The following is a 54,128-nucleotide window of genomic DNA, read 5'->3' as shown; positions in this document are numbered from 1 at the left end:
TTCGTGCGGGAGTTCCTGTGCAAGGTCTACCGCCGTCGCGTCGACGGACGCGGCACGCAGCGGGTGTGGGCGGCGGAGTGGTGGAGGTACCCGGAGGCGCTGATCCGCCTCGAGGCGCTGTGGCGGTCGTGGGAGAAGCTGCGCCAGGACCCGAGCATGGGCATGAGCGTGTGGTGGCGCGACCACGCCGACCACCACATGGCCGTCCTGCTCGACCCGTCCGGCCCGTTCGGCAAGGCGACCGGCGAGCAGAACGCCAACGGTTCCGACGAGCCGTTGCCGTACGCGCCGCCGCCGGAGGGGATGTTCCCCGACGAGCGTCGACAGCCGGCCCTGGAGCCTGCCCGGTGAGCTCGCGCATCTGGATGTCGTTTCCGGCCTTGCCTGTGCCACCCGTTGCGGCCGCCGGGCGGTGAGTGCTGGCGTGCGGTTCGACCGCGCGCCCTGTCAGTCGTCGCTGTGGCGGCGGTTGATGTACGAGGCCATGTGCGGGACGGTGAACGCGAGCTCGGCGCGCGCGGAGGCGTAGATCAAGCCCTTGGCGATCAGATCCCGACGCGCGACCGACAGGTCGGACGGCTTTCGCTTGTGCAGTCTCTCTACGAGTGCGGTGAGCAGGCTCGGGGCGTCGTTGTCGGCGGCCATCGCCCGCATCACGCGTTGCTCGGCCTTCGTGGCGCGCTCCCACCGGGCGCGGAAGAAGCCCGCGTCCAGGGCGTCGATGCCGGCGGCCGCGGCTAGGCGTGCGTCCTGGTCGGTGATGATGTCCGGGCCCGGGGCCAGTTGCCAGGCCTGGTGCCCGAACTCCTGGATGAAGTAGGGGTACCCGCCGGAGAGCTCGATGAGTCGCGCGAGGGCGTCGGGGGTGAAGTCTGCGCCGGCGGAGCGGGCGGGGTCGACGAACGCCTCGGCGGCGTCGTCGTGCCCGAGGCGGTCGATGTGGCGGTACTCGAACTGCCGCTCGGCGTACGAGCGCGCCTCGGACAGCACGGCCGGCACGCTGGGCAGTCCGGCGCCGAAGACGTAGAACGGCCACCGGTTCTGTGCAGCCTGGTGCTGCACGGTCAGCAGCGCCGTCAGGGTCGAGCTCTCCAGGTCCTGGATCTCATCGACGAACACCGCGAACCCGATGCCGGCGTCGACCAGGGCCGGCGCGACGTCCTGCACGAGCTCGGCCAGGTCGAACTCCAGCACACCGGAGTCCGCGCGCCCCCGGGCTGGCTGCAGGTCCACCCCGAAGCTCACGCCGGCACCGACGGACAAGCTGAACGAGGTGATCGTGGACAGTGCCGCCTTGAGCTTCTCGCCGACGCGTTCGGACCGGCTGGCGAGCCGGCGCGCGCTGGCCAGCAGGCCGCGCTCGAGCTGCTGACGCGCCAACGCACGAGCGTCCGGGTCGCGCTGCGCCTCGACCGACACCGTCAACCACCCGTGGTCGTCCAGCTCGTGCTGCAGCGCCCGCAGCAGCACCGTCTTGCCGACCCCGCGCAGCCCGTGCAGCATCACGCTGCGTGCCGACAGCCCGTTCTTCGTGCGCGCCGCCAGTACGCGCACGGACTCCAGCTCGCTCGATCGACCAACGAGCGCGACCGGCGTCGCGCCAGCCCCGGGCGTGTACGGGTTCGCGGCAGCGTCGATGATGAACTCCTCTAAGTAGGTATAAGCGAGAGTTTACACGCGTTCATACGACCTTAGAGGGTTCGCCACTACCCACTGCTTCCGGGCGCCTTGCAAGCCTTCATCGAACCTTCATCGCCTCAGAACGCTCGCCCAGGTGCGGTCGCGCGGGCCCGATCTAGCGTCGATGGCGACCGATGATCCCCGCGCCCTGGAGGAGATGGACGATGAAGACCGCCGCGATGCTGGAGACCTATCCCGCGAGCATCAACCTCGACCGTCAGCTGCTGGCCGGTGTCATCGACGCTGCGGTGGCCTGCGTGCAGGCGTGCACCGCCTGCGCCGACGCGTGCCTGAGCGAGGAGATGGTCGCTGATTTGCGCAAGTGCATCCGCACGAACCTCGACTGTGCCGACAGCTGCGCCGCCACTGCGCGGATCTTGTCCCGGCACACCGGTTACGACGCCAACATCACCCGCGCCCACCTCGAGGCGTGCATCGCCGCGTGCCGTGCGTGTGCGGACGAGTGCGAGCAGCACGCGCAGATGCACGAGCACTGCCGCATCTGCGCCGAGGCATGCCGGGCCTGCGAGCAGGCGTGCACGCAGCTGCTGGCCAGCATCAGCTGAGTCGCCCATCCGAACCGGAAGGCCCCACGATGAACACGACACAACGCCGCGCAGCCACCGTCGCCTGCGCGCTCAGCCTGGCACTCGCCGTGGCCGGCTGCAGTGACGGTACCGAAGCTCAGGGGCAGACGGCCGAGTCCAGCACCACCTCGCAGGCCAGCACGCCAACCCCGACGGCGAGCACGGCGATGAGCGACGCGATGTTCGCCGCGATGATGATCCCTCACCACCAGACCGGGATCGAGATGACGCAGATGGCACTGCAGAAGGCCGCCACCCCCGGTGTGCGAGAGGTAGCGCAGGCCGCGCAGACCTCCCAGCAGGAGCAGCTTCCCCTCCTCGAAGAGGTCGCCGCCACGGGTGATATGAAACCGATGCCTCCTGAGGAGCCGATCCAGCGGTTCAACGAGCAGGAGATGGCCGAGCTCATGGCACTCGAGGGGGAGGCGTTCGATCGCAAGTGGCTGGACGTGTTCAGCAGCCACCACATGTCGGCAATCATGATGGCCGATGTCGCACTCGCCTCGGACGGGAGCCCAGCGGCACAACAGCTGGAGCAGGAGATCCACGACGGACAACTGGGGCAGCTCGAGCAGATGAACACGCTCCGCGATCAGCTCGGCTGACTCGCCCTGCGACGGGCAGGTCGGTTCCTTCGCGCCCGGTCCTGTGGGCGGGTGTCCGCCACGGCGCGACCCGCGCTCAAGCCGTCGCGGCCAGGTTGCTCCGCACGACGTCGAGCAGCTCGGGGGGGTCGATCCACATCGAGGGGTAGTCGCCCTGCCAGATCTGCTGGCCCTGGGCGTCGATCAGCACGAAGCCGTGCCCGGGCAGACCCGCGTGCATCCCGGTGCCCAGCGTGCCGTAGGCGCCGGAGACGGTGCCGTCGTCGAGCAGGAACGCGGTGCGCGCGCCGAGTCGTTCACGGTCGGCGTTGATCTGCTCGGCGGTGTTCATCACGACCGGCAGGACGGTGATGCCGTCCTCGGCGAACCCGTTCTCCTGCTCGATGCGGGTCATCTGCACGATGCACGCGTCGCAGCCGGCGCCCTCGTTGAAGTACAGCAGTACTGGCTTTCCGCGTAGGTCGGACAACGTTACTGACGTGCCGTCCGAGGCCGGCAAAGTGAAGTCGGGTGCGGCGCGCACGTCGTTCGACTGCTGTGGTCGCGCCGAGAGCAGCGCCGCGGTGACCACGGCGACGGCGAACAGCGCGAGCACACCCCACGCGCCGAGGATGAGCACGCGCCGGCGTGTGCGGATGTGCGCCTGCTCGGCGCGCAGCCGCGCGGTGATGCGTTGGCGTTCCTGCTGGCGGCGGACGGCCGATCCTGACGTCATCGCTCGGTCCTCGGGGTCGGAGTGTGGCAGGACGCGACGGCGCCGGGCCCGGCATGTGCGGTCATCGCGGGCGAGTCCTGGACGGTAGGGGTGTCCTCGGTCAGCGGCGGCGCCGGCGGGCCGCCGCGGGATCGCCCGCGCAGCGTCGCCCACACGAAGACCGCGGCGAGGGCGAACAGCAGCAGACCTTGGACGGGTTCGGGAACCGGTGCGGCCCACGCCTGCAGCTGCAGGAACGCGTCGGTCAGCCAGCCCCCGGCCCACTCCTGGGCCGCGGTGCCGCGGGACATGTCGCTCTGGCCGGCCAGTGCGAGGACGAACACGCTCATCACGGCGAAACCCACCGCGACGGCGAGGTTGACCGTGTTGGTCTCATGCACGCGCGGACCCAGGCGCAGCCGGACCGGGCGGACCCGCCAGAACTGCTTCTCGCCCAGGCGGGTCCGGTCCCACAGCAGAGCCATCACGAACAGCGGGAAGACCATGCCGAACACGTACGCCAGACCCAGCAGCAACCCGCCGGCGGGTGTGGCCGACAGCGCCGACAGGGTCATCACCCCGGCCAGGACCGGTGCGCAGCACGCCGACGCCACACCGGAGAACACGCCCAGGGCGAAGAAGCTCGCGCCGTCCCCGCCGGTGGTGTCCGGGGCGCGCAGCACACGCGGCAGTGACCACATCCGCCCGGAGACGGCCAGGGCCGCCAGGGCGAACATCAACGCCCCACCCGCGTAGTACAGCGGTGCGTGGTATCGGGCGATCGCACCGGCCAGCAGGCTCGCGCCCAGGGTGAGCGGCAGCATCACCAGCGCCAGGCCGGCCGCGAACACGAACGTCAGCGGCAGCAGCTGCCAGCGGCGGTTGCGCACGGCGCCGGCGAGGTAGCTGGGCGCCAGGAAGACGATGCAGCAGGGCGCGAACAACGCGACCCCACCGGCCAGGAATGCGGCGATCACGCTGCCGGTGGTCAGCAGCTCACTGCCCACGATCGCCCCCGACGAGGACCCCGGCCGACTCGCGCCGCCGGGTCAGGAGCGCGGCCAGCCGCTTGGCGGGCAGCCGGCCCGCGCTGAAGAAGACTCCGTCGAGGAGGACCAGCGGGGCCATCGCGGGGCGGTGCAGCGCGACCAGCTGCTGCCCGTGGGCGCTGAGCACCGGTACGCGCACGACCTCGAAGTCGAAGTCGGCGGCCAGGTCCTGCAGCGTCTGCTCGGCCTCGGCGCAGTAGTGGCAGGCGCTGACCTGCACGACGGTGATCCGGGTGGTCGGTACGTTCGCGGTGACCATGAGCCCTCCAAACGGCCGGCTCGCTGCGCGCCTGGTGCGTCCATGGGAGCCGCGACCAGGCTCGCGGCGACGTGCGGTCGAACCGGTCGCCGAACGGTCAAAATTCGATGAAGGAGCAGGCGACAGCACCGGCCGGTGGCCCTTCGCGGCGCGAGTGCCGATCACACTGGCCGCATGAGCACCTCACAGGCGGCGCACCGGGCGTTGGTCGTCGACGACGAGCGACCGTTGGCGCAGCTGGTCGCCGGGTACCTCGAGCGGGAGGGGTTCGAGGTCGACCTGGCGTTCGACGGGCACACCGGCATCACGCTGGCACGCGACCGCGACCCGGACGTGGTCGTGCTCGACCTCGGCCTGCCCGAGGTCGACGGGATCGAGGTGTGCCGGCAGATCCGCACGTTCTCCGACTGCTACGTCGTGATGCTCACCGCCCGCGCGGACGAGGTCGACGTGCTCGTCGGGCTCAAGGTCGGCGCGGACGACTACATGACCAAGCCGTTCAGCCCACGTGAGCTCGTCGCACGGATCGGAGTCCTGCAGCGCCGCCCCCGCCGCGCGGCGGGGGAGCCTGGCGGGCAGACGGCGTGGTGGACCTTCGGTGCGCTGCGCATCGACCCGGTCGGGCGGGAGGTCCGCGTCGAGGACGAACCGGTCGCGTTGACCCGCACCGAGTTCGACATCTTGTCCGCGTTGGCGGCCCACCCGCAGCGGGCGTTCACCCGCCGCGCCCTCATCGGGGAGGTGTGGGGGCACGAGTGGATCGGTGACGAGCACCTGGTCGACGTCCATCTGCTCCACGTGCGGCGCAAGCTCGGCGACAGCGCCGCCGAGCAGAAGTACGTGCGCACGGTCCGCGGCGTCGGGTACCGGATGGGGACCGGCCGGTGAGCCGGTGGCGGCAGGCCCGCCGCGGCATCGCCGGTCGCCTGCTGGCCGCGATGGCCCTGGTCATCATCACCGCCGCCCTGACAGCCTGGCTGGTCGCCTCCGCGACCGGTCCGGTCCTGTTCCACCAGCACATGCTCGAGGCCGAGCGTTCGGCCGGGACGGTGGTCGAGCACGCCGAGGAGGCGTTCGTCTCGGCCAGCGCGCTGACGCTGCTGGTCGCGCTGCTCGCCGCCGCCCTGACGGCGCTGCTGGCCAGCGTCGTGCTGGCGCGGCGGCTGGCCGCGACCTTGGGGCACATGTCCACCGTGGCCGCGCAGGTCGCCGCCGGCCGGTACGAGGCGCGGGTGCCGGCCCCGCACATCGGCGCGGAGTTCGACGCCCTGGCCACTTCGTTCAACGAGATGGCCGCGCGCCTGGAGAACGTCGAGACGCTGCGTCGACGGCTGATGAGCGACGTCGCGCACGAGCTGCGCACCCCGGTCGCGACGATCTCGGCCTACCTCGACGGCCTCGAGGACGGCATCGAGCAGCTGACCCCGCAGACCGTGGACGTCCTGCGCGCGCAGGCCTCGCGGCTGACCCGCCTGGCCTCCGACCTGGCGGCGGTGACCCAAGCCGAGACCGGCGAGCAGCAGATGCGCCGTGAACCGGTCAGCCCGCGGGAGCTGCTGCAGGACACCGCGGCCGCGTTCGCTGACCGGTTCGCCCAGGCGGGGGTGCGGCTCGACGTCGACGTGCCGCGCGGCCTCGAGCCGGTCCTGGTCGACCAGGACCGGTTCGGGCAGGTCCTGACCAACCTGCTGGACAACGCGCTGCGGCACACCCCTGCCGGTGGGCGGGTCACCCTGTCCGCCGCGCGTACCCCGACCGGGACCCGGTTCGCCGTCACCGACACGGGGGAGGGCATCAGCGCCGAGCACCTTCCGTTCGTGTTCGAGCGCTTCTACCGGGTCGACACCGCCCGCGACCGCGGCCACGGTGGCACCGGGATCGGCCTGGCGATCGCCCGCGGGCTGGTGCACGCCCACGGCGGGTCGATCACCGCGCAGAGCGCGGGCGCGGGTACCGGCACGCAGTTCGTCATCGAGCTTCCCCGCGCACCGGTGCGGCGATCTTCAGTGATGCTTCATCGACCGCGATACCAGCCCTGACCGACCACCAGCAGCCTGAGCACAGGCAACGACCCGCACACCCGAGGAGACGGCGATGGGGCTGTGGTGCACGCCGACGACGGCCGGCGGCTGGGTGGCGATGGTCCTGGTGTGGGCGCTGGCCCTGGCGGCGGTGCTCTGGGCGCTGGGCCGGCTGTTCCCCGTCCAGCGCGCACGACCGACCCCGCCACCCCCTGCACCGGCCGGTGACGGCGACGCGGGAACCGCCGCCGCAGCGCCGCCGGCGTCCGTCGGCGCCCCGCCGGCGGGTTCTTGATCAAACCTTCACCGTGCGGCGAGGCCCCCTCAAGGCGGCGGGGAGATAGTCAAGGTGTCGCTCGGCGCCGCAGAGCGCAGCGCCGCACAGCACACACGGGAGCCTGGCGCCCCGGTCCCTGCTACCGGTCGGGCCGGCCCGTGCCGCCCCGTATGACACGAAGGAGACGCCATGGCCAGCTGCTGCCAGACCACGACCGTCGAGGACACCACCGCGCAGGACGCGGGCTGCTGCTCGACGTCCACGGCCGCCACGGGCGCCGGCGCCGACTGCTGCACGAGCAGCAGCACCGCGCACTGAGCTCGCACCGCACCACAGGAAGGCACCACATGACCACGACCATCCGCCGCCGTCTGAGCGCGGTCGCGATCGCCGGCACCCTCGCCCTGACCCTGGCCGCCTGCTCCGACGACGCCGCGCCCGCCGGCGGTGAGTCGCCCAGCGCCGCCGAGACCACCGCCGAGCAGAGCGCGGACGCCGCCGCGCACAACGATGCCGACGTCGAGTTCGCGCAGATGATGATCGTCCATCACCAGGGCGCGATCGAGATGGCCGAGCTCGCCGTGCAGAAGGCCTCCAACGAGCAGGTGCGCGCCCTGGGCGAGCGGATCTCCGCGGCCCAGGGACCCGAGATCGAGCTGATGACCGGCTGGCTCGAGCAGTGGGGCGAGCCCACGACGCCCGAGGCGATGGACCACGGCGGCATGGACCACGGTGGCATGGACATGGAGGGCATGAGCCAGGAGGAGGTCATGGCCGAGCTGTCGGCCCTGTCCGGCGTCGACTTCGACCGCCGCTTCCTGGAGCTGATGACCGACCACCACCGCGGCGCGATCGAGATGGCCGAGACCCAGCGCGCCGAGGGGGAGAACCCCGAGGCGGTCGACCTGGCGGGCACGATCATCGACGACCAGACGATGGAGATCACCGAGATGGAGAACCTGCTGCGCGAGCTCGGCTGAGCGCCAGCAATTCCCGAACACGCGAAGGGGACCGTCCTTGGACGGTCCCCTTCGTGCATCCGCCGGCAGGGCTCACAGGCCGTCGTGGAACGTGGCCCCGCCGTCATCGGAGACGGTCAGGCCCTGCGCGGTCGCAACGACCAGGCGGACCTTCCCGTTGGCGGTGCGCCGCGCACCGACCGCGTGCGGGGCCTGGCCGAGCTCGGCGACCGTCGTCCACGTCTGTCCGGCGTCGTCGCTGCGCGCCACAACCCCGTCGGGCGTGATGCCGAACGCGGTCGTGACGTCCGCGAACGTCGCGACCTGCAGCAGCGGCGCACCGGGCACCGGTTGCCAGGTGGTGCCGGCGTCCGGTGAACGCAGCAGCCCGCTCTCGCTGGTCGCCAGGACGGTCGTGGAGTACGGGCTCGCGGTCAGTGCATGCGGCGCGGCGGGCACCGGCAGGGTGTGCCACGTCTGGCCGTCACCGGAGCGCAGCAGCTCGCGCCCGTCGAACCCGAGCACGTCCGCCCTGGCGGCCGTCAGTGCGTGGAAGTCGGACTCGCCGCCGCGGGACAGCGGCGTCCAGCTCTGCCCGCCGTCACGGGACTCGACCAGGCCGAGCGGCTCGGGCAGGTCCGCGCCCGGCCCGGGGTGCCCGGAGGCGAGGAACCGGTCCGGTGCGGCGATGGTGAAACCCATCAGGTCGATCACGGGGCCCAGGCGCTGCGGCTCACCGTCACCGAAGCGGAACAGCCCGTCGTGCGTGGCGGCGTACGTCAGGCCGTCCCACTGGCTGATCGCCACCGCATGCACGTGAGCGCTGGGCGCCGCCTGGTACGTTGCCTCGCCCTGGCGCTGCGGGTCGGCGGACTGGCCTGCCCCGCCCGGGCCGGTACAGCCGGCCGCGCCGGTCACGGCCGCCAGCGCGACGAGCGCACCGAGCTGGCGCCGCACGCGCGAAGCCACGATCCTCACCGGGGAACCTCCTTGGTCGCGCAGATCATGACACCCCATCGCGCACCCGCGCGGCCGCCACCCGGGCGGGGTCGAGGTCGACGCGGCGCAGCAGCTGGGCGTTGACCGCCACGACGATCGTGGACACCGACATCAGCACCGCCCCGACCGCGGGGGAGAGCACGAACCCGGCGAACGCCAGCACACCGGCCGCCAGCGGCACCGCGATGACGTTGTACCCGGTGGCCCACACCAGGTTCTGCCACATCTTGCGGTAGGACGCCCGGGACAAGGTGATCACCGACAGCACCCCGCGCGGGTCGTCGGAGGCCAGCACGACACCGGCGGACTCCACCGCGACGTCGGTGCCGGCACCGATCGCGATGCCCACGTCGGCGCGCGCCAGTGCCGGGGCGTCGTTCACGCCGTCGCCGACCATCGCGACGCGGTGTCCACGCTGCTGCAGGGCGGCGACCTTCGCGTCCTTGTCGGTGGGCAGGACCTGCGCGAACACCTCGTCGATGCCCAGGTCCTGGGCGACGGCGTCGGCGACCTGCTGGGCGTCGCCGGTGATCATCGCGACCCGCACGCCGCGGGCGTGCAGCGCGTCGACGGCCTGCCGGGACTCGGCTCGGACCGCGTCCTGGACCGCGACCGCGCCGAGGACCTGCCCGTCACGCACGACGTGCAGCACCGATGCACCGCGCTCGAGCCAGGGGGCCGTCGCCTCGCGCAGGTCGCGCGGCACGTCGACGGCGAGCTCGTCGAGCAGCGCCGGACCACCGACGTGCACCGCACGTCCCTCGACCAGCGCCCGCACCCCGCGACCGGGAAGGGTCCGGAAGTCCCGCGCGGGGGGCAGGTCCGCGCCCGCGGCGGCGACGATCGCGCGCGCGAGCGGGTGCTCGCTGTCGCTCTCGGCCGCGGCCGCCGTGCGCAGCAGGTCCTCGCGCTCGACCCCGGCCACCGGTGCGGCGCCCGTGAGCGTGGGGGCGCCCTGGGTCAGGGTGCCGGTCTTGTCGAACAGCACCGTATCGATGGTCCGCATCCGCTCCAGCGCGAGGCGGTTCTTGACCAGCACTCCGGCGCGCGCGGCACGCTCGGTGGAGATCGAGATCACCAGCGGGATCGCCAGCCCCAGGGCGTGGGGGCAGGCGATGACCAGGACGGTGACCGTCCGCTCGATGGCCGCCGGCACGTCACCGAGCAGCGCCCAGGTCACGAACGTCAGCACACCGGCGCCCAGCGCGAACCAGAACAGCAGTGCCGCGGCCCGGTCGGCCAGCGCCTGCGCGCGTGAACTCGACGCCTGCGCGTCGGCGACCAGCCGCTGGATGCCCGCCAGGGCGGTCTGCTCACCCACCGCGGTCACCCGCACGCGCAGCGTGCTGTCGGTGGACACGGTCCCGCCGATGACCGTGTCGCCGACCCGGCGGCGCACCGGGCGTGACTCACCGGTGACCATCGCCTCGTCCAGGTGCGCCTCGCCGTCGACGATCACCCCGTCGGCCGGCACGCGCCCGCCGGCGCGCACGAGCACGACGTCGTCGGTGCGCAGGTCGCCCAGCGCGACCTCCTCCGTGCCGGACGCGCTGATCCGCTCCGCGACGTCGGGCAGCAGCGCGGCCAGGGCGTCCAGCGCCCCGGAGGCCGCGCCGAGGGCACGCATCTCGAGCCAGTGCCCGAGCAGCATGATCACGATCAGCAGCGCCAGCTCCCACCAGAAGTCCAGCGCCATGCCAGCTCCCAGCGTGGTCGCCCACGACGCGACGAACGCGACCGTGATCGCCAGGGAGATCAGCAGCATCATCCCCGGGCGGCGCGAGCGGGCCTCGACGGCGGCGCCGGTCAGGAACGGCCACCCGCCGTAGACGAAGATGACCGTGCCCAGCACCGGGGAGATCCACATCGCCCCCGGGAAGTCGGGCACCTGGTAGCCCACGAGTTCGGCGAACATGTGGCTGAACGCCACGACCGGGACCGCCAGGACCAGGCTCAACCAGAACCGGTCGCGGAACGCGGCGATGTGATGGGCGTGGCCGGCGTTGCCGTGCCCGGCATGCTCGTGCCCGGCCTGGTGGCCGACACTGTGCCCGGCGTGCTCGTGGCCGCCCTGCCCATCATGGCCGGGGGGCGTGGCGCCGCCGTGGTGGCGCTCGCCCGTCACGTGCTCGCCGTGGCCGGAGTGCTGCGGCACCGGCTCGGTCGGCGGGGCGCCGTGCTGGTGGGTGTGGGGGTCGTCGTGCACCATCGGCCTACTCCTCTCGATACCCCTGGGGGGTATCCGCAGAACCGTCGTCCACGGCGGGGTGTTCCCGCTCATGCTGTTCTTGACCGAACCTTCATCGCCCAGAGGTGTGCGCCCGGCTCAGTCGGTCGGATCCTGCTCTCCCATGCTGCGCTGCACGACCAGGCCGGACAACAGTCGAGGGACCGGGGACTCCCCGGGCCCGCCGGCCTGCAGCCAGGTCGCGAGCTCGTCCGTGGCCGTGTCGCCGGCGAGCTGCGCGAACCACACGGGGGAGTGCTGCGGCGAACGGCGGCGCGGGCGGGCGACCACGACATCACCACGGTTGCACTAGTCCAGGCACTCGACCCACGTCACCCGGGTTAGTCCTCGCGCCTGCAGGTCCTCCAGGCGTCGGTGCTGACCGCCCGGGCGGGAATCGTCCTCCCCGAGCGTCTCCCCACAGCACAACGAGCACGCCGTCAGCGCAGGCGTGCGTGCGTGGTCAGCGTCGGATGGGTCGTGGGTCACGGCGCAGGACGCTACGACGTCCGCGGCTGTGATCAGATCTCCGAGCACCCTGGCGCCGGCTCCGGGACGCGCTCGAGCGCCGGTGGGCCGCCCAGGACCAGGGCATCTGGGCGGTGATGAAGGTTTGATCAAGATCGACGCCCGGGCGTATCGGGCACTCAGCGACGCTGCACCGCGCTCACCTGCTCGAAGACACCGCTGCGGGACCGCAGAACGCGCCGCGCGGTGCTGGACGGGTCGATGACAGCGCCCCGTCGTCTTCCTACAGTCGAGCGGGCCCGAGCTCCATCGGGTGCCGTCTGGGCGGACGCCGAGTCCTGCCACCGCCCCAGACGACCCACGAGACGACATGGCAGGAGTGGGGGAACCACCGTTCCACGGGCACCACGGTGCCCTCGGGGTGAAGCCGGCACACGCCGGCCGGGCAGCTCCCGCCCGAACCCGACAGCTCACCTCACAGGCGTCAGGAGAGCCACCCCATGCCCGCACGCCACCGTCTCGACGGCCCGCCCACCACCGCCCTGTCCGACGTGCACGACGCCGTCTCCGAGCTCGTGCCGCAGATCGGCCACCGCGCCGGCGCCGTCGCCGCATCCTCCGGGCTCGTGGTCTCCCTGTTCGCCGTCCCCGCCGCGGCCGCCCCGTCCTCCAACGGCGCCCACGTCCACAGCGTCGACTCCTCCGTGCTGGTCGCCTCCGCGCGCGAGCTGCTCGCCGCCGCGCCGATCGTGTCAGCACCGGCCACGGCGACGTTCACCATCGACGCGCCCGTCGTCACAGCCGTTGCACCGCCCCCTCCGGCGCCCGTCGTCGCCCAGCCGCAGGCCTCACCCCAGATCGAGGAAGACGAGGCCGTCGGCGCGGAGCAGGACGTCCAGGAGTCGGTGAGCGTCGAGGAGCCGATCGGCGCCCCCGCACCGGCCAGCGCGAGCGGCAACGCGATCGTCGAGATCGCCGCCAGCCTCGTCGGGACCCCCTACGTGTGGGGCGGCACGACCCCCGCCGGGTTCGACTGCTCCGGCTTCACCTCCTACGTCTACACCCAGGTCGGCATCTCCCTACCACGCACCTCCAGCGAGCAGCGCTACGCCGGCACCGTGGTCCCGCGCGACCAGGCCCAGCCCGGAGACCTCATCTGGACCCCCGGCCACATCGCGATCTACGCCGGCGGCAACCAGCAGGTCGACGCACCCGTCCCCGGCAAGACCATCCAGATCCGCGACATCTGGCAGGCCAACCCCACCTTCATCCGCGTCGGCTGACCACACCAGCGCGTGGCCTGGACGCCCAGGGGCGCGTGGCCGGGCGGATCATCGGACTGGCCGAGGCCTCGACACTGCGGACGATGGTCGACGACGTGCTGAGCGAGACCACCCCCGCACCCGCACCGACCACCCGATCCACTGCTCGAGGACCACGCACCACCCATGTCCGACATCGGCTCCCTGTTCGCCACCACCGCCTTCTCGGGCCCGGTCGTGCTCGCCGTCCTGGTCGCAGCCATCGCCGGTGTGGTCTCGTTCGCCTCGCCGTGCGTGCTGCCGCTGGTCCCTGGGTACCTGGGCTACCTCGGTGGCCTGACCGCCCAGAGCGTTCCCACCGGCGTCCCGGCACCGGACGCGGACCGCGATCGCCTCGTCCCCTCGCGTCGACGCCTGGTCCTCGGCGTCGCGCTGTTCGTCGTCGGCTTCGCGGCGGTGTTCGTGACGTTCGGCGTGCTCGCTGGCTCGCTCGGCGCCGCCCTGCTGCGCTGGCAGGACCCGATCACCAGGATCCTCGGCGGCGTGGTCATCGTGATGGGCGTCGCCTTCCTCGGCGGCCTGCCGTTCCTGCAGCGCGACCTGCGCAGCCACCGTCGGCCCCCGGCCACGCTGTGGGGCGCCCCGATCCTGGGCGTCACCTTCGGCCTCGGCTGGACGCCCTGCATCGGTCCAACCCTGGCCGCGGTCATCGCGCTGTCCCTCGAGGGCGGCTCCCCGGCGCGCGGCGCGCTGCTGTCCGGCGCGTACGCGCTCGGACTCGGGGTGCCGTTCGTCCTGGTGGCCGCCGGCGTCCAGCGCAGCAGCCGCGTGCTCGACCTGGTGCGCCGCCACCGCCTGGCCATCTCCCGCGCCGGCGGGGCGTTCCTCATCCTCATCGGCCTGGCGCTGGTCACCGGCCTGTGGAGCCGATGGACCGAGGCCCTGCAGGGCGCCATTGCGGTCTTCCAGCCGCCCGTGTGACCCGACGCGACACCTGAGGCTTGCCTTGGTCACACCATCTGGCCCTATCATCGAGTTATGGCGATGATAGAGACCGGGCGCGATGAGGTCGCGGTGGACGAGTCGCACGCGTTCGAGGCCGCGGTGTGCCTGTTCCACGGCTTCAGCGATCCCTCGCGGCTGACGATCCTGCGCCACCTGGCCCTGGGGGAGCACCGGGTGGTCGACCTGACCGAGCACCTGGGCCTGGCGCAGTCCACGGTGTCCAAGCACCTGGCGTGCCTGCGTGACTGCGGCCTGGTCAGCTCACGCCCACAGGGCCGCGCCTCGGTGTTTAGCCTCAACCACCCCGAGGCGCTGATGGACCTGCTCGCGGCCGCCGAGCGGCTGCTGGCACTGACCGGCGATGCGGTCACGCTGTGCCCGACCTTCGGCACCGCCGCGGCCGGCAGCGAGCAGGTGACGGCATGAGCGCGACCGGCGAGCTCGACGTCGTCGAGGTCGAACGCCTGACCCGCCGCGGGCTGCGCCTGGCGCAGTTCACCGTCGCGTACAACGTCGTCGAGGGTGCCGTCGCGATCACCGCCGGCCTGTTGGCCGGGCTGGTGTCGGTGGTCGGGTTCGGCGTCGACTCCGCGATCGAGTCGATCGCGGGCGTCCTGGTCGCGCTGCGCCTGTCCGCGCGGCTGCGCCACGGCGAGGCGGACGAGCGCAAGGAGCGGCTGGCGCTCAAGGCCGTCGCCGTGACGTTCTTCGTCCTGGCCGCCTACGTCACCATCGAGGGCATCCGCAGCCTGATCGACGGCGAGGCTCCCGACAGCTCGCCGCTGGCGATCGCGCTGCTCGTGGCCTCGATCATCGTCATGCCCGTGCTGGCCGCGATGAAGCGCACGGTCGGCCTGCGGCTCAGGGACAACCTGATCCTCGCCGACGCCGCCGAGACGCGGATCTGCGTGCTGCTGAGCATCTCCACCTTGGCCGGCGTCGGGCTCTACGCGCTGACCGGCGCCGCGTGGCTGGACCCGGTCGCGGCGTTCGTGATCGCGGCGTTCGCGATCCACGAAGGCAAGGAGGCCTGGGAGGGCGAGCTGGTCGAGGACGACGACGATGACGACTGAGACCGCGGCCGACCTCGCGCTGGCCTGTACCTGCTCGGGGTCGTGGCGGCGTTCGGCGTGCGGACCTGGCTGCACCGACGACGCACCGGCACCAGCGGCTACCTGGGCCTGTCCGGGGAGCCCGGATCGGCGCAGTGGTGGGGCGGGGTGCTGTTCGCGGCCGCGGTCGTGCTCGGCGCCGCCGGCCCGGCGCTCGCCGTGGCCGGCATCGGACCGCAGCCGGCCGCCCTGCCGGCAGCGCTGCGCTGGGTGGGCCTGGTCGCGGCGGTGCTCGGGTTCGCCGCGGTGCTCGGGGCGCAGTCCGCGATGGGCACCTCCTGGCGCATCGGCGTCGACCCGGGCGAGCGCACGAGCCTGGTGACCACCGGCGCGTTCGCGCTCGTGCGCAACCCGATCTTCACCGCCATGATCACCGCGCTGACCGGCGTGGGCCTGCTCGCCCCCACCCTGGTGACCGTCGCGGCCCTGGTCAGCCTCGTGCTCGCCGTCGAGCTGCAGGTCCGCGTCGTCGAGGAGCCGTACCTGCGCCAGGTTCACGGCCAGCAGTACGCCCACTACACCGCACGCGTCGGGCGGTTCGTCCCCGGGATCGGGCGGCGGCGGCAGGTGCTTGCCACCGAAGGAGAGAACGCACGATGAGCGCCGGGCACACCCACAGGCACGGCACCGCGACCGCCCAGCACCGCAAGCGCTTGGTCCTGGTGCTGGTCATCACCCTCAGCGTCGTCGGCGCCCAGGTCGTCGGCGGACTGGTCTCGGGCTCGCTGGCCCTGCTCGCCGACGCGGGGCACATGCTCACCGACGCCACCGGCGTCGCGATCGCCCTGGTCGCCAGCACCCTGGCCGCACGGCCCGCGACGAACACCCGCACCTACGGGCTGCAGCGCGCCGAGATCCTCGCCGCCCTGGCCAACGCGCTGCTGCTGGGCGGGTTGGCGATCTGGGTCATCGTCGAGGCGGTGCAACGCTGGAACGACCCACCCGAGGTCGCGACCGGACTCATGCTCACCGTCGCGGTCGCCGGCGCCGTGGCGAACCTGGCCAGCCTGCTGATCCTGCGCACCGGCCAGCACGAGAGCCTCAACGTGCGCGGCGCCTACCTCGAGGTCCTCGGTGACCTGGTCGGCTCGATCGCCGTCATCATCGCCGGCATCGTCATCGCCACCACCGGGTACACCCGCGCCGACGTCATCGCCTCCGTCGCGATCGGGGTGTTCATCATCCCGCGCGTCTGGTCCCTGCTGCGCGACGTCGTCGACGTCCTGCTCGAGGCCACACCCAAGGGCCTGGACCTCGAGCAGGTCCGCGACCACATGCGCGAGGTACCCGGCGTCGTCGACGTGCACGACCTGCACGCCTGGACGATCACCAGCGGCGTCACCGCCCTGTCGGCGCACGTCGTCGTCGACGACGAGTGCATCGACCAGGGACGCCCCGGTGCGGTCCTGGACGCGCTCGACGAGTGCCTCGGTGAACACTTCGCGATGGAGCACTGCACCCTGCAGCTCGAGCCGGTCGGCCACCGCTCGCACGAGAGCGCGCACCACGACTAAGTCCCGCCTGCGCGGCGCCGTGCGCTCAGGCGCTGAAGGTTCCCTGAAGACCGCCGCCCGATCACCGACTCCGGCGCCGCCGGCGCATAGCCTCGCAAACCCCCTTGCACACGCGGTGACCCCGCGCAGCTGTCGACCGCGCCCAGTAGAAGGGCGCGCGCCCCGGGGGAGGACGAGAGGGAACGGGTGGACGTCGGAGACATCAGCACCGTACTGATCTGGGGCGCAGCGACGACCTTCACGGTCGCGCTGATCGCGTACTCCGTCGCCCTCTCACATGTGGCCGAGGCCGCCGGACGCACCCACCGCGGCGCGGCGCCGGCGCAGCCCCATGCCGAGCCGGCCCTGGCAGGGACGGCGCCATCCAAGGGCTCTCGCCCTGCGCAGCCACGCGCGGCGCTCGCGACCTCCACCCCGGCCCCTGCCGGCGCGCCCATCAGCCCCGGCGAGGTGACACCGGTCGCAGGCGGGCGAGCGGCAGGCGTCGCGCGCTCCACGACGACGCTCGGCGCGGTGCTCCTGCTCACCGGCATCGTGCTGCGCGGCGTCGCGGCAGGCCGCTCACCGACCGCGAACATGTACGAGTTCTCCCTCATCGGCGTCGCCGTCGCGGTCGCCGTCTTCCTGGCCACCCGCCGCGCCCGTGCCATCCCCTTCGTCGGGGTGGTGGTCATGGGGCTGGCCGTGATTGCGCTCGTCCTCGCCCTCAACGCGTTCTTCGTGCGCGCCGATCAGGTCCAGCCCGCGCTGCAGAGCTACTGGCTCGTGATCCACGTCGGCGTCGCGATCGCCGCCACCGGCATCTTCACCGTCGCGTTCGCTGTCTCGGTGCTGCAGGTCCTCCAGGACGGACGCGAAACGGGCCGCTCCCGGCTGACCCGCCCCTGGAGCGTCGCCGAAGGGCTGCGCCGCCCGCTTCGGCGCTGGGCGATCACGGCCCCTGCGTGGAGCTGGCTGAGCACCGCACCCTCCGCGCAACGCCTCAAGGCGTTGTCGTTCCGGCTCAACGCCGTCGGGTTCATCTTGTGGACCTCACGCTTATCGGTGGCGCGGTGTGGGCCGAGCAAGCATGGGGCCGGTACTGGGGATGGGACCCCAAGGAAGTCGCCACGTTCGTCGCCTGGGTCGTCTACGCCGCCTACCTGCACGCCCGCACCACGCGCGGATGGATCGGGCGACGCGCCGCCTACCTGGTCTGGATCGGCTACGCCGTCGTCCTGGCCAACTTCACGCTGGTGAACCTCTTCGTCAACGGCAAGCACTCGTACTCCGGAATCTGAACGCGGCGCCCGGCATCAGCGGTCGAGACCGGTGCGCTGCACCTGCGGGCCGCGGCCGCGCCCCTTGCGGGCCTTCGCGCCCGCGACCGCCGGGGCGCCCTTCACCGCCTCGCCCGCCGGCTTGGCCTGGGCGACGTCGGCGTGCATCCGGCTCGCCACCAGCTCCCGGTCGATGCCCTTGGCTTCCAGCTCACTCGCCGTCGCGCTGCGCCGCTCCGCGCTGTCGTACGGCGAGCGGCCCTCCTCACGCGCGCCGCCGGCGCTCGTCTCGCGCTGGTCAGCGTCGGCCGTCGCGCGCGCCCGCTGGTCAGGGTCGGGCTCGTGCTCGGCGGCCGCGCGGGCCTGCTCGGCGCGTGCGTCCTCGCGGTCCGCCTGCTGCACCAGCCGGGCCGCCTCGGCGCTGTCCGCGGCCGCGCGGACGCGGTCGGCGTCGGCCTGCGCCCGATCGTGCTCGGCGCGCTCGACGGCGGCGCGGACCGCGGCCGGGTCCGCGTGCGTCTGGTTCACGTCCACGCCGTACCGGGTGCGCAGCTCGTCGCGCATCCGGCTCTCGGCGCGCACCGCCTCGGGGTCCTCCTGCGACCACGCCCGGGCCACCTGGTAGGTGTGCCCGATCTGCTCGGGGGTGGCGCGGTCCCACCAGTCCGACCGGTACACGTTGCCGAGCTCGGCACGTGCCGCGCGCTGCTCGGCCGCGAGCCGCGACCCCAGCTCGCGCGCTTCCTGCTCGCTGGTCGCCTGCGCGCGCCGCTGCGCTTCTTCGCGGGCCCGCACGATGCGCTCTCCGACCTGCGCGGCCGCCGTCACCAGCACCCGCAGCTGACCTTCGAACGCCTCCTCGATGCCGTCCGTCTCCTCCGCCATGACGTGCCCCCTTCTACCGCTCCGGGCCGCGCTCTGCGGCCCGCTGTGTGGTCTGCCGCGCGCGCGTCGGCTCGACGTCGTTCGGGATCGGCGACGTCGCCGGGGTGGCGTCGCGCGCCTGCCCGGCGCGCAGCAGGTCGAGCACCGCCTGCGCCTCGGGATCGAGCGTCACCGGGGGGCGCTCGAGGACCGCGGTCCTCGCACCGGCTGGCTGCGCGCCGGCGACGTCGACGGGCTTGGGCAGGGCGTCGCGCACACGCACCAGCCGCGCGCGGGTGTCGTGCGCGAGCAGCTGCGCGTGCCGGGTCTGCTCGGCCGCGGCGGCAGCCTCGTGGACGGCCTGGGTGAGCCGGAGCAGGGAGCGGATCATCGCCGCCTGCGCGACCGTCCCCTGCCCGCCGCGCGTGGCGCTGGCGAGCAGCATCGCGGCGCCGGAGATGGCGACCGTGCCGGCCTTCGTCGGTGGCACCGTGCGCCCGTAGGTCTGCGCCGAGCGGGACAGCGCGTCGGCGGCCGCGGCGAGGTCACCGGGGGTCTCCTCCGTCGCGTTCGACCACGCGGCGAGCGCGCCGGCGGTCTGCCGGGCGACGGTGGCCCAGGTGTCCCGGTCGTCGACCGGCACGGCGCGCAGGCGCTCGACGAGCGCGCGCAGCTCCTCGTTCTGCAGGGCCCACGCCTCGGGGTCCGGTGCGCTCGTCTCACGTCCGGGTGCGACCACGCGCCGGCCGCGCTTGGCCGCGGTCCACTCGGCCGCGGCCTGGCTCGCGCCGGTCGGGGTGTCCGGCCACCCGTCGCGCAACCGCGGCAGGGTCAGGTCCCGCGCCAGGTGACCACCGCCGTACCAGATTGGCCGTTCGCCGGCGACGGGCCGCTCGGCTACCGAGTAGCCCGTCACGACGTCGGTGCGACCGTCCGCGAACCGCGCCCGCACGAGCAGTCCGCTGCGGCGCATCCGGCGCACGAACTCGGCCTCGTCGTTGCTCGCGGTGGCCGCCGCGCGGACCTTGAGTGCGACCAGGTATCGCGGCTGGTCGGTGCGCAGCTCGGCCGCGATCCGCGCTTGCCGGTCCGCACCGGGCAGCGCCGTCCACGCCGGCGCGCTCGCGCCGCGCCGGGTCGTCGTCCGCTCGTACTTGGCCCGCGCCCGGGCGCGGGCCTGCGCCTCGCGCTCGGCCGGGTCGTAGCCACGCGTTGCGCGCTCGGCGCGCGTCGACTCCAACGGCTCCAACCCGTGCTTGACCTCCAACGCACGGGCCGCGGTCTGCGCGCGCTTGAAGTCGTTGTGCACCGACGCCTTGGTGCCGTCCTCGCGCACCAGGTTGACCACCAGGTGGATGTGGTCGTTCCCGTTCGTCGACACCCCGTGACGCACCGCGACCCACCGGCACGGCGCCTTCGTGCCCTCGGCGTCGTCGAAGTCCATCGCACGCACGAAGTCGTCCGCGATCGCGCGCCACTGCTCATCGCTCAGCGCGCCCTCCTCGGCGCGCAGCGACAGCGAGCAGTGCCACACGTGCCCCCCGGTCACCTCGACACCGGTGGCCTTCCTCGGCCGGTCCAGGTGCCGTGCGATCGCCAGGGCCCCGTCGCGGCTCAGCTCCGCGTCGTCGTGCCACGCCAGCATCGCGCCGTCGCCGGCGACCAGGTGCGGCTCGGTGTGCTCGTTCGCGCGCCCCGGACCGACCAGGTACGTCATCAGGCCGGCCATGCGGTCACCGCGCACGACGTTCGGCATCACGACAGCGACAACCCGTCGATCGCCGCATCGATGCGCTCCGCGGTGCGCCGCACCGCGCGCAGCGTCGCCTCGAGCTCGTCCTGCACCTGCCCCGTCGCGTTGGTGGCCTTGGCCATCTGGTTCACGTTGTTCGAGATGGCCGCCAGCAGCCGGTGCAGACGGAACAGCTCCGCGATCGCGTCGCGCCGCTGCGTGGGCGTCTCCGACGTCGCCGCACCCAGTGTCGACTCCACCAGCAGGCGCGGGATCGTCACGCGCTGCGCCTCAGCCAGGCGCAGCAGCATGCCCTCTTCCTCGGGCGTCACCTTCACCTTGTGGTGATGCTGGCGACCGCCCGCCACGTTCGCGCGCCGGCGACGCGCGAACAGGCGACCCGCAGGAGCGTCATCGCTCACCGTTGTCACCGCCCTTCGGCCCAGCGCAGCGACCCCGCCCTGTGCGGGGACCACACGACCAGTGTGCCCGACCTCGGCCTCGAGGTCGAGGTCACAAGCCACTTAGGGAACCTAAGTGTATAGCTTGCTCCGCCGGGGCACCGCTGAGGTTGTCATGCTGCTGTCGGCGGTGTGACCTGCACGCATCGTCGTGCAGGGGTGTTGCCGGCGCCGGACGATCCGTAGCATTCGGACATGGCAACGAACGTGACGGTGGACGAAGCAGTCGCACGAGCAACCCGCGCACAGGAGGCCCGGATCGAGTCGATCCGGACCCTCGCCGTGGCACGCCAGCACGTCGCAGACGTGCGCGAGCAGGGCGCGCGCGAACTGGCAGAGCTCCAGGCGCAGATCGCGCGCCGCGTCAGCGACGCCGAGCGTGACGACGTCCGCGCGTACCGCGCCGCGGAAGGCGCCGGCTGGACCGCCGACGAGCTGCGCAAGATCGGCTTCGACGCACCGGACAAGGTCCGACGCACGCAACGACGAGCATCCCGCCGCGGCGCTGCGACTCCCGCGTCCGACAACGGCACCACGCACGGTGCTGGCGCGCGTCCGGACACCGGTCCGGCCACCTCGGGGGACGGTGGCGCGGCATGAGCGAGTCACCCGTCGAGCAGCGCCTCGACGAGCACCTGGCGGCCACCGCGGACACGCCGGCGGACCGGCCCGCGGTGACCGTCGACGTCGTGCGCACCACCCGTCGCGTTCCCCTCGACCTGTCCGGACACGACGACAGCGAGGCGTCGTCGTGAGCGACAGCGACCCGCTCGAGCGGTACGTCGCCCTCCTGCCCTACACCGTGGGCTACGAGCTCAGCGACGAGCACGTGGTCGTCGTCGCGCTCGACGCGCAGCTGGTGCCCGGACCGGTCATGCCGGCCACCTGGCCACACGGCACGGACACCCGCACGGCGGCCGAGGCGATCGCCGCCGAGGTCGTCCCACCGGCGCGCACCTACGAGGCGTCCACGCTGCTCGTCATCGGGTACGGCAAGGACGGACCCGAGCGCGCCCAGGCGGTGGCCGACGCCACCCTCGCCACGGCCGACCTCGGCGTCCCGCTCCTGGTCCACGTCGACCGTGACACCGTGGCCGTGTCCCGGCCGGGCGAGGCGTGGACACCGGCGCGGCCGCTGCCCGACGTCGCGGCGGTGGCGGTCCTGCAAGGCCTGCAGGCACCCGCCGCATCACGAGCAGAACTCGCTGCGCGCATGACACCGGACACCGAGCCGGCGTTCGCTCCGCTCACCGAGCAAGCCGCGCGCGGCGCGCGCGACCTCGAGCCGTCGCTGCGCGCCGACGCGGCACGCCGAGCACTCGACCTACTCGCCGCACCCGGCCCGTCCGGCCCGCAGCACACCACCGCCATGAGCACGATCGCGGCGATGGTCGCCGACTCCCGACCCGTGCGCGACGCCGTGCTGCTGCACGCCGCCGGCGACGCGGCCCGCGTGGACGCGCTCGTACGCACCTACCGGGCCGCCCCGCTCGAACTGCGCTCGGCCACCGCCGCTGCGGCCGGCGCCGCGCTGTTCTTCAACGGCCAGCACACCGCCCTCGTCAACGCCGTGCTGCAGCACGTCAACCCCGCCGCTCCCGAGCACCGGCTCGCCGAGCTCGTGCGCGCCAGCGCACGCACCGGCGCCGACCCGCGACACCTCCGCACGATCCTGCTGCCGACGGCCGAAGACGGGCTCGCCAAGGCCGATGTCCAGTGGCACAGCGACCGCGCGAGCAGCATGCGGTCGGCGTCCTTCCCGCACACACCCAGCGCCGCGCGTGCGCCCTCGACCGGCGCCTTCGCACCTGCCCGCAAGGCGACGGGCGGCCGCGAACTTGACGGCCCCGAACGCTAGTCGCGCCGCCCTGCCTCGGCGATGAACCGCACGGCCGTGTAGGAGTAGCTTTCGCGCGCCTCCTGGCCGTTCCCCGCGCGAACGACGAATCGGAACTGCGCTGGGCCCACGAGCATGTCGTCCTGCCCGCCGCTCTTCTGCTCGACGGCCCGGGCAGCGGGCAACGCGTCGACGATCCAGGTCGCGCTCGAGTGGGCGTCGAGCCGGTGCGGCAGGTCCGGGCCGTGAGCGTCACGGACGTGCGCCAGCGGTCGACGGCCCTCGGGGTGCGTGACGTGGAATCCCTCGATGGTGACGGCTGCCCGGCCAGAGTTCACAACCGTGAGCTCCACGGGCACACCGCGCGGGAAGGGGGTGGGCGCCGAGTCCGCGATTCGGTACGAGTGCAGGCGCAGGCGCGGTCCGCCCGCGCGGTACGCGAGTGCGGCGACAAGGAGCGACCCGGCGGACAGGAGCAGTGCCGCGTAACTCACCCAAGCAGGAGCGCCTGACATGGAGGCGAGGCTAGGGCAGGTGGAACGCAGACGGCACAGCTCGCCGTGCGCAGCATCGTCACTCGCACCCGTCCGAGGGGGCGCCCGAGCCGTCACCTCCCGCCCCCCCTGCCCACCTGTGGACGGCCCGAGCCCAACCGCTCCGCGGCTCCGGCCGCCCACAGGTGGACAGCGGGACCCGGCGGACCGTCCGCACACGGGCCGCACCCTCGCCTCCCGTACGCATCTCACGTAGGGCGCGCGCGGCCCGTGCACGGCCTCCTTGCGGTGCACGCACCACTACGACCCGCGCGCCGCGGCCGGGGTGCCCGCTGGCCCCAATCCGTGGTGACCCGCCGCCCGGCCTGGTCGGCTCGATGCCGACCAGGCCGGGCACGCACGCCATCACTCGGGAGCGTCTGCCGGCGGGATCACCTCTGCCTCGACGTCGGACAGGTCGTAGCCCCAGGCGCGCAGCGCGGTGAAGTAGGCCCCGACGTGCGCGGAGGGGTGCCGCCAGGTGTGCACGCCCGTGTTCTGCTCGATCGCTGCGAGCACGACCACGAGGGCGATCATCTGCGCGCGCGGGCCGCTGGCCTTGGCCACGGCGCCGGCGAACACCTCGTCCGTGGCGTAGTACCCGGCCGGGGCGTCCGGCAGGCCGAGCAGCGTGCGTGCCAGCGGGTTCCCCCGCTCGCGCGTCGCCTTGTCGAGGTCGGCCACGCTCGACAGTCGGGTGAGCGCCACGGCGAGGAACGCGGCGGCGTCCGACGGTGCGCTCTTGCGCTTGGCGAACGCGGCCAGCCACTGCCGGCGCACCGTCTCGGCGGACCGCCACGCCTTGTTGTTCTCGATGACCCGACGACGCTCGGCCCGCTCGGCCTCCTTGGCCGCGGCCGCCTCCTCGTCGCTGACCGCAGCCGCGCCACCACCGAAGCGCCGCACGTGGCCGTGGTCCTGCGGTGCGGTGCACCCGTGGACCACGACCAGCGTGCCGTCCCACGTCGAGGCCACGCGCGCGCCGCGTCCCGGGCAGGTCGCGTGCTCCTCCTCGCTCAGCGCGGCGCCGTCCTGCCCCGCCAGGTCGTACAGCTCGGTCAGGTCCCCGCGGCCCTCGACGACGGTGATGCCCTGACCGGTCAGGTCCTCCACGAGCGCCGCGCGCGCGGCCGCACGCTCGCGCTCGTCGCGAGCGCGCTGCGCCACGTGCGCGAACTGGCCGGGCTGCTTGACCGCGGCGACGGTCAGCGCCTTGACCGTCTCGGGGTCGTCCTCGAACTCGGCCACGACCGCGGCCTGGTCCAGCGTCAGGCCGTACCGCTCGGTGGCCGCGCTGGCGATCTGCGACGAGCGCACCGTCAGGGCCGCCGTCACGTGCGCCTTCTTGGCGTGGGTGCGCTTGGCGATCTGCGCGGCCGACAGGCCGAGCAGCGCCAGCTGCTCGAACACCGCCGCGTCGTCCGCCGTCGACAGGCCGCGGCGGTGGTGGTTCTCGCTCCACTGCTCGACGAGCCGCTGCGCCTGGTCGTCGTCGCCCTCGACGACCAGTGCCGGGATCGTCTCCCGCCCGGCCTCGATGGCGCCCAGGGTGCGACGCTGCCCGGCCCGCACGCGCAGCCCTTCGGGCGTGCGGTGCACCAGGACCGGCGTCAGGACGCCCAGGTCCCGGATCGACGCGACGAACTCCGCGTCCAGGGCGGCGTCCGTGCGCACGTTCTTCTCGACCAGCAGGGTGCGCGGGTCGACGTCGACCACGGTGGGCGTGGACGGGGTGGCGTTGGTGGTCATGTGGTTCTCCTGGTCGTGTCGGTCGGCCGGTGAGCGCCCGTGTCTTTCGGGCCTCACCGGCAGGCGCGAGGTAGCGACCCGGAGCAGAGGCTCCGACCAAGCCGGCCCCCGCCGCCCCGACCTGCCCAACCCGGCCACCCTTGGTGCGGAGCACCGTCCCGGACCACCACCCGGGGCGGCGGCGGGGGCCGGCTTGGTGGGAGGCGCAGGGGTGCTACCGGCCCGGCGAGACGCGGAAGCGACCCGGCCACCCCGACAGCTGCGCGCGGCGCGCAGCGCCCAGCAGGTAGCCGGGCCGCGCAGCGGCCCGACCCCTCGGGGGCCCTTGGCCGAGCAGACTCCACCCGGGCCCCGTGGCCGGTTGTCCACCACCGCGGCTGCGCGCCGATGAGACACCGGTGACCGGTGCCCTACGTTGGGCGGCGAGCATCCGGCATTTCGGGCCGTGCAGCGGCCCCTCGAGCGAAGGTGGAGTGATCGCGTGCTGGACGAACGACACCACGGCGCGTACGCGGCCGCCCGTACGAACCTGGCCGCCCTCACACGGTCCACCGACGACACGAACCCCGCCTGGGTGCGCTACGTCGACCTGATGACCGCCCTCGAGCAGCTGCACGCACCCGAGGACCTGGCCGAAGCCGGCGACGCCGGCGCCGGCCCTCGCGCCGGGTACTACCAGGCCACGCGCCGCGCGCTCGAGGAACTGCGCGACGGTGGCTACGTCGACGCGCTCGAGGTGGGCCTGCTGATCGGCAACCTCGACCAGGTGTGGGAGGGCGACCCGCAGGCCGACGACCTCGGCGCCCGCTCATGACCTACGCCCAGACCGCCACGGCGCTGCGCACCGCGCTCAGCGACCTGCTGGTCGACGCCGACGTGCCACGTGCCCGTACCCAACGCCCGTTGACGGCCGAGGAGAGCCGGCTGGTGCAGGCCTACCGCGCCTCGGTGCTCACCTGGATCAACCGCACCACCCAGGCCGTCGTGCCCGACGACGTCGCACGCGCCGACGTCCGGTGGGGTCCCGCGCGGCACTTCGCGGACCACCTCAACCGCATCGCCGTGGCGACGACGACCCTCACGCCCGCGGCCTCGACGCTCGACCTCGGGACGATGAACCCGAACCCCACCGTCGAGTCCTGGCGACAGGCCGCGGTCGCCGCGACCATCGGCCTGGACCGCGAGTTCGACGCCGTCGCGCGTCTTCCCCAGCTACATCCCCGCACGCCCGGGCGCCCCGACATCACCGGCACGTCCCCCGGCCGCAACTACGCCGAGCGGCTGCGCGTGGTCGACGACAACGCCGCCCTGACCAACGCGCTCATCCTGCTCGACGTGCGCATCGGGGGCCGCCCCGGCTGGCACCGCCTCGGCGGTGCCAGGAATCTGAGCGGCCGCCGCGAGGTCAGCACCGACGGGCTGCTCAACGCACTCGAGCTGTGCCGGCGCTGGACCCGCGCGCACGACCTGCCCACCACCGTCGACGAGCGCGGCCACCGTGCCGCCCCCGAGGTGACCCCTGGGCCCGTCCGCCCCGGCATGCCCGGTGTCCTGGCCGCCCTGCGCAACACCGCCGCACGGCTCGACGCGCGGCCCAACGGTGAGGCGATGCGCCTGCTCGTGCGATCGCAGGCAGCGCTCACCCACGACCTCGCGCGCATCACCGGCGACGACCCGGCACTCGGCACGCGCCGTGCGCGGTACCGCCAGCTCGTCGAGGCCACCACCAACCTCGGCGGGAAGCTCGGCGGACCTGCCCTCGCGCTGCTCGACTCCGAGCAAGCCCGGGCGCTGCTCGTCGACGTCACGGCCGTGACCCCCGCCGAGCGAGACCAGGCCCTCGACGTGCTGCACGCGATCGACCACAAGATCGCCACACACGTACGCGCCGGCGCCACCGACGCGACCTACCTGGTCGCCCACGGCCGCGAGCTCGCGATGCCCGGGCCCGGTGGCGTCCGCCGGGCCGTGCAGCAGTGGGCCCGCATCGACGCGACCACGGCGCCAGTGCTCCTGCCCGCCGCTCGAGCTCTGCTCGAGACGACGCCCGTCAGCTCGACCGCTGGCGACGCCGTACCCGGGCAGTCGCGTGCCGACCTCGACCGCGCCGTCACCGCGGCAACGCCCGACCGCACCGCCTCGACGAGCTCCCTGCTCGGTCCCCCCGCGCGCGACACGCTCACCCGCGCCGACCTGGCTCGACTACGTGCGGCGTCGTTCCCCTCGCCGGCCGTCGAGGCCGCCACCCACGACTACCTCCTGCGGCGCCCACAGCGCAGCGGCGGGGTCCCGACGAACAAGGGCAAGGGCAAGGAACCGCCGGCCCGCTGAGCCGCCGGGCCGGACCTCAGCCCATCGCCGCGGCGGCCGCCGGCTCAGCCAGGCCGCCGCACGCGGTCGTCACCTGGGCCTGCCGAATCACGTACCGATCAGGCGGCGGCGTCGCGGGAGGAGCCGGCACGGCAGGCGTACACACCGACGGTGCCGCCGGCGGCGGCGCGGGTGCGCCAACGATCGCCACCGCGATCGCCCCAACCAGCGTTATCAGCGCGACGACGATGGCTGCCCACTTCTGGATGGTGGCCGCGCGGACGGTCGCCTGGGCCTGGGGCGTGGCCGCGCTGACGGTCGCCTCCGCCTGGATGGCGGCCGCGCGGACGGTCGCCTCCGCCTGGATGGCGGCCGCGCGGACGGTCGCCTCCGCCTGGATGATCGCGGCCGCGATGGTCGGATCCTCCGCAGGGCAGGCATGCGCAGCCGCGTCGCCGCCGTGAGGCTGCGCCTGCTCGGTCCCCGTCATGTTTCGTACCATCGACCGCGGGTCGTTGGAGTTGTTGTCGACGCCGGGTCGACTGGCGTGCACGCGCTTCGAAGGACTGTTCACAGTCCTTCGCCGGGAAAAAGCGGGATGCCCGACAGGGCCGCCGAGAGGGTGGAACGTCCCCCTCAGGGTGCTAGCGGTGGTCATGCCGCGCATGGAGCCCGGCGGGCCTCCCTACGGTCAAGCGCTCCGTGGCTCACGCGGTCACCGGGTGCTCGCCGCCCTCACCTCGAGGTAGCGACGCAGCGACGCCCGCGAGACGCCCAGGGTTCGCGCGACGCCGGCCACCGTCGCGCCCGGCTTGGCCAAGAGCTCGTCGGCCGCCACGCGGCGCTCTCCCGTCATGACCGTGGGCCGGCCGCCTGTCCGGCCACGCGCCCGAGCCGCGTCCAGGCCGGCGACCGTGCGCGCCCTGATCACGTCGCGCTCGAACTCGGCCAGCGCCGCGAACAGGTGCAGCTGCAGCCGCCCGGCCGACGTCGTGGTGTCGATTGCCTCCGTCAGCGATCGGAACCCGACGGCGCGCTCCTGCAGTTCGGCAACGACGGACACCAGGTGCGACACCGACCGGCCCAGCCGGTCCAGGCGCCACACGACGAGGGTGTCGCCCTCGCGTGCGTAGTCGAGCAGCGCGGCAAGGGCCGGCCGCGCCTCCCGCGCGCCGCTCGCGTGGTCGGTCCACGTCCGGCCACAGCCCGCGGCCGCCAGCGCGTCGAGCTGCAGCGCCGGGGTCTGCAAGTCGGTCGAGACGCGCGCGTAGCCGAGCAGAGTCATGGCCCGCACCGTACGGAACGCGGCGGCCGGTGGCCGGCCACCGCGCCAGTTTCGACCACGAGTTTCGGCCACTCACGACCGGGCGTGTCGGGCGGCCGCTCCTGGCTGGCCGGTAACGGTCGTTTGCGGGCGACAGACGGAAGTCGGTTCGGTGGACACCGCGGCGCGTCCTACTGCCATCTCGCCGTGATCCCAGGCAACTCGAGGACCTTGCTCGGCTACGCCTGGGCGCGTGCGACACTTCGGCGGTGGACAGCAACGCGACCACGCCCCTGACCTTCGTCCAACTGGGTCGTTCGGCTTCATGGGATATCCCGCTCGCGGACCGCGGAACCCTCGACCCGCGGACCGCCGCCCTACTGGCCGCCGTCTTATTGGCTGCGTGCGAGCAAGTCAGCAAGGAAAAGTGCGCTGCCTTCAAGGTAAAGAGCGCCACTGAGCTTTCAATCCTCGGCCTGGCGATGGCGTTCCGTGACGACGACGCTGGCCTCGTCGGCGACGTTTTTGAGTGGAGCCTCCTACTGGGCGCAAATGGAGCTGATGCGCTGATTGCGCAAATGCTGTCGGACGCGTTAGTGCTGCTCGATGTTCGCATCGACCGCCCGCAAGCGGTCCTAGTGGCCGCGGAGCGCGGGCGGCTAGTGCAGTACTCACCCGACTTGCCGGCGAAGGCTGCCCTCGCCACGGGCCGCCGCGGCAGGCCGCCTCACGTGGCGAAGCTTCTAACGTCCATGGACACTCACACCTGGAAGGCTGACCTCCTGATCGGCGCCGAGGACCGGTGGGTCGCGACCTCGCTGAAGAGCAACCCGATCCACTTGGCGAAGTCGCTCTCCGACGCGGCGTCGACGCAGCACCCTCCGCGCATCGGGGTGACCGCCACCGAGCGTCGCGCGGCCGGAGTGATGCGAGACCCCGAGAGCGGGGCGGTGATAGTGAAGGTCCCGGTTGACGGGCGCTATCTGGCCCTATCCAAGGTCGTGCTCTTGGACGTCAGCAAGGCGTTCACGCGCCATCTGGCGGTCCCTGGAACGCCGTTGCAGCAGGATGCCAGCGGCATCGGCCGTCAGCTTCATCGCTGGCGAGACCGCCCAGTCCATGAGGTCGTCAAAATCCTGCTCGAGGTTGCAGGAGATGCTGCCCTACAGGTCGGGGATGTCCACGACACCGGTGCAAGCGTCGATGACGCCCGTGCTGCACTGGTCGCGGCAAACCCACTCGACGATGTCGGCCTTCTAGGCGCCCCGCTGATCTCTTTCCCCATCTCCAGGATGGTCGACTTTGACCCGATCGACTGAGAGTTGCCCTGAGCCGGCCAGCATGGGGATACGGACTCCGTAGGCTGACCGTGTGCCCCGTCCAAGCACTACTGCCGTCGCGACTGCGATCCGCCACTCCCGCGAACTCGGCCTCCGCACGGAACAGGCGTCGGCCCTCGAGTCGCTCCTCGTGGCCTGCCGCCTGCGCCGCCGTGGCCTGCCGGCGTCCATCCGCAACGTCGACGACGTCGCCGTGGAGCTGTTCGGCTTGCTTCCCAGCCGTCCCGAGCAGGGCCGCTGCTACATGTTCCGGCCGAACGGCTTCTGGGGGCCGCTTGAGGACGCGGGTCGGAACACCGTGTGGAACACCACGACTCGTGGTGAGACGCTCGCTCGTTCCCTCTTCGAAGAGTTCGATCGTCCGCGTCGCGACCGGGCGCCTGACATCCGCGGTGGACTTCGGTCCGACGCTCCGCAAGTCCTCAGCGCCTTGCTCCAAGAGACTGGCCGGGGCGACCGGCGCCCATCCTGGCTCGCTCTCGCGGCCGCGTTGCTACGCGAACAGAGTTTGGATGACGAGACGGCAGCAAGGGAATCGTTACGGGACTTCCTAGGGACGGTGAACGAGTCGGGGGACGTCACTCCGCTACCTGACAGCGAGCTTGACGCCTTCAGCACGAGGCAGCCGCTCGGAGTACCACTGCTTGCAGCCGACCCTGCCGACGAATTTCATCCGGAGCGACTGCCCACCTCGGTGCTACCCGCAGCTGGGGCGGTGACACCTCAGCAACGGACGGAGGCGGTGGCTGGAACGTCCTACGACATCGTGGGGGATGTCGTCGTCGATTCACGTGTGGAGCGGATGCTCGAGACGGCGGTGCGCACCTATCGGGCAGTGCTCTTGGTGGGGCCTCCGGGAAGCGGCAAGAACACCTTGCTCAAGCGGCTTATCGCCCGCGCGCAGGAGGATCCGGGGCTTCTGGGGCTGAGCGCACCGCCGCGGCTGCCACTGACGAGGACGCCGGACGAGAGCTGGACGAGCTTTGAGCTGATCGGTGGGCACGCACCCACAGCCAACGGGCTGCGCTACAGCTCCGGAGCGGTCCTTGATGCGATCGAAGCCGACCGCTGGCTTCTACTGGACGAGACGAACCGCGCCGACATGGACAAGATCTTTGGCGCGTTGCTCACCTGGCTCTCGATGGACCCCGTCGAGCTCGGCACTCTGGGCCCGGCTGACCGCACGCGGGTCGCTCTGGGATGGAACATCGGCTCGCCGGCAAGCACCGTCGCGCCCGTCGAGGGCCTGGCAGTGGAGGAAGGCAAGGTCACGGAGGTCGCCTTCAACGCCGGGACGGACTGGCGCCTGCTGGGCACCTACAACCCGCAGGACGCGCAGCGGGTCTTCCGATTCGGCGTCGCACTGAGCCGGCGGTTCGCCATCGTGCCGGTTCCGCCACTGGATCCCGATCAGTTCGTGACGCTCCTCGAGCGCCAGGAGGACGCCGCTGCGGCCCCGTTGCCCGCCAGCCTCTCGCAGCGTGTGGCCGCTCTGTACCGAGCCCACTTCCAGGACCCCACGACGCAGTTGGGACCGGCGGTGTTCCTGCGGATGATCGAGTACGTGCTGTCCTCGCACCGGCCCACGGCGGCGGCCGTCGACGAGGACGTTGAAACAGACGTCGAGGGGGAGGCGCCGGCGGTCGACGCGACACTCGACGAAGACGCACCGGTGGACGAGCAGGCCGGTGCGCCGGCGCAAGAGACGGCCTCGAGCGATGGCGAGCTGCTCGACGAGCTGCTTGCTGAGGCGTACCTCGTGCGGGTCGGGAAGTACCTCTCGACCTACGACACGGACACCATCGAGCTCCTTGGCCAGAAGGTCACGGAGGGCTCGCCGGCGGCGCTGAGCCCCCGACAGTGGGCTTGGGTCGTCGAGCACCGTGTCTACCTCGGCTGACTCGTATCCGGTGCCGACCGGTCGCCTTCGAGAGCTGCTCGGCGGCTGGAGCGGCCAGGGGTCACTCAGTTCCACCCTCTGGGCTGACCTTGCGGCGGTCGAGGGCGAGGACGACACGCCACTCGCTGAGCGCCAGTGGAGCGATCGCGACGTCATGCGCAGAGCCCACCGGGTGCTTCTGGAGCAGCTGGAGCCGCAGCTCGCGCGATGGCCAACGCGCTTGCGCGACTGGACCGAGGCGCTGCCCGCGGCGACAAGCGCACACCGGGTGGTGTCGGCGCGACCCCTACGTCCTACCGACTGGGCCCAGACCGCCCGACGTCACGGATGGCCCCCGTCTACGTTTATCGGGCGGAAGCGAACCTCTCAGGCCGACGAACTCTTGGTGAGCACGCTGCGCTGGACTCTTCCACAGGTGCTGTCCACCGTTCGTCACGCCACCGCGGTCCTCCCGGGTGCTGCCGCGACAATCGAACGCCAGATGGAGGTGGCCGCTCGCCTGTTTGAGCTGTACGCCGGAGATGATCCCGCGCCACAGCCGGCTACCGCCGACCTGGCTGCCGTTGCCCGTGCGGGTCCTCCATGGAACCTGCTGGCACCGGTGAGCACGACCTACCTGCGCTATCAGCAGCACCTCGAAGATCTTGCCCTCGAGGTGATCTACCCACTGGAGAGCCTGCGGTGGAGGCTGTTCCACATCGGCGTGCTCGGCGAGGTTCTCGGGGCGCTGCGGGATGACGGTGCAAAGCTGCAATGGCGCGCTCCCCTGTCCGCCACCGGCGGGCGCCCGCAGTACCTCGCTCACCGGCCTGGCGGATCACAGCCGCTCGAGGTCTGGTTCGAAGCAGCCGGGGTGTGGAACCGTCACGCGACCCGATTTCCTTACCGGGAGGCCCTTCGCGCGCTCGGGATGCAAGCAAGCGCGATCGGACCCGACATCCTCCTCCTCGACGTCACGAGGCGTCGCGCCCTGGTGCTCGAGTGCAAGTTTGGAGACGCTCGCTACGTCGGTCGCAACGGCTACCTCCAGGCGTTGGCCTACGCGAGCGAGCTCCGGGTCGACATCGCTGACGAGGTCTGGACCTATGTCGTCGGACCGGATGGGGTCGTCGCCGGCTCGAGCGCTACGAGCCTTCACGGACCGCACGTCGCTCGACGGGTGGGCGTCACCTCTCCTGCCGCGCTCCCTGGGGTGGTGCGCGAGTTCCTGAGCTTGAGTCCGACCTGAGCGCGCGAGTCGTTTCGCCCGATCAGGCCTTCGCTGCCCGGGTGACCGGGACGCCGTCGTGGGAGCGAGCGTGCTCTCCGTAAGCGCCAAACGCGGTCGACTCGACCATGCTGATCGACTCCTCCGCCTGGGCGAGGTACTCAGGTGCGACATCGATCCCCAGGAATCGGCGGCCGAGCGATCGGGCGGCTACGCCGCTCGTACCGCTTCCAACGAACGGGTCGAGCACGACGTCACCCACGTTGGTCGTCAGGCCGATGCACCGCGCAGGCAGCGCGAGCGGGAACTGGGCGCCGTGGCCGCCGCCCTGCGAGGTAGCCAGTCGCCAGACGTCCGACAGCTTGTCGGTCTCGAGGAGGGTGTTGCGGCCCCCGAGCGTGGGGGGCAGCTGCCGGTAGGCGTCTCGGCTGAACCGGGGAGTGCGGTGCTTGGAGAGGTGGAGGATGTACTCCAGGCTTCGGCTCACCCGGGAGTTCTGCGGCTCGGGGGTGGTGTAGGGCTTCGCCCAGGTGATGGTGCTCTTCACGTAGTAGCCCAGGCGGCTGGCGCGCGCTGCGATCTGAGGCGGGATCTGGCACTGCTCCCCGTCCTTGAGGTAGGCGTGGCCAGCGCTGTAGCGCCGGCTCTCGTGCTCCGCCCACGCGCGCCGGTCGTGGCCCTGCATCGCGCGGAGCGCCTCTGCGGCGTTGCCTCTGATCTGCGTGCGGGTGTTGAAGGTGTCCATCACGTTCCACCAGATGCTCCCGTGATCCGCGAGGACGGGCATCAACTTGTAGAGCAGCTCGGTGGTGTGCCGGATGAACCCCTCGGGGGTCTGTTCGTGCCCGTAAGGGCAGACCTCGCCGTCCGCCCAGGTGACGAAGTGCGAGGCCTTGTAGACACGCATGGCCCAGTACGGAGTCGAGGTGACGACGCAGTCGACGCTCCCGGCGGCCATGCGCGGGATGAGGTCGAGCGCGTCGCCCTCAAACAGCTCGAACTCCTGCTGGTCGGCAAGACCGACCGATTCTCCCCGCGGCCCAACCTCGGGCCGTGGGGAGAACAGGTAGTCGAGCACCTGGCTGCGGCGCACGAACGTCTCGGCGTACGCGTCCTGGTCCAGCAGCTCGAGCACTTGGTCCGCCGTGACCGCGGTGACCGGGGCGCCAAGCGCGCGTCGGACAAACGTCTTAGACATGCCTACGACGGCCGCGACGTCTTCGATCGGCACCTGCGCCGGTGAGCCGGCGTACCGCGTTCGGTCGAGCCGGGCCACGGGCGTCACCGGCTTCACGTCCGGCAGAGGCCTGGACGTTGCGCGCTTTGTCACCGCTCTTCTCCTAGCCCCAGGCCGTCGAGATCAGTGTCGACGCCCACCGCCGCGTCCTCGTCCACCGTGTTGTCAGCTGTGGCTGGCATGGTGATGACGTCGGTGCTGTCGAGCCAGCGATACGACCACTCTGACCGGACCACGATTCGATCTGCCCAGGGGAACTGCGTCGGAGCTAGCGCCTGAACTGCCGACTTAAGGGCAGCGATCGCGGCATCGATCCGGGCGCCTCTGATGTTCGCGCGAAGCCCTTCGGGCACGTGCAGTTCGAACGACAGCGTCAGGACGCGGTGGCTTGGCACGATGAGACCCTATCTCGCGGAGATCTCCTACTGTCCACGACATGCCGCCGGTCGTTGACGCGCTCGCGCAGCGGCCGGGCCGCCCACGGGCGCACCCTTCGGATGACGGCAGCCGCAGGGCGGCGCATGGGTGACGGCGGGCGCGCCCCGCGCGGCGCGGCAGGGATCGGCCCGGGCCCGCGACTACCGTGCGTGCGCATGGGACGGAACGCGCAGCGCCGCAAGGAAGCGAAGGAAGCCCGGCGCACGCCGTCGACCGCCGGCACACCGGCGGCCTCGGTCCGGTGGCTCGACGACGCTGACGCATCGGCTGCGCTCGCGACGCCCGGCGGATTTTCGCGGCTCGCGCGGCGCACGTGCGACGAGTGCGGTGGGTCCGACCTCCTGTGGTCGGACCTCGGCGGCCTGCGCGCGGCCGTGAGCGAGGACCAGCGCGCCCGCGTGGACGAGATCGCCGGCTTCGTGGGGGCAGGCGCGGAAGCCTGGCGCTGCCAGAAGTGCGGGAACTTCGGGGTCCTTGGAGGGTTCGAGGCATCCGACGGCTGGTGACCCGGCGTCGGTCCTCCTGTCGGAGCTGCGCGACACACTCGAGGACGTGCGCAGCTCTCGTCCCCGACGTCCCGCGTGGTCCATCGCGATCGGCGGTACCCGTGACGAACGGCTCGCGGTCGCGCGCGATCCGACGTCGACCGCCGACGACCTCGCAGCGGTCGCACCGGGCTACCAGGACCGCGACCCCGACCTAGAACTGATCGCCGCCGTCCTAGATCACCCGGCCGTCCCCGAGGGCGTGGTGAGCCGCTACGCGACGAGTCGTAGCGAGGGCACCCGGCTACGGGTTGCGAGGCACCCGCGGTGCCCGGCGACGGCCCTCGACGTGCTCGCCGTCGACCCGTCGCCGGCCGTACGGCGGGCCGTCCAAGAGCGCCCGCCGGCCGGCCCGACGGCAGCGCATGGCTCCTCACCGGAGAGGCGCTGAGTCAGCGGCCCTCGACGTTGATACGCGGGCGGCGACCCGGCGGGTAGACGTCCGCCGTCGTCTCCTCGTCGCCGCGCAGCCGCCGCCCGCGCAACGAGTCGATGACCATGCCCTAGTCGTGGCACAGCACGAGCAGACGAGCAAGCTGCCGGCCTGCCTCGTCGACGTCGTGCACTTCGACCGGCTCGACGTCGCGGTGCTCGCCCATCCGGCTGTGACGAGCGGCGTGGTCGGCCGCTACGCGACGTGCGCGGACGAGGCCACCCGGCTGCACGTTGCGGTGCACCCGCGTTGCCCTGCGACGGCGCTGGAAGTGCTGGCGGCGGACACCTCGTCGAGGGTTCGGCAGGCGGCACGCGAACGCCTGGCCGCGCAGGCGCGGGTCAACGGGCGTCGGCCGGGATGATGCCGGTCATCCGGCCGGCGCCGGGGTCGACGACCTCCAGACCCAGCGCGCGGTAGAGCGCGAGGGCGCGTTCGTCGCGTGCGCGCACGGTCAGCCGCTGGCCGCCGTGGTGCTCGAGCAGGTAGGCGCGCACCGCGCGCATGCCGCCGCTGCTGGTGGACGCGGCGAGGTTGATCGTCAGCTGGGTGCCGGGCACCCCTGGCCCGGACCGGCGGATCTTCCCGGGGTAGGGCAGCAGCGGGACGAAGCCGCCGACGGCGATGGCGAGCACACCGACGAGCAGGGCGAGCATTACGAGGACGAAGGCCAGACCGTGCACGAGGCGCACGAGCGGGTGCTCCGGCACGAACGACGCGAACGGGAGCAGGACGACGCCGGGCACGAATATCCCGACCACCCCGCGCAGCGTCGCAGCAGCCTCTCCACCGCGCGGGACGATCGAGACGAGGGTCGCTCGCTCGGGCCGGTGCGGGTCGGTCCAGCGCCGCAGGAACGGTCGGTAGACGGCCAGCAGCACGACCATGGCGCACGTCGCCAAGGCGGTCAGGACGGCCCGTGTCCGCCGGCCTGCGTGCGGTAGCGGTGCGCGGGCGTAGGCGCCGGCGACCATGCGGGCCGCGGGAACGACCTCGCTCCAGCGCACGCGGCGCAGCGGACTCACGACGGCTCCCCCTCGTTCTCTAGCCTCACACGCTCGGGACGGTCTCACATGTAGCCGTCACGGCTGGGCGACAATCCGGCGAGGCCGGCGCCATGATCTCGCGCCATATCAGATGCGTGAGACGGACGCGCGCGTCGCCGGCGGATGCGCCAGCCCAGGCCGTGCTTACGCCTTCTCCTCGGCGGTCAGCGCCGCCACGGCGCGCGCCCGCCAGCGCTGCCCGGAGCGGGTGCTGACCGGGCAACCGCGGCGCGCCAGCTCGGCCGCGAGGCCGGCACCGGACACCGCGGGGTCAGTCCGGACGATCGAGACGGCCAGCGCGAGGGTGTCCGAGGTGTCGGCCATGGGTGGCCGGCCACCGTCGTAGGCAGCGACATGCTCGGTCACCGTGCCGGCACCGCCAGCGGGCACGGCGGCGGCCACCGCGCACCGCTCGGCGAGGGCGGGCGCCGGCGAGCCGGACACACCGCGGGGGGACGCCAGCGGCGCGGCCGGTTGGCTGACGCTGGTCGCGGCCGGCAGGTGGTCGACTTGCCCGACGGCCGCGAGCACGTCGAGAAGCGTCGACGTCGGTGGCGCGACGCGCAGCGCCGCTAGGTGCGCGCGGTCCAGGCGCCGGCGGGCGCGCCGCGCCTGTCGGGTGCGCGAGCGCCCTGCAGCGTCGAGGCGGCGCACCAGCAGTGCACGGCGTGCGACGTCGAGCAGCCGCCGGTCGCGGCGCACCTCGACCAGGGTGCGTTCGGCGTGCTCGGCACGGGCGGCCTGCAGCACCCGGTCCCACAGCCATGCCGCAACCAAGGGCGCGACGGCGCGCACCGCGGCCGCCAGAAGCGAGCCGGGGTCGGTGCTCCACCTCGAGGATCCGTCGGGCGTGGTGACGACGAGCTCGTGCACGCCGGCCAGCACCCCAGAGGTGGCTGACACGACCCAGACGGCGACGGCGTCGGCTCCCCCGGGCCGTCCGGTCAGCGCCGCGGCGCGGGCTAGCAGCGCCGAGGAGAGCAGCGCGAGCTCCAGGAACCCGGCCAAGGCGACCGCGGCCAGCGGTGCGAAACCGAGCACGTCGACGGCCAAGGCCGTCATGCCCTGCGCGGCCAGGATCGTCGGGACGAGCGCGCCGACCGCGGCCACCGCGGTCGCCTGCCGGCGCGCACGCGCGGCGGCCAGGACGCCGGCCGGGTGCGCGGTCACCGGCTGCTCGCCGCGACGACGCCGACCGCGCGGGCCAGCGCCAGCGGGTCGTTGCGCTCGGCCTGCGTGACCGCAGGTGCGGGCGCCGGCACCGGGCGTGCGACGGGCGCCGCGGGCCGCTCACCGAGCGTGGGGTGCGCGATGATGGTCATGGGGATCCTCCAGTTGCAGTGGTGGGTTCCTCGCCCCCGGCGGTGCTCCAACACCGCCGGGGGCTCTTCTTCTGTTGTGGGTCGTGCAGGTCTCGCGGTCGCTAGGTGCTGCCCTCGGCGAGGTCGGTGCGTGCGCCGCGACCGGGCCGGGTGGCGTGCCAAGCGCGCACGGCATCCTCGTCGTACATCGCGGTGCGCCCGTGGTACTCGACGGGCTCGGGGATGGTCCCCTTGCCGTGCTGGCGTCGGCGGGCGAGGTAGGCCCGCCACGTCGACGGGCTCACACCGACCAGCGCGGCGGCCTGTTCGGTGGTGATGAGCCGGCTCATACGCGGTCGCTCGGCCACGGGTACAGCGGGCCGATCAGCTGGGGGTCGCGCACCACGGTCAGCCCGCCATCGCGGGTGGGGACGCGCGGCGCCTCGGTGTGCTCGTGGGTGCCGGCTGCGTGCGCGAGCGCGGCCAGGACGAGCGCCAGCCGGTCGCGGTCGAGCCTCGTGACGATCTGCTCGAGGGAGTACTCGCGCCACGTCGCGTCAGCGTCGGTGGGGACCTGACCGGACAGCGACACCGCGATCGCGACGACAGCACGCTCCCCCGACGACAGCGCACCCTCGGCGACGTCGCCCGCCGCGGCCTCGAAGTCCAGGTAGACGCGCGAGCCCATCAGCTCCTCACCGAGCCGGGCGTAGCGCGAGGCCAAACCGGTGCGGATCAGCAGCTCCGTCGCCGCCTCGAGGGGCAGCGCGCCGCGCGCCCAGGCCCGCAGCTTCGCGTCCATGTGTGACATCGCGGGCCCCGTCCGTGTGTCGGCTTCACTGGTGATCGACTATACAGCGGTAACGCTGCGACGTCAGTAGTTGTCCCCAGCCGGTGTGCCGACGTCGCCGACGGTGGCGATGCGCGGGAGCTCGAGGCGGGCGGCCGCGGCGTGGCGCAGCAGGGTGAGATCGATGCCGCCGGAGTGGTGGGCGCGCATGCCGGCTGCGGCGTCGCGGTAGCGGTCGGGGTTCTCGCGGACGTCGCGGGCGATGACGCCGGCGCGCTCGAACACGGACAGCACGCGCTCGGGTCCTTGCATTGGTGCGTCCGGGAGGGCGTGGTCGTGGGAGGCGATGAGGGCGGCGATGGTGGCGCCGAGATGGGCGCGCCCGGCGAAGTACTGGGGTCCGCCGAGCTGGCGCAGCAGCCGGGTGGCTTCCCGGCGCGACCACAGCATCCGGTACAGCAGCTCGTCGGTGCTCAGCTCGACGGCGCTCATGCGGTCCTCCTCCCCTGGTGGGTGTGCTCGAGTCAGGCGGTGGTGGCGAGGGTGGCGATGCGGTCGGGTCGGTAGCCGGACCAGTGCTGGTTCTCGTCGATGACGACGATGGGTGCCTGGGAGTAGCCGAGGTCCTCGGTGACCCACTCGCGTGCGGCGGCGTTGGTCTCGTCGGCGAGGTCGACCACGACGGAGCTCGCGCCGATCTTGTCCAGGGCCCGGTAGGTCGCGGTGCACTGCACGCAGCCGGGGGTGCTGTAGACGGTCGCGGTGGTGTGGGACATGGCTGCTCTCCCGTTCGTGGTCGTTGTCGTGGGGCCTTTGCGGAGCCGACCGTTGCTTGGACCCTCCTGGCAGATCGAGATGAACGCCGGCATGAGCGGGGCTGCAGGCACCCCGCAGGGGCGCGCCCGTGGGCGCGAGTCGGGTTGCCGCGCGGCGGTGGCGAGATTCGGCGGGCTCAGGGAGCGCAGCGAGCGCAGCCGGGGCTCGTCGTCGTCGTGCCGGCCGCAGCGCAGCGGAGCCCGGCTTGCCGGAGTCTCGCGCCGGCGAGCGTGGAGAGCCAGGAGGGACACGAACGTCGTGGTGACTGCGGTCGGGTGGCACCCATGACAAGCGACGTCAGAAGGTTGACAACTAGTCATCGTCACGTCGATAGTGCCTTCACAATGGCGGGACGCGTTTAGGAACGAGGACGCAATGAAGCGCAGATGGTTGACGGCGATGGTCGCCGCGAGCATGTTCGGGTTTGCCAGCGCTCCGGCGACGGCGAGTACGACGGAGGCGGCGTCGGTGGAGGCGGCCGTTGGCTGTGTCCGGCAGGCCGACTGGTACCTGTCGTGCAAGTGCCCCGCCGCGTACACCGTGACGGTGTTCTGGGAGGCGACGGCGTCGCCGTCGTTCATGTACTACGGCTACAGCCACGCCCACATGACGGCGCCGCGCTCCGGTATCGGTGGTGGGGTTTGGGGAGTCAACCCCTTCCAAACCACAGGTACGGGAGCGAAGAGCAAGTCGGTTTACACCAGTGGTCCGGTCTACTTCTCGCCCGGCGGCGGGTCGCAGGCCGACCGATCGAAGAACATGGGGGCTCGGTGTAACGCCGCCTCCCTGGTCGCTGCGTCGTGAAGCGGAGCAGCTTCCTCACCGCGATAGCCCTCGTCGCCGTGTTGGCGGGATGCACGGGCAGCCCAGACTCGTCCGACGGCACGACCAGCCCAGACGGTGTCGCTCCGACTAACGGGGCAGCCGACGGGTCCGCGACTGCGTCCGCAACCACGACACCGGCCACATCACCTGCCGCGGAGGGTTCCACTCCTCGCGTAGCTTTGATCGGGACGTTCGAGCGTGACGAGTGCACGTTCGAGTCTTCTGGCTCCAGCGAGCCAGCGCCTCTGGAGGCCGACGAACTGAAGCTGTCGATCGACGCGTTGTCGCGGGTGCACCCGGTGGACGAGGTGCAGGACGTGCTCGTGCAGACGTCAGAAACAGCAGAGCTCACCGGCGGGGCTCCACGCGGAGTCAACTTCGTCGTGGCGACCTGGAGCCAAGGGGACGCCATGACCCGTGGCGCCGCGCGCGTCGTCCTCGCACCAACCTATGAGGGTGACACCGTGGCTCAGGAGATGTCCTTCACCTTGACCTGCCCGGCGGGTGACCTAGAGAGCGCGTGGAGCGACCTACTGCCGAAGTTGCGACCGGACGTCTGGACAGGGGAACCGGAAGAGCTCGGCATGTGGGACTGAGTCTGCAGCTTTAGTTCGTCAGCACGGTGGCCGCGTGAGTCCCCGGCGCGTCCTCAGCGAACAGGCGCTCTTTCGTCTCCAACCGCTGCATGCACATGCCGTGGGTGGGGGCGTCGACTCGTCAAGGTCGGCGCCCTCACGGACATCCCCGCCGCAGACGGGCGGTCCACCGCCACCACTCTCAGCGCGATGCGTCGCAGCCCAGGCGCGGGTGAGGTCATCGACGTCGACTGCGGGGTGCTCGAGCACGTGCCGGCACAGGGCAGCGGTGGCGGGGACGAGGTCGGCGCCGGGTGGGGTGTCGAGCCAGGCGGCGAGGGCGCCGGCGCCGGGGACGACAACATCGTCGACAGCCGCCGCGCAGCGGCGACCGGCACGCCGCGCAGCGGCGCAGCTCTCGGACCTGCAAGGGCCGGCGCCGGGCCTGAGGCACCCGCCAGCACTCTCGCACTGCTCCCGTCCCCGGGGTGCGTGTGCACCCCGGGGGACGGCAACAGGTCACCCGCCGGAGAAGACCTGCAGCAGGATCTCGGCGAGGCGTTCGATCGCCTCGGCGAAGGTTGTCGATCCGACGACTTCAACTGCCAGACGGCGAAGGAAGACCCTCGCGACGACCTTAACTAGACGACGACTCCATGCACGAATACGTTCGCGCCACACGCGACGTCGACGAGCACTCTCTGTGTTCGATTTCCCAGGTACTGCTACTTGCTGCTCTTGCATTGGATGCTCCCATGGTTGTCCCACGAGACATCAGATGCGTTGAGTCGGTTGCACTCCGGACGGCATAGTTTTTTCGACGCCCGTTAGAAGTTGACTCTTCGACGCTAGCGAGTACACTGGTTGTTGTAGGGACAGACAAGTTGGTACCCCCTTCAGTCTCATGGGTTGCGTACTAATTAGTCGTGAGCAGGCTCATGACCTGCTCGTAGAGTTGCTGAGGCGCCCTGCCAGGCGGTCTCAGGTCCTCGGACAACAGCCTCCTCGCCTAAGGCGGGGAGGCTGTTCCTCGTTAACGCACAATGATACAGCATTCCGGGCGCCGTGTGCAGCACCACCTGCAATTCATCCGACCCGCCGGGGCCGCGCGGGATGCGCGATCCGGACGTTCGTCGAAATCCCGTGGCTTCGTCTCGGTGTCGCGTTCGGATTGGACTTCGGGTGGCCTGCTTGAGGTGGGCTGAGCGGCTGGGAGCCCCGCGGGCGAGCTGGCGCTCGGCGTACGCGAGGCGGTAGGCGCGACGTCGCGTTGATTCAGCCGTGGCCGCCCCGGTGACCAGGGAGCCGTTCGTGGACAGTGCACCTGTTGCTCCGCATGGCCGTCGCGCACGGCTCTCTGGCCTGCGCCGTCCGGGTGAAACGGCTAGCTAGGTACCGGACGAACCCACGTGAAGCGTCGTGTCGGTGTCGGGGGTGAGCACTAGACGATCTGCATGGCCTCAAGTGACCTGCGGCATGCCGTGACCGACAGCCCCACCGGAACAGCCACCGTCGTGGCGCCGCCCTCGCACGACGCGGCGGCCAGGCTGAAGGCGGCGCACCGGACGTTCTGGTGCACGACGCAGGCCGGCGGCTGCGGCGGCGTCCTCATCTTGTACGTCGGCACGGTCCGCGTCCCCCACTTCCAGCACCTCCCCGGCGCCTCGCCCTGCGTGCTGTCCAGCCGCGACGCGGCGCCGGCATACGCGCACCTGGCGTATCAGCGTGAGCTCACGGCGTGGCTGGCTGACCAGGGATACGACGCGCGGATCGAGCACAGGTTCGACGACGCCGGCCGTGCCGACCTGCACGTCCTCGTGGGCGGTGTCGCCCACACGCTCGAGGTCCAGCTGACCGACATCGCGGTGGACGCGTGGCAGGACCGCGATGCGCGCTACCGGACCCATGTCGACCACGTGAGGTGGCTGCACGGCCCTGCGTCGACGACAACGGCTCGGACCGAGCGTGTGACTCGGGACTACGCGCTCCGGATTGGTCGGGACGAGGTCGGCGGCGTTCGGATCGGAGTCGACACCACGGGCGTTGAGGCCGCCATCGCTTGGGTGTCCCTCGCCGAGTGCAGGATGACGGCCGCCGGCGTATGGGTCCCGCAGCTCGAGGCTGCGCTGCGGAACATCGCCGCGCGCGCGGACGCTGCCCGTCGACCGGCAGCCGAGGAGGCTACGTCGAGGCAGCTGCGCGTGCCGCAGCTGGCCGCACTTGAGCGGCGCACCGGCGCGCACGTCGAGCCGCCGCCGGGGTTGCGGACAACCGCGGACTGGCGTCGGCTGCAGCCCGATCTCCCGCTATGGGGGCCCGACCACCCCGGGTGGGCGTGGATGCGCGAGCACCCGGTCGAGCAGCACGCCGCGGGCATGTACCTGGCCATGACGGTGACGCGCCTGTACTTCCGGGGGGCTTACTCCATGCTCGCGAACCCCGACCTACCCGCGGAGGTTGTCCGCTCGATGGTCGAGGACATGACGGCAGCCGGCTGGCTCTATGAGGACACCCGTCGCGCCCCGGAGCCGATGTGGAGGCGCGGCGAGCGCGCGCCTGCTGGGTACTAGGCGGCGACGACGAAGGCGCCGATGCCGGCGAGGGGCACGGTGAGACCTGATCCGGCTCCTGGAGCGGGCCGGGCGCCCGAGGATCGCCTGGGTGGGGTCGCTCCCCCGGATTGCTTGCTATCTATCTAGTAGCGGGCTGATCACTTCGAGACCTGCTCACGCCATGCGTTGTCGATGAGGTCTTCGATGACCTGCCGCAGTGTGGTGCCCCGCCGTGCGGCGAGCTCGCGCAGTCGGTGGTCGGACTCGACGCGAACGCGGGTGGCCAGCTGCACGGTGGGTTCCTGCCGGCGGCTGGATACGGCGATGCGCACAGGTGCCTCCTGCGGCATCTCCGCTCGCTCCGCCGGTGCCGGCGGCTGCGCGTCACGGCGAGAGATCGCCGGAGCTGGCGGAGTCGGCCCGGGAGCGCTGGGGGCCATCGGGTCACTGAGGGTGGGTGCGACGCGGCGGCGCTTGGGCACGGGCAGGTCGCTCATCGGCCGGTCTCCTTGGTGTCGGGCCACAACGCGTCGGCGAGTTGGGTGAACGCGTCGGCGACGACGGCTCCCCTGTCGAAGTCGCCCCACCAGACTTCGCCAGCGCGCGCGGAGCGGACGATGACGCGTTCGGGGATGAACGGGGTCAGGAGCAGGTCACCGGCGGTCTCGCGCAGGGCCTCGATCGCGGTGCGGGCGTCGCGGGTGACGACAGTGTCGGGCCAGCGGGTGACGATGATCCCGGCCTCTGCGAGGTTCGGGTTCAGCGGTGAGAGCTGGCGGAAGCGGGCGACGTTGTAGCGGGCCCACTCGACGCCGGCGCGGCCGTCCTCGTCGGGTGTGGTGGTGTACGCGACGCGGTCGGAGGCGGTGAGGGCGGAGCGGATGAGGAACCCGCCCTGCCGGTTCGGGGAGTCGATGAGGACGACGTCGCGGTCCCAGCCGGTCAAGGAACGCTTGAGGCGCAGGTCGCCGTACTCCTGGTGCGCGGTCTCGAGGGTGGCGATGTCGCGCGAACCGGGTACGACCGACACGTTGGCGTTCCACGGCGTAACGAGCGCGAGGTCGGCGGCGGCGCCGTCGACGTCGTCGACGCCGAGGATCGCGCCGACGTGCTCCCCCTCGGGGACGTCGACGCCGAGCCACGTTGTGGCGGTTGAGCGGGGGTCGAGGTCGATGACGCCGACGCGGACGCCGCGGCGGCCGAGCTCGGCGGCCAGGCCGAGAGTGACGGTGGTCTTGCCGACGCCTCCCTTCTCGGAGGCGACTGTGAGGGTCTGCATGCCTGCATGCTACTAGCACTCTATCTATCTGGCTAACCATCTAGCTAGATAGATAGGGAGATAGATAGTCAGATAGATAGTTGACGGATCGCATCGTTAGACGGCTCGCATCACGCTGCCTGGTGTGCCGCGGTGTCGGTGAGCGTCCAGCCGACGTCGTCGTCGGGTGGCCACCACCAGCGTTCGGCATCGTCGTCGGCGGGTACGTCGTCATGCGCGTCCGCGTCGTGACGCTCGAGGAACGCGCGCCAACGCGCCCGCTCGAGGCGGTGGCGCCGCAGCTGCGCGGCGACGACCTCCAGCACGCCGAGCTGTTCGGCGACGATGAGCAACCGGTCGGGTCGCGCGGCGAGTCCGTCGTGTGTGCGGTCCACGAGGCCGTGGGCGTGCAGGGCCTCGACCGCGTCATGTGCCGCGCTACGGGACACGCCGGCGGCCCGGGCGGCGTCGAGCACGGTGGCGGCGCGGCCGGCCTCAATGGTCTCGAAGACGAACGCGGCGACGTGCCCGAGCTCGCGGAACGCGGGCCGCAGCGCGTGAGCGCGGCCCCGGTCCCAGCGCGGGACGCGGCCTTGCAGGTCAACGGGCAGTCGGAGCTCGTAGAGGTCGGCGTTCTCGCCCCGCGCGGGCTCGATGCGATCGATCCACCCGTCGGGCTCGTCGGAAAGCCGGCGCAGCACCGCGGCCACCGAGGAGTGCTCGGTGCCGGTCGCCACCGCCAGGGCGCGAGTGCCGAAGGCCACGTAGCGCGATCCCGTCTTGTGGGCGGCCTCACCGAGGGCACGCAGGAGGAAGCGAGCGAGGTGGTTGCCACGGCCGGGAAGGCGGTGGTGCTCGGTCAGACGGAGTGCGGTACGCCAGGTGCGGATAAAGCCGTGCTCGTCGACGTCGGGTGCGGCAGGGAGGGGGCCCCGCTGTGTCTCAGAGGCGCTTGTGTGTGATCTACGGACAAGATTCGACGCGGGGTCGTTGGCGCGTTCAGTGAGCCAGGTGCTGGCGGAGCGCCAGTCGCGGGCCAGGGCGCGGTGGCGCTGGTTGGGGGAGTAGCGGGCGTAGAGGCTCGCCAGTCCGGGCCAGCGGCCGTCGGCGAGGCGTGTGGCGACGTCGGTGAGCTGCCAGCCGGCGCGTACGGCACCGGCGATGACGGCCTGTCGGGCCTCGGACGCGCTGGCATAGCGGGCGGTGTCGTAGAGGCCCGTTTCGGCGATCGTGCGTAGGCGGTGCCCGAGCGCCCCGCGGGAGGCGTGCGCGCCCGCGGTGTCGTCGCCCGCCGTGCTGGCCACGGTGGTGGTCTCCTCGGTTCGCCAGGCGCCCGCGTGCGCGCCGACGAGCGCCGTGAGGGCCTGGACAACCTCGGGCGCATTACGGCGCCGCAGGGTGTCGTACGCAGCCGCGAGGGGCGTGAGGAGTTGCTGGTGGCCACCGTCGCGGTGCGCGGCGCCGGGGACGCGAATGCAACCCGAGCGCAAGGAGCGGTGCGGGGAGGGGTCCAGGGTGGGCGCGTCCGCGGAGAGTGCTTCGACGATCGAGCGGGCCTGGTCGTACGGCAGGCGCTCGAGGAGGGGGACGTAGAGGTGGACGCCGCCGCTGGAGGAGCGGTCGGCGATCCAGCGGGCGCCGGCGGCGGTGAGGGTGCGCTCGAGGTGCGCGACGTCGCGGGCGACGGCGTCGGTGCCGCCGCGGCCGACGTCTAGGTCCAGGCAGAGGGTCGCGCAGCAGCCGTCGGGCCCGTAGACCATGACGGCGGCGGGCGACAGCGGGCGCACGTCAGTGAGGGCCCGCTCGTGGCGCGCCTCGTAGACCAGTCGGCCGCCAGCGCTACGCCGGCCGATCCGCAGGCGGGGCGCGCCGGCGATGAGCTGGGCGCAGGCACGCCAGAGCGTCGCGGCATCGTCCGTCCGGGTCGCCGGGAGGGTGTTCACCGGTCGTTCGGACGGCGTGTCGCGCGCAGGGGTCGTCGATGCGGGTATCGTGAGCCTCAACTTCATAGGGACGCACGAAGGTGCGTCTCACCGGACTCACCACCTGGTCGCCGCCAAGCTGAGGGTGATGAGCTTCTGGTCTCGGCCCGCCCCTTCGGGGGCGGGCCGGCTTCGTTTCTGCGGTTATGCAGAGATGTCGAGGGCCTCCTGCTGGCGCGCCGGGGGAGGGATGACCGGCAGCCCTTCGGGCTGCTCGGCGAGGCGCAGGATCAGCGTCTCCATGTAGTACGCGATCGACACGCCGCTGTGCTGCGCAGCCGCCTGGACGGCTGCACGCGCGCCGGGGTCGACGCGCGCCTGCAGCAGGACGGTCGGCGCGTTCGTAGCGCGTTGCGCTCTAGCGCGTGTCCGATGCATGGGGCACATCCTGTCGTGGTGCATGCATGTTTGCTCGCATCTGGGCGCGGCGTGTCGTTGCGCAGTTGCACGTGAGTCATCGCGGCGTCGCGGAGGAGCAGCATCAGGGGGCGGACGTAGGCCGGGTCAGCTCGACGGCGCAGGTCACGTCGCCGAGCAGGAGCGTGGTGCCGCTCTCGACGACGTAGGCGACGTTCGGCTCGAACTGCCGCGGGGGGTCGGTCTGCGCCTCGGTGCCGTTGCCGCTGTTGTAGTCGGTGACCAGGACCCGCCCGTGCTCGTCGACGTCGACGAGCACGTGGGTGCGTGAGAGCAGTCGTCCGGGGCTCGTAACGGCTATGGGACGCCGGCCGTCGACCGGGGCGGGGTTCCGACCGATGGCCACGTCCTCGGTGGCCTCGACGGTGTCACCCGAGTCGAAGACCAGGCGCAGCACCGGCCGCGGCGCGTTCGGGGCTGAGCGACGTGTCTGCGCGTGCTCGAGCTCGTCGACGGCGTCGGGCACGACGTCGCGCGCGTCGACAGGGTCGGCCTCGACCCGGTGCGGCTCGTCGATGCCGCACTGGACGCACTGCCCGGCGCTGACGGGCTGGAGCCGGCGGCAGCCGCGGCAGCGGCCTTCGTGCACGGCAAGGCCGTCACCAGTGGCGATTGCTCCCGTGGCGTCGACGAGCTGGACGATGCCTTCGGGTCGTACCGCGAGGTTCCACGTGTCCGTGCTCTCGTTGACCGTCAGGCGTACCGGGCGGCGCAGCCGCCCCGCGAGGGCGGTGCAGCGGGCGATCAGACCTGTGCGGAGCTCGTCGATTGACGGGGCCGCGCAGGGCCGCTCGGTGCCGTTGATGGTGATGGTGCCGGTGCCGTCGGGGCGGACGGTCGCGATGATCCGGGGCCACGCGGCAACCTGCTCGTGCGCGCGCGCTGTGCTCGCTCTGGTGGTGCTCTTGCCGCTGGCCACGCTGGTCTCCTCCCGCCTCAGCCGAGCGTGATGCCGACGGCGTCCATGAAGGGCACCGGGTCGGTCGGGGAGCCGCTAACGCTCACCCCGAAGTGCAGATGGCAGCCCTTCGACTTCCCCGAAGACCCGACGCGGCCGATCTGCTGGCCGGCGGTGACCTGGTCGCCTTCACGAACGAGAATCCCGGAGGCGTACATGTGCAGGTAGGACGTCTGGACACCGCCGCCGTGGTCGACCTTGATGGTCCCGTTGCCCTGGCCGTCGAACCCCGTGAACGTCACGGTGCCGTTCTGCGCGGCCCAGATCGGACCGTCGCAGCCGCCGCCGCTGAGGTCGGTGCCGCTGTGCAGGCGCCACACCTTGTCGACGGGGTGCATGCGCATCCCGTACACGCTCGTGATGGGGCCGGCTGCGGGCACGGCCCACCCGGTCGGACTGACCTGCCCGGGCACGGTGGTGCCGGAGCACACCTGACCGCCGGTGCCGGGGTTGAGCCCGGTGTCGACGCCGGACAGGCTTTCTACGACGGCGACCGCGGCGTCCCAGTACTTCTCGTAGTGGAACGGGTCGGCGTTGCGCTGGGTGCGGTGCGCGACGATCGTCGGCTGCAGGGTCTCGCGGCCTTCGATCCGCGTCATCGCGGTGAAGAAGTTGGTGGCGCTGATGAACGGGTCCATGCGGTCCTCATACGACCCCCAGGCGCCGTTGGCGCGCTGCTGGAACAGGCCACGCGAGTCGGGGCCGGCGGCGTCGCCGTGGTCGATGACACGCAGCGAGGACTCGCCCATCGCGGTCATCACACCGATGGTCTGGTCCCGCGCATTGAGCCCGAGGGCCTTGCCGGCCTCGATGACGTGGGCGGCGTTGACCAGCTGCTCGTGCCCGTAGCCGGCGACCACCACGTCCGGCACCGCGCTCGGGTCGATGCTGACGCTGCTGGCATCGGGGTTGCACGCGGCATCGGCGTCGCTGCCGCCGAGCAGCAGCACGCCGAAGACCGTCCCGAGGGCCAGCACCGGCACGGCGATGACCGCGACGAGCGCGCCCGATGTCCCCCTGCCCGCCATGGGTCAGCTGCCTGCCTCGGGCGGAGTGAAGCGGCTGACCAGCCAGGGCGCCGCTCCGTCGGCCCGGGTCAGCACGAGCGTGTACGCGCCGGCATCGGTTGGGACCTGCACCCGAGCGACGTAGGCGCTGGTCTCGTCGACGAGCGTGGCCGCGCCGGTCACGGCGGTGGCGGGCACGGCGGCCGGGTCGACATACGCGTAGTCCTGCTGGGCCTGCTGCGTCAGCAGCGGCGCGAGCTCGGCCCACCACGTCTCGTACGCCAGCCCTGGGCGCGCGAAGGCGCTCATCGCGTGCTTGGCGGCCGCGACGGCGCCGGCCCGTGAGGCCTCGTCCCAGACCGCTACGGGTGCGGGCGTGATCGTCTCGCCCGTGTCTTCGTCGATGGCGCCCGACGGTGCGGGCGTGAACTGCCCGATGTCTAGCGGTGTCGAGCTCGACGCCGGCCGGGGGATGGGCACGGAGGTGGGAGAGGTCTCGCCCGGCCGGGCGCACGCGCACAGGACCACGGTCAGCACTGCGGCGATGCCTGCCCCTATCGCCCGCCTCTGCACGTCAGTCCCCTTCCTGACCGCCTTCTTCAGCCGTATCCGGCTCAGCCGGACGACCACGGGGCACGTTGGCCCCCTGGCGCATGGCCTGCTTCAACTCCTCACGCAGGACGAACCACGTGCTGCCGAGTTTGTAGCCCGGGATCACGCCCTCACGCAGCCAGTTGTAGACACCCTGCTTCGTCATGCCGAGCAGCTCGGCGACCTCGGGTGCGGTCAGCGTCGGCCCGTATCCCTCGAACAGGGCATCCAACCCGTCGCTCACGCGGAGCACCCGACGACGACTCCACACGAAGCGAAGATAGCCGCTATTAGGCGCTGTTGGTAGGTATCGCCGTCTGTCACGCTGTCGCGCCCTCTCTTGCCACAGTCATACCGCATCGCTACGATCGGGGTAAAACGGACTGTGCGGACACTATCGAGGGAGTGTGGCGTGACCGACGCCGACAACCCGTGGCTGTCTCGGCCCGTGGCACCGCAGCCGAGCGCACCTGCGTACACGGGCGCACCGACAGCGCGACCGACCGGGCCCTCGGCCCCGCAACGCGGCGTGCCCGCACCGGACCGTGCGGCCCTGCTCCCGACCATCGACCAGCGGCAGGACGCCGACCTGTGGTGGCTAGGCGCGCACGGTGGGGCGGGGGAGACCTCGCTGGCTGCGCTCATCCCGGGATGGCCGGCCGCTGGCCACGGTTGGCCTCGGACCCCCGGCGCCGCACCCGCACGCGTCGTGGTCACCGCCCGCTCGAGCATGAGCGGGTTACGGGCGGCGCAGACCTCCGCGACCCAATGGGCCGCCGGCCTGGTCCCGCACGTGCAGGTGCTCGGCCTGGTCCTCATCGCCGACGCCCCCGGGCGCCTCCCGCGTCCCCTGCGCGAGTTCGCGCAGGTCGTCGCCGGCGGCTTCGCCCGCACGTGGACGCTTCCCTGGATCGAAGCCTGGCGCCTGGGGGAGCCGCCTGCTCTCACAGCAGCCCCCCGCGAGGTGCGGCGCCTCGTCGACGAGCTCAGCGCGCTTCTGCGACCAGGTGCCGACGGCACCGCCAACTGAAAGGACTCCTTCCCGATGAGCCTGCTGCACAGCGCCCTCGGCGCCACAGTTGACGTCCTCGCCGCGTTCCCCGCGGCGGTGCCGGACCCCGACCCGATCCAGCCCCCGGGCACCGAGGGGTTCACCACCGTCATGGGGTGGGCCAAGTGGGTCGCCCTGGCCGTGTGCGTCCTCGGCCTGTTCGCCGCCGGCGCCCTCATGGCGATCCAGTCCCGACGCGGCGAGGGCGGCGAGCACGTCGGCAAGATCGGCATGGCCCTCGGCGGCGTCATCGTCATCTCCGCCGGCGCAGCACTCGTCGGCTTCCTCGCCTGACCGGACCCGCGCCATGGCAACCGAAGACGATGCCCAGAACCCGTTCACCCGACGCGGCTTCATTGCTGCGGCGCTCGTCATCGCGCTCATCGTGGTGCTCGGCGTCGTCATCGCGATCGTGAACGCCACCCGCGCCGACGACACCGCGGCCACACCCACCACCGCGCCCACCACCACCAGCGCCGCCGCCACCACCAGCGCCACGCAGGCGGCGGGCGGCGCCAGCGTGTGCGGGCTGGCCGGTGAGGAGCTGTCGGGAACCATCACGACGGCACCCGAAGCTGTGTGGGAGTACCAAGGCACGATCGGCTATCCGACGTCAGAGCTCTACGGGCCGGGCGAGACGGCAGACGGAGCGCGCTACTGCTTCCAGCGGTCACCCGCGGGCGCCCTTTTCATGGCGGCGAACGCCATCGCTCAAGGCTCAGACCCGGCGACGTCTTCGACGTGGGCTCAGCGCGCTCTCGCAGAGGGTCCCTACCGCGAGCAGTTACTCACCGACGTCGGCGCTGGCTCGTCTGACGGCACTCGCCTGCGTGTCGCCGGCTTCCGAGTCCTGGACTACGACGGTGACTCGGCGCGCATCGACCTCGGGGTTGTCGGGTCAGCGTCGGGCCAGAACGTGACTCTCTCTGGGGTGTACGAGCTGGTTTGGCAGGTCGGCGACTGGAAGATCAGCGCCGACGTGCCGGCGCCGCTCGACATGGCCACCATCCCGGACCTCGCGGGCTACATCACCTGGGGGGAGTGAGCCCCCGGTGGTGGTGGCAGAGAACTGCGGGGTGCTCGATTTCACGTGCAAGGCGGAGCAGCTCGCTACAAGCGCGATCGGTGACGCGATCGAGAACATGGCCACGGCTGTCCTGGAGGCTTACGGGAAGTCGGTCGCATCGCTGGGCACGATTTGGGTCAACATCGGCACGCCGAACCTCACCGGCGGCGGCGGCTCGTCGGCGATCACCGCCGGAAGCGCGGCTCCGGACTCGGGGAACATCACCACGGTTCTCGCTTACGTCACGTGGATCAGCCTCGCCGTGGCGGTGCTGTCGCTGTTCATGCTGGGTGGGCTCATCGCGACGCGGATGCGCACCGGTGAGGGCGTGGCCGCGGTCGGGAAGCTCGGGCTCGTCCTGGCCGCAGTCGTTCTCATCTCCGGGGCAGGCGCGCTGGTCTCGGGGCTGATGCCGGCGCGGCCGCGCGGCGCCGGCGGCGCAGTGCTGTTCCTGCAGTCCGGCCTGTGGTGGTACATGGGCGCGGCCGCGGTCGTGTCGGTGATCATCGGCGGCGCCCGGATGGTGTGGGAGCAGCGGGCCGAGCCGGGCCGCGACACGGTGCGCAGCCTGCTCACCCTCGTCGTGGTCGCCGGGGCCGGCGTGACGATCGTCGGGCTGCTCGTCGCGGCCGCGGACTCGTTCTCCGTCTGGCTCATCAACGGCTCGCTCGGCTGCGACGTCACCGCGCCGGGGTCGACGTGCTTCGGGGAGAACATGCTTGCCCTGCTGGCGCTGACGACGAACCCCGCGGCCGGCGGCCTGGGGGCGCTGCTCATCATCATCCTGGGCCTGATCGCGATCCTGGCCTCGGCGTTCCAGATCGTGCTGATGGTCGCCCGCGGCGGGATGCTGGTGATCCTGACCGGGATCCTGCCGCTGTCGGCGTCGTTCACGAACACCGAGATGGGCCGGACCTGGTTTAAGAAGTGCATCGCGTGGCTGGTGGCGTTCATCCTCTACAAGCCCGCGGCCGCGATCGTCTACGCCGCGGCGTTCCAGCTGTCCGGCACGGACGTGTTTAGCGACGACGGCACGGGCTTGCTGGCGGTACTGACCGGTCTGATGCTCATGGTCATCGCGCTGTTCGCGATGCCGGCGCTGATGCGTTTCGTGACGCCGATGGTCGGTGCGATGGCCGTCGGCGGCGGGGGAGCGGCCCTCGCGGCCGGGACGGCCGCCGCGCTGCCCTCTGGTGCGGCCTCGGTCGGGCGCCTGGGCACGGGTGCCGGTAGCTCTGCGTCGTCTGCTGGCAGTTCCGGCGCGCAGGGCCCGGCCGGGGGAGCAGGGCCGTCCGGGAACCACGCCGCCGGCGGTAACCCGGCACCCGCGGGGTCGCAGAACGGTGCGCCACACAACCCGGGCGCCGCTGCACAGCGGACCGGCAGTGTCCCGGCCGCACGCGGCACCGGCGCCGCCGCGGCTTCGGGCGCAGGTGCCGCCGCCGGCGGTGCAGGTGTGACGGCCAGTGGCGCGGCCGCTGGCGCGGCAGCCGGACCGGTTGGTCTGGCGGCCGGTGCTGCGCTCGACGCGGGCACGAAGGCCGGGCAGGCGGCAGCCGGGACTGCGCGCCGCCTCGGGCACGAATCCACAGGGGAAGGGGGCGGTCCGGATGGCAGCCGTTGACGTGAGCACCAGGGGCGCGCGGACCTACGGGAATTGGCGGCGCCCGACGTCGCCGGGCATCTTCGGCCTCGGCTCGATCGGGACCGTGGCGCTGCTCGGTGGGCTGATCGCCGTGGTGGTCACGGTGATGATCGCCGGGCTGCTCGAGGCCGTGGTCCTCGCGGCCGCGCTTGCCGTTGCCATGTTGGCGGTCCTGACGAAGGACTCGCACGGCAAGAACGTCATCAGCCGCGCCGGCGCGCGCGCCGCGTGGTGGTCGGCACGTTCGCGCGGCACGAACGTGTACCGCTCCGGGCCGTTGGGGCGTGCTTTGTGGGGGACCTTCCAGCTGCCGGGGATCGCGGCGCCGACGCGGCTGAGCGAGCACCGCGACTCCTACGGGCGCCCCTTCGCGCTGCTGCACACCCCCGCGACCGGGTCGTTCGCAGTCGTGATCGGCACT

General features: G+C 72.1%; 64 protein-coding genes, 1 pseudogene and 1 riboswitch. Of the genes and pseudogenes, 34 read left to right on the top strand and 31 right to left on the bottom strand.

Going from position 1 to position 54,128, the window contains the following annotated elements:
• On the top strand, positions 1–351 hold a 351-nt coding region (locus AB6N23_RS02095), incomplete at its 5' end, for a DUF4913 domain-containing protein (RefSeq protein ID WP_412864286.1).
• Between the two features lie 96 nt (positions 352–447).
• Here the strand turns inward: AB6N23_RS02095 and AB6N23_RS02090 are convergent.
• Positions 448–1,638 carry an ATP-binding protein gene (locus tag AB6N23_RS02090; RefSeq protein ID WP_412864290.1) on the bottom strand — a complete coding sequence of 397 codons (1,191 nt, stop codon included), beginning with the start codon at positions 1,636–1,638 and terminating at the stop codon, positions 448–450.
• A gap of 206 nt (positions 1,639–1,844) precedes the next feature.
• Between AB6N23_RS02090 and AB6N23_RS02085 the strand changes: the two genes are divergently transcribed.
• Positions 1,845–2,246, top strand: a complete 402-nt coding sequence (locus tag AB6N23_RS02085; protein ID WP_412864284.1) for a four-helix bundle copper-binding protein — start codon at positions 1,845–1,847, stop codon at positions 2,244–2,246.
• 29 nt (positions 2,247–2,275) lie between these two features.
• A complete protein-coding gene (locus AB6N23_RS02080; RefSeq protein WP_412864282.1) occupies positions 2,276–2,872 on the top strand; it encodes a DUF305 domain-containing protein in 597 nt (198 codons plus the stop codon).
• A gap of 76 nt (positions 2,873–2,948) precedes the next feature.
• Here AB6N23_RS02080 and AB6N23_RS02075 read toward each other — a convergent pair whose 3' ends face one another.
• The 3 genes from AB6N23_RS02075 to AB6N23_RS02065 are packed head-to-tail and all read right to left on the bottom strand — an operon-like array spanning position 2,949 to position 4,874.
• A complete protein-coding gene (locus AB6N23_RS02075; RefSeq protein ID WP_412864280.1) occupies positions 2,949–3,587 on the bottom strand; it encodes a peroxiredoxin family protein in 639 nt (212 codons plus the stop codon).
• A complete protein-coding gene (locus AB6N23_RS02070) occupies positions 3,584–4,573 on the bottom strand; it encodes a cytochrome c biogenesis CcdA family protein (protein WP_412864279.1) in 990 nt (329 codons plus the stop codon). The genes AB6N23_RS02075 and AB6N23_RS02070 overlap by 4 nt, the downstream gene beginning before the upstream one ends.
• On the bottom strand, positions 4,563–4,874 hold the full coding sequence (locus AB6N23_RS02065) for a thioredoxin domain-containing protein (RefSeq protein ID WP_412864277.1): 312 nt from the start codon (positions 4,872–4,874) through the stop codon (positions 4,563–4,565). Before AB6N23_RS02065 ends, AB6N23_RS02070 begins: the two co-directional genes overlap by 11 nt.
• A gap of 174 nt (positions 4,875–5,048) precedes the next feature.
• Here AB6N23_RS02065 and AB6N23_RS02060 point away from each other — a divergent pair, with 174 nt between their 5' ends.
• The 5 genes from AB6N23_RS02060 (at position 5,049) to AB6N23_RS02040 (ending at position 8,152) form a co-directional block, all read left to right on the top strand.
• Complete coding sequence (locus AB6N23_RS02060; protein WP_412864275.1) at positions 5,049–5,762, top strand: response regulator transcription factor; 714 nt, start codon at positions 5,049–5,051, stop codon at positions 5,760–5,762.
• Positions 5,759–6,913: a sensor histidine kinase gene (locus AB6N23_RS02055; protein ID WP_412864273.1), complete on the top strand. Its 1,155-nt coding sequence runs from the start codon at positions 5,759–5,761 to the stop codon at positions 6,911–6,913. Before AB6N23_RS02060 ends, AB6N23_RS02055 begins: the two co-directional genes overlap by 4 nt.
• Positions 6,914–6,968: 55 nt before the next feature.
• Positions 6,969–7,190, top strand: a complete 222-nt coding sequence (locus tag AB6N23_RS02050) for a hypothetical protein (RefSeq protein ID WP_412864271.1) — start codon at positions 6,969–6,971, stop codon at positions 7,188–7,190.
• A gap of 171 nt (positions 7,191–7,361) precedes the next feature.
• Positions 7,362–7,490: a hypothetical protein gene (locus AB6N23_RS02045; RefSeq protein ID WP_412864269.1), complete on the top strand. Its 129-nt coding sequence runs from the start codon at positions 7,362–7,364 to the stop codon at positions 7,488–7,490.
• Between the two features lie 29 nt (positions 7,491–7,519).
• On the top strand, positions 7,520–8,152 hold the full coding sequence (locus AB6N23_RS02040; RefSeq protein WP_412864267.1) for a DUF305 domain-containing protein: 633 nt from the start codon (positions 7,520–7,522) through the stop codon (positions 8,150–8,152).
• Positions 8,153–8,224: 72 nt separating this feature from the next.
• Here the strand turns inward: AB6N23_RS02040 and AB6N23_RS02035 are convergent, their stop codons facing one another.
• The 3 genes from AB6N23_RS02035 to AB6N23_RS02025 all read right to left on the bottom strand — a co-directional run bounded on the left by AB6N23_RS02035 (position 8,225) and on the right by AB6N23_RS02025 (position 11,648).
• Entirely contained in the window at positions 8,225–9,109 is an 885-nt protein-coding gene (locus AB6N23_RS02035; RefSeq protein ID WP_412864265.1) for a F510_1955 family glycosylhydrolase, read from the bottom strand.
• A 25-nt stretch (positions 9,110–9,134) separates the two neighbouring features.
• Positions 9,135–11,339 carry a copper-translocating P-type ATPase gene (locus tag AB6N23_RS02030; protein WP_412864263.1) on the bottom strand — a complete coding sequence of 735 codons (2,205 nt, stop codon included), beginning with the start codon at positions 11,337–11,339 and terminating at the stop codon, positions 9,135–9,137.
• Positions 11,340–11,456: 117 nt separating this feature from the next.
• Positions 11,457–11,648 (bottom strand): hypothetical protein, encoded by a 192-nt coding sequence (locus tag AB6N23_RS02025; RefSeq protein ID WP_412864261.1) that lies wholly within the window; start codon positions 11,646–11,648, stop codon positions 11,457–11,459.
• 506 nt (positions 11,649–12,154) lie between these two features.
• A riboswitch (cyclic di-AMP (ydaO/yuaA leader) is annotated at positions 12,155–12,318 on the top strand.
• A 7-nt stretch (positions 12,319–12,325) separates the two neighbouring features.
• Between AB6N23_RS02025 and AB6N23_RS02020 the strand changes: the two genes are divergently transcribed.
• The 7 genes and pseudogenes from AB6N23_RS02020 to ccsB all read left to right on the top strand — a co-directional run bounded on the left by AB6N23_RS02020 (position 12,326) and on the right by ccsB (position 17,998).
• Positions 12,326–13,108: a C40 family peptidase gene (locus AB6N23_RS02020; protein WP_412864259.1), complete on the top strand. Its 783-nt coding sequence runs from the start codon at positions 12,326–12,328 to the stop codon at positions 13,106–13,108.
• Positions 13,109–13,273: 165 nt separating this feature from the next.
• Positions 13,274–14,068 carry a cytochrome c biogenesis CcdA family protein gene (locus AB6N23_RS02015; protein ID WP_412864257.1) on the top strand — a complete coding sequence of 265 codons (795 nt, stop codon included), beginning with the start codon at positions 13,274–13,276 and terminating at the stop codon, positions 14,066–14,068.
• 63 nt (positions 14,069–14,131) lie between these two features.
• Complete coding sequence (locus AB6N23_RS02010) at positions 14,132–14,518, top strand: ArsR/SmtB family transcription factor (protein ID WP_412864288.1); 387 nt, start codon at positions 14,132–14,134, stop codon at positions 14,516–14,518.
• Positions 14,515–15,165, top strand: coding sequence for a cation diffusion facilitator family transporter (locus AB6N23_RS02005; RefSeq protein ID WP_412864255.1), 651 nt, complete (start codon positions 14,515–14,517; stop codon positions 15,163–15,165). Before AB6N23_RS02010 ends, AB6N23_RS02005 begins: the two co-directional genes overlap by 4 nt.
• 42 nt (positions 15,166–15,207) lie before the next feature.
• Positions 15,208–15,804 carry a methyltransferase family protein gene (locus AB6N23_RS02000; RefSeq protein ID WP_412864253.1) on the top strand — a complete coding sequence of 199 codons (597 nt, stop codon included), beginning with the start codon at positions 15,208–15,210 and terminating at the stop codon, positions 15,802–15,804.
• Positions 15,801–16,718 carry a cation diffusion facilitator family transporter gene (locus tag AB6N23_RS01995; protein ID WP_412864251.1) on the top strand — a complete coding sequence of 306 codons (918 nt, stop codon included), beginning with the start codon at positions 15,801–15,803 and terminating at the stop codon, positions 16,716–16,718. Before AB6N23_RS02000 ends, AB6N23_RS01995 begins: the two co-directional genes overlap by 4 nt.
• Before the next feature lie 576 nt (positions 16,719–17,294).
• Positions 17,295–17,998, top strand: a pseudogene (gene ccsB, locus AB6N23_RS01990) (c-type cytochrome biogenesis protein CcsB).
• Positions 17,999–18,013: 15 nt separating this feature from the next.
• Here ccsB and AB6N23_RS01985 read toward each other — a convergent pair.
• From AB6N23_RS01985 to AB6N23_RS01975, 3 genes are read right to left on the bottom strand one after another with little or no spacing between them, the layout of a single operon-like run.
• Positions 18,014–18,862: a hypothetical protein gene (locus AB6N23_RS01985; RefSeq protein ID WP_412864249.1), complete on the bottom strand. Its 849-nt coding sequence runs from the start codon at positions 18,860–18,862 to the stop codon at positions 18,014–18,016.
• Between the two features lie 13 nt (positions 18,863–18,875).
• Entirely contained in the window at positions 18,876–20,600 is a 1,725-nt protein-coding gene (locus AB6N23_RS01980) for a relaxase/mobilization nuclease domain-containing protein (protein WP_412864247.1), read from the bottom strand.
• The gene (locus AB6N23_RS01975; protein WP_412864245.1) at positions 20,597–21,097 is read right to left on the bottom strand and encodes a MobC family plasmid mobilization relaxosome protein; all 501 of its coding nucleotides are present in this window, start codon (positions 21,095–21,097) and stop codon (positions 20,597–20,599) included. Before AB6N23_RS01975 ends, AB6N23_RS01980 begins: the two co-directional genes overlap by 4 nt.
• A 132-nt stretch (positions 21,098–21,229) precedes the next feature.
• Here AB6N23_RS01975 and AB6N23_RS01970 point away from each other — a divergent pair, with 132 nt between their 5' ends.
• The 3 genes from AB6N23_RS01970 to AB6N23_RS01960 are packed head-to-tail and all read left to right on the top strand — an operon-like array spanning position 21,230 to position 22,892.
• The gene (locus AB6N23_RS01970; protein WP_412864243.1) at positions 21,230–21,634 is read left to right on the top strand and encodes a hypothetical protein; all 405 of its coding nucleotides are present in this window, start codon (positions 21,230–21,232) and stop codon (positions 21,632–21,634) included.
• On the top strand, positions 21,631–21,789 hold the full coding sequence (locus AB6N23_RS01965; protein WP_412864241.1) for a hypothetical protein: 159 nt from the start codon (positions 21,631–21,633) through the stop codon (positions 21,787–21,789). Before AB6N23_RS01970 ends, AB6N23_RS01965 begins: the two co-directional genes overlap by 4 nt.
• On the top strand, positions 21,786–22,892 hold the full coding sequence (locus AB6N23_RS01960; protein WP_412864239.1) for a DUF4192 family protein: 1,107 nt from the start codon (positions 21,786–21,788) through the stop codon (positions 22,890–22,892). Before AB6N23_RS01965 ends, AB6N23_RS01960 begins: the two co-directional genes overlap by 4 nt.
• Here the strand turns inward: AB6N23_RS01960 and AB6N23_RS01955 are convergent.
• Complete coding sequence (locus AB6N23_RS01955; protein WP_412864237.1) at positions 22,889–23,365, bottom strand: hypothetical protein; 477 nt, start codon at positions 23,363–23,365, stop codon at positions 22,889–22,891. The genes AB6N23_RS01960 and AB6N23_RS01955 overlap by 4 nt on opposite strands.
• A 405-nt stretch (positions 23,366–23,770) precedes the next feature.
• Positions 23,771–25,153, bottom strand: coding sequence for a ParB/RepB/Spo0J family partition protein (locus tag AB6N23_RS01950; protein WP_412864235.1), 1,383 nt, complete (start codon positions 25,151–25,153; stop codon positions 23,771–23,773).
• Between the two features lie 481 nt (positions 25,154–25,634).
• On the opposite strand from AB6N23_RS01950, the gene AB6N23_RS01945 reads away from it, so the two are divergent.
• Positions 25,635–25,967 (top strand): hypothetical protein, encoded by a 333-nt coding sequence (locus AB6N23_RS01945; protein ID WP_412864233.1) that lies wholly within the window; start codon positions 25,635–25,637, stop codon positions 25,965–25,967.
• On the top strand, positions 25,964–27,484 hold the full coding sequence (locus tag AB6N23_RS01940) for a hypothetical protein (protein WP_412864231.1): 1,521 nt from the start codon (positions 25,964–25,966) through the stop codon (positions 27,482–27,484). Before AB6N23_RS01945 ends, AB6N23_RS01940 begins: the two co-directional genes overlap by 4 nt.
• A gap of 16 nt (positions 27,485–27,500) precedes the next feature.
• Here the strand turns inward: AB6N23_RS01940 and AB6N23_RS01935 are convergent, their stop codons facing one another.
• Both AB6N23_RS01935 and AB6N23_RS01930 read right to left on the bottom strand, forming a co-directional pair.
• On the bottom strand, positions 27,501–27,953 hold the full coding sequence (locus AB6N23_RS01935; protein WP_412864229.1) for a hypothetical protein: 453 nt from the start codon (positions 27,951–27,953) through the stop codon (positions 27,501–27,503).
• Positions 27,954–28,178: 225 nt separating this feature from the next.
• Entirely contained in the window at positions 28,179–28,748 is a 570-nt protein-coding gene (locus AB6N23_RS01930; protein WP_412864227.1) for a recombinase family protein, read from the bottom strand.
• A 248-nt stretch (positions 28,749–28,996) separates the two neighbouring features.
• Here AB6N23_RS01930 and AB6N23_RS01925 point away from each other — a divergent pair, with 248 nt between their 5' ends.
• The 3 genes from AB6N23_RS01925 to AB6N23_RS01915 all read left to right on the top strand — a co-directional run bounded on the left by AB6N23_RS01925 (position 28,997) and on the right by AB6N23_RS01915 (position 33,195).
• Positions 28,997–30,046 carry a hypothetical protein gene (locus AB6N23_RS01925; protein WP_412864225.1) on the top strand — a complete coding sequence of 350 codons (1,050 nt, stop codon included), beginning with the start codon at positions 28,997–28,999 and terminating at the stop codon, positions 30,044–30,046.
• 52 nt (positions 30,047–30,098) lie between these two features.
• Positions 30,099–31,967, top strand: a complete 1,869-nt coding sequence (locus AB6N23_RS01920) for an AAA family ATPase (protein ID WP_412864223.1) — start codon at positions 30,099–30,101, stop codon at positions 31,965–31,967.
• A gap of 385 nt (positions 31,968–32,352) precedes the next feature.
• Entirely contained in the window at positions 32,353–33,195 is an 843-nt protein-coding gene (locus tag AB6N23_RS01915; protein ID WP_412864221.1) for a hypothetical protein, read from the top strand.
• A 22-nt stretch (positions 33,196–33,217) separates the two neighbouring features.
• On the opposite strand, the gene AB6N23_RS01910 is transcribed toward AB6N23_RS01915, so the two are convergent.
• Positions 33,218–34,450 (bottom strand): DNA-methyltransferase, encoded by a 1,233-nt coding sequence (locus tag AB6N23_RS01910; RefSeq protein WP_412864220.1) that lies wholly within the window; start codon positions 34,448–34,450, stop codon positions 33,218–33,220.
• A gap of 50 nt (positions 34,451–34,500) precedes the next feature.
• Positions 34,501–34,806, bottom strand: a complete 306-nt coding sequence (locus AB6N23_RS01905; RefSeq protein ID WP_412864218.1) for a hypothetical protein — start codon at positions 34,804–34,806, stop codon at positions 34,501–34,503.
• Between the two features lie 198 nt (positions 34,807–35,004).
• Here AB6N23_RS01905 and AB6N23_RS01900 point away from each other — a divergent pair, with 198 nt between their 5' ends.
• Both AB6N23_RS01900 and AB6N23_RS01895 read left to right on the top strand, forming a co-directional pair.
• Positions 35,005–35,355 carry a hypothetical protein gene (locus AB6N23_RS01900; RefSeq protein ID WP_412864216.1) on the top strand — a complete coding sequence of 117 codons (351 nt, stop codon included), beginning with the start codon at positions 35,005–35,007 and terminating at the stop codon, positions 35,353–35,355.
• Positions 35,356–35,903: 548 nt separating this feature from the next.
• Entirely contained in the window at positions 35,904–36,191 is a 288-nt protein-coding gene (locus AB6N23_RS01895) for a hypothetical protein (protein WP_412864214.1), read from the top strand.
• Here AB6N23_RS01895 and AB6N23_RS01890 read toward each other — a convergent pair.
• From AB6N23_RS01890 to AB6N23_RS01860, 7 genes are all read right to left on the bottom strand, one after another.
• Positions 36,169–36,714 (bottom strand): hypothetical protein, encoded by a 546-nt coding sequence (locus tag AB6N23_RS01890; protein WP_412864212.1) that lies wholly within the window; start codon positions 36,712–36,714, stop codon positions 36,169–36,171. The two genes, AB6N23_RS01895 and AB6N23_RS01890, sit on opposite strands and share 23 nt — an antisense overlap.
• 303 nt (positions 36,715–37,017) lie before the next feature.
• Positions 37,018–38,043, bottom strand: a complete 1,026-nt coding sequence (locus AB6N23_RS01885) for a hypothetical protein (protein WP_412864210.1) — start codon at positions 38,041–38,043, stop codon at positions 37,018–37,020.
• Positions 38,040–38,195: a hypothetical protein gene (locus AB6N23_RS01880; RefSeq protein WP_412864208.1), complete on the bottom strand. Its 156-nt coding sequence runs from the start codon at positions 38,193–38,195 to the stop codon at positions 38,040–38,042. The genes AB6N23_RS01885 and AB6N23_RS01880 overlap by 4 nt, the downstream gene beginning before the upstream one ends.
• 101 nt (positions 38,196–38,296) lie before the next feature.
• Complete coding sequence (locus AB6N23_RS01875) at positions 38,297–38,524, bottom strand: helix-turn-helix transcriptional regulator (protein WP_412864206.1); 228 nt, start codon at positions 38,522–38,524, stop codon at positions 38,297–38,299.
• Positions 38,521–38,976 carry a hypothetical protein gene (locus tag AB6N23_RS01870; protein ID WP_412864204.1) on the bottom strand — a complete coding sequence of 152 codons (456 nt, stop codon included), beginning with the start codon at positions 38,974–38,976 and terminating at the stop codon, positions 38,521–38,523. The genes AB6N23_RS01875 and AB6N23_RS01870 overlap by 4 nt, the downstream gene beginning before the upstream one ends.
• Before the next feature lie 72 nt (positions 38,977–39,048).
• Complete coding sequence (locus AB6N23_RS01865) at positions 39,049–39,456, bottom strand: hypothetical protein (RefSeq protein ID WP_412864202.1); 408 nt, start codon at positions 39,454–39,456, stop codon at positions 39,049–39,051.
• A 32-nt stretch (positions 39,457–39,488) separates the two neighbouring features.
• Complete coding sequence (locus tag AB6N23_RS01860) at positions 39,489–39,740, bottom strand: glutaredoxin domain-containing protein (RefSeq protein WP_412864200.1); 252 nt, start codon at positions 39,738–39,740, stop codon at positions 39,489–39,491.
• A gap of 415 nt (positions 39,741–40,155) precedes the next feature.
• Between AB6N23_RS01860 and AB6N23_RS01855 the strand changes: the two genes are divergently transcribed.
• The 3 genes from AB6N23_RS01855 (at position 40,156) to AB6N23_RS01845 (ending at position 43,750) form a co-directional block, all read left to right on the top strand.
• Positions 40,156–40,584 carry a hypothetical protein gene (locus tag AB6N23_RS01855; protein WP_412864198.1) on the top strand — a complete coding sequence of 143 codons (429 nt, stop codon included), beginning with the start codon at positions 40,156–40,158 and terminating at the stop codon, positions 40,582–40,584.
• Between the two features lie 200 nt (positions 40,585–40,784).
• Positions 40,785–41,201, top strand: coding sequence for a hypothetical protein (locus AB6N23_RS01850; RefSeq protein ID WP_412864196.1), 417 nt, complete (start codon positions 40,785–40,787; stop codon positions 41,199–41,201).
• Positions 41,202–42,661: 1,460 nt separating this feature from the next.
• On the top strand, positions 42,662–43,750 hold the full coding sequence (locus AB6N23_RS01845) for a competence protein CoiA family protein (RefSeq protein WP_412864194.1): 1,089 nt from the start codon (positions 42,662–42,664) through the stop codon (positions 43,748–43,750).
• A 140-nt stretch (positions 43,751–43,890) separates the two neighbouring features.
• On the opposite strand, the gene AB6N23_RS01840 is transcribed toward AB6N23_RS01845, so the two are convergent.
• The 5 genes from AB6N23_RS01840 to AB6N23_RS01820 form a co-directional block, all read right to left on the bottom strand.
• Positions 43,891–44,229, bottom strand: coding sequence for a hypothetical protein (locus AB6N23_RS01840; protein ID WP_412864192.1), 339 nt, complete (start codon positions 44,227–44,229; stop codon positions 43,891–43,893).
• Entirely contained in the window at positions 44,226–45,011 is a 786-nt protein-coding gene (locus AB6N23_RS01835) for a ParA family protein (RefSeq protein WP_412864190.1), read from the bottom strand. The genes AB6N23_RS01840 and AB6N23_RS01835 overlap by 4 nt, the downstream gene beginning before the upstream one ends.
• Before the next feature lie 110 nt (positions 45,012–45,121).
• A complete protein-coding gene (locus AB6N23_RS01830) occupies positions 45,122–46,933 on the bottom strand; it encodes a MarR family transcriptional regulator (protein WP_412864188.1) in 1,812 nt (603 codons plus the stop codon).
• 183 nt (positions 46,934–47,116) lie between these two features.
• Positions 47,117–47,350 (bottom strand): hypothetical protein, encoded by a 234-nt coding sequence (locus AB6N23_RS01825; RefSeq protein WP_412864186.1) that lies wholly within the window; start codon positions 47,348–47,350, stop codon positions 47,117–47,119.
• Positions 47,351–47,453: 103 nt separating this feature from the next.
• A complete protein-coding gene (locus tag AB6N23_RS01820; RefSeq protein ID WP_412864184.1) occupies positions 47,454–47,786 on the bottom strand; it encodes an FHA domain-containing protein in 333 nt (110 codons plus the stop codon).
• A gap of 39 nt (positions 47,787–47,825) precedes the next feature.
• Between AB6N23_RS01820 and AB6N23_RS01815 the strand changes: the two genes are divergently transcribed.
• Positions 47,826–48,161, top strand: coding sequence for a hypothetical protein (locus AB6N23_RS01815; protein WP_412864182.1), 336 nt, complete (start codon positions 47,826–47,828; stop codon positions 48,159–48,161).
• A gap of 164 nt (positions 48,162–48,325) precedes the next feature.
• On the opposite strand, the gene AB6N23_RS01810 is transcribed toward AB6N23_RS01815, so the two are convergent.
• The 3 genes from AB6N23_RS01810 to AB6N23_RS01800 are packed head-to-tail and all read right to left on the bottom strand — an operon-like array spanning position 48,326 to position 50,189.
• Entirely contained in the window at positions 48,326–49,375 is a 1,050-nt protein-coding gene (locus AB6N23_RS01810; RefSeq protein WP_412864180.1) for a M23 family metallopeptidase, read from the bottom strand.
• Positions 49,376–49,378: 3 nt separating this feature from the next.
• The gene (locus AB6N23_RS01805) at positions 49,379–49,984 is read right to left on the bottom strand and encodes a hypothetical protein (RefSeq protein ID WP_412864178.1); all 606 of its coding nucleotides are present in this window, start codon (positions 49,982–49,984) and stop codon (positions 49,379–49,381) included.
• Complete coding sequence (locus AB6N23_RS01800; protein WP_412864176.1) at positions 49,929–50,189, bottom strand: helix-turn-helix domain-containing protein; 261 nt, start codon at positions 50,187–50,189, stop codon at positions 49,929–49,931. The genes AB6N23_RS01805 and AB6N23_RS01800 overlap by 56 nt, the downstream gene beginning before the upstream one ends.
• A gap of 141 nt (positions 50,190–50,330) precedes the next feature.
• On the opposite strand from AB6N23_RS01800, the gene AB6N23_RS01795 reads away from it, so the two are divergent.
• The 5 genes from AB6N23_RS01795 to AB6N23_RS01775 all read left to right on the top strand — a co-directional run.
• Positions 50,331–50,975 (top strand): DUF6668 family protein, encoded by a 645-nt coding sequence (locus AB6N23_RS01795; protein WP_412864174.1) that lies wholly within the window; start codon positions 50,331–50,333, stop codon positions 50,973–50,975.
• A 15-nt stretch (positions 50,976–50,990) separates the two neighbouring features.
• The gene (locus tag AB6N23_RS01790) at positions 50,991–51,290 is read left to right on the top strand and encodes a hypothetical protein (protein ID WP_412864172.1); all 300 of its coding nucleotides are present in this window, start codon (positions 50,991–50,993) and stop codon (positions 51,288–51,290) included.
• 13 nt (positions 51,291–51,303) lie between these two features.
• Positions 51,304–52,041, top strand: coding sequence for a DUF8175 domain-containg protein (locus tag AB6N23_RS01785; RefSeq protein ID WP_412864170.1), 738 nt, complete (start codon positions 51,304–51,306; stop codon positions 52,039–52,041).
• A 7-nt stretch (positions 52,042–52,048) separates the two neighbouring features.
• Positions 52,049–53,686 (top strand): TrbL/VirB6 family protein, encoded by a 1,638-nt coding sequence (locus AB6N23_RS01780; RefSeq protein WP_412864168.1) that lies wholly within the window; start codon positions 52,049–52,051, stop codon positions 53,684–53,686.
• A 1-nt stretch (position 53,687) separates the two neighbouring features.
• Positions 53,688–54,128, top strand: a 441-nt coding sequence (locus AB6N23_RS01775; protein WP_412864166.1) for an SCO6880 family protein, incomplete at its 3' end; no start/stop codon positions are given.

The organism is Cellulomonas pasadenensis, assembly GCF_047229365.1.
Lineage (GTDB): Bacteria > Actinomycetota > Actinomycetes > Actinomycetales > Cellulomonadaceae > Cellulomonas.
The sequence above is the reverse complement of the archived record's forward strand: the minus strand, read 5'-3'. Positions and strand labels throughout refer to the sequence as shown.

Bases quoted from the DNA above. Each gene is read 5' to 3' on its own strand.
- AB6N23_RS02085 (WP_412864284.1), top strand. From the start codon at position 1,845: ATGAAGACCGCCGCGATGCTGGAGACCTATCCCGCGAGCATCAACCTC.
- AB6N23_RS02080 (WP_412864282.1), top strand. From the start codon at position 2,276: ATGAACACGACACAACGCCGCGCAGCCACCGTCGCCTGCGCGCTCAGC.
- AB6N23_RS02075 (WP_412864280.1), bottom strand. From the start codon at position 3,587: ATGACGTCAGGATCGGCCGTCCGCCGCCAGCAGGAACGCCAACGCATC.
- AB6N23_RS02065 (WP_412864277.1), bottom strand. From the start codon at position 4,874: ATGGTCACCGCGAACGTACCGACCACCCGGATCACCGTCGTGCAGGTC.
- AB6N23_RS02060 (WP_412864275.1), top strand. From the start codon at position 5,049: ATGAGCACCTCACAGGCGGCGCACCGGGCGTTGGTCGTCGACGACGAG.
- AB6N23_RS02050 (WP_412864271.1), top strand. From the start codon at position 6,969: ATGGGGCTGTGGTGCACGCCGACGACGGCCGGCGGCTGGGTGGCGATG.
- AB6N23_RS02045 (WP_412864269.1), top strand. From the start codon at position 7,362: ATGGCCAGCTGCTGCCAGACCACGACCGTCGAGGACACCACCGCGCAG.
- AB6N23_RS02040 (WP_412864267.1), top strand. From the start codon at position 7,520: ATGACCACGACCATCCGCCGCCGTCTGAGCGCGGTCGCGATCGCCGGC.
- AB6N23_RS02030 (WP_412864263.1), bottom strand. From the start codon at position 11,339: ATGGTGCACGACGACCCCCACACCCACCAGCACGGCGCCCCGCCGACC.
- AB6N23_RS02020 (WP_412864259.1), top strand. From the start codon at position 12,326: ATGCCCGCACGCCACCGTCTCGACGGCCCGCCCACCACCGCCCTGTCC.
- AB6N23_RS02015 (WP_412864257.1), top strand. From the start codon at position 13,274: ATGTCCGACATCGGCTCCCTGTTCGCCACCACCGCCTTCTCGGGCCCG.
- AB6N23_RS02010 (WP_412864288.1), top strand. From the start codon at position 14,132: ATGATAGAGACCGGGCGCGATGAGGTCGCGGTGGACGAGTCGCACGCG.
- AB6N23_RS02005 (WP_412864255.1), top strand. From the start codon at position 14,515: ATGAGCGCGACCGGCGAGCTCGACGTCGTCGAGGTCGAACGCCTGACC.
- AB6N23_RS01995 (WP_412864251.1), top strand. From the start codon at position 15,801: ATGAGCGCCGGGCACACCCACAGGCACGGCACCGCGACCGCCCAGCAC.
- AB6N23_RS01985 (WP_412864249.1), bottom strand. From the start codon at position 18,862: ATGGCGGAGGAGACGGACGGCATCGAGGAGGCGTTCGAAGGTCAGCTG.
- AB6N23_RS01970 (WP_412864243.1), top strand. From the start codon at position 21,230: ATGGCAACGAACGTGACGGTGGACGAAGCAGTCGCACGAGCAACCCGC.
- AB6N23_RS01965 (WP_412864241.1), top strand. From the start codon at position 21,631: ATGAGCGAGTCACCCGTCGAGCAGCGCCTCGACGAGCACCTGGCGGCC.
- AB6N23_RS01950 (WP_412864235.1), bottom strand. From the start codon at position 25,153: ATGACCACCAACGCCACCCCGTCCACGCCCACCGTGGTCGACGTCGAC.
- AB6N23_RS01940 (WP_412864231.1), top strand. From the start codon at position 25,964: ATGACCTACGCCCAGACCGCCACGGCGCTGCGCACCGCGCTCAGCGAC.
- AB6N23_RS01935 (WP_412864229.1), bottom strand. From the start codon at position 27,953: ATGACGGGGACCGAGCAGGCGCAGCCTCACGGCGGCGACGCGGCTGCG.
- AB6N23_RS01930 (WP_412864227.1), bottom strand. From the start codon at position 28,748: ATGACTCTGCTCGGCTACGCGCGCGTCTCGACCGACTTGCAGACCCCG.
- AB6N23_RS01900 (WP_412864216.1), top strand. From the start codon at position 35,005: ATGGGACGGAACGCGCAGCGCCGCAAGGAAGCGAAGGAAGCCCGGCGC.
- AB6N23_RS01890 (WP_412864212.1), bottom strand. From the start codon at position 36,714: ATGGTCGTGCTGCTGGCCGTCTACCGACCGTTCCTGCGGCGCTGGACC.
- AB6N23_RS01880 (WP_412864208.1), bottom strand. From the start codon at position 38,195: ATGACCATCATCGCGCACCCCACGCTCGGTGAGCGGCCCGCGGCGCCC.
- AB6N23_RS01875 (WP_412864206.1), bottom strand. From the start codon at position 38,524: ATGAGCCGGCTCATCACCACCGAACAGGCCGCCGCGCTGGTCGGTGTG.
- AB6N23_RS01870 (WP_412864204.1), bottom strand. From the start codon at position 38,976: ATGGACGCGAAGCTGCGGGCCTGGGCGCGCGGCGCGCTGCCCCTCGAG.
- AB6N23_RS01865 (WP_412864202.1), bottom strand. From the start codon at position 39,456: ATGAGCGCCGTCGAGCTGAGCACCGACGAGCTGCTGTACCGGATGCTG.
- AB6N23_RS01860 (WP_412864200.1), bottom strand. From the start codon at position 39,740: ATGTCCCACACCACCGCGACCGTCTACAGCACCCCCGGCTGCGTGCAG.
- AB6N23_RS01855 (WP_412864198.1), top strand. From the start codon at position 40,156: ATGAAGCGCAGATGGTTGACGGCGATGGTCGCCGCGAGCATGTTCGGG.
- AB6N23_RS01840 (WP_412864192.1), bottom strand. From the start codon at position 44,229: ATGAGCGACCTGCCCGTGCCCAAGCGCCGCCGCGTCGCACCCACCCTC.
- AB6N23_RS01835 (WP_412864190.1), bottom strand. From the start codon at position 45,011: ATGCAGACCCTCACAGTCGCCTCCGAGAAGGGAGGCGTCGGCAAGACC.
- AB6N23_RS01825 (WP_412864186.1), bottom strand. From the start codon at position 47,350: ATGCATCGGACACGCGCTAGAGCGCAACGCGCTACGAACGCGCCGACC.
- AB6N23_RS01810 (WP_412864180.1), bottom strand. From the start codon at position 49,375: ATGGCGGGCAGGGGGACATCGGGCGCGCTCGTCGCGGTCATCGCCGTG.
- AB6N23_RS01790 (WP_412864172.1), top strand. From the start codon at position 50,991: ATGAGCCTGCTGCACAGCGCCCTCGGCGCCACAGTTGACGTCCTCGCC.
- AB6N23_RS01785 (WP_412864170.1), top strand. From the start codon at position 51,304: ATGGCAACCGAAGACGATGCCCAGAACCCGTTCACCCGACGCGGCTTC.